51 protein-coding genes, 1 rRNA gene and 1 pseudogene (1 of these 53 running past the window's edge) are annotated in these 56,804 nt (G+C 73.0%); 34 read left to right on the forward strand and 19 right to left on the reverse strand.

The annotated features are described in order from the left end of the window. Positions 1-210: 210 nt before the first annotated feature. The 3 genes from rrf to AB0J21_RS24300 all read left to right on the forward strand — a co-directional run bounded on the left by rrf (position 211) and on the right by AB0J21_RS24300 (position 2,779). Positions 211-327: ribosomal RNA gene (gene rrf, locus AB0J21_RS24290) — 5S ribosomal RNA — on the forward strand. 320 nt (positions 328-647) lie between these two features. After that, on the forward strand, positions 648-1,877 hold the full coding sequence (locus AB0J21_RS24295; protein WP_363148199.1) for a hypothetical protein: 1,230 nt from the start codon (positions 648-650) through the stop codon (positions 1,875-1,877). After that, complete coding sequence (locus tag AB0J21_RS24300) at positions 1,862-2,779, forward strand: tetratricopeptide repeat protein (RefSeq protein WP_363148200.1); 918 nt, start codon at positions 1,862-1,864, stop codon at positions 2,777-2,779. Before AB0J21_RS24295 ends, AB0J21_RS24300 begins: the two co-directional genes overlap by 16 nt. Positions 2,780-2,898: 119 nt before the next feature. On the opposite strand, the gene AB0J21_RS24305 is transcribed toward AB0J21_RS24300, so the two are convergent. Further along, positions 2,899-4,191: a DUF1015 domain-containing protein gene (locus AB0J21_RS24305; RefSeq protein ID WP_363148201.1), complete on the reverse strand. Its 1,293-nt coding sequence runs from the start codon at positions 4,189-4,191 to the stop codon at positions 2,899-2,901. A gap of 72 nt (positions 4,192-4,263) precedes the next feature. Here AB0J21_RS24305 and AB0J21_RS24310 point away from each other — a divergent pair, with 72 nt between their 5' ends. Continuing rightward, the gene (locus AB0J21_RS24310) at positions 4,264-5,298 is read left to right on the forward strand and encodes an HAD hydrolase-like protein (protein WP_363148202.1); all 1,035 of its coding nucleotides are present in this window, start codon (positions 4,264-4,266) and stop codon (positions 5,296-5,298) included. Positions 5,299-5,319: 21 nt separating this feature from the next. Here the strand turns inward: AB0J21_RS24310 and AB0J21_RS24315 are convergent, their stop codons facing one another. After that, on the reverse strand, positions 5,320-5,667 hold the full coding sequence (locus AB0J21_RS24315; RefSeq protein ID WP_363148203.1) for an alkyl sulfatase C-terminal domain-containing protein: 348 nt from the start codon (positions 5,665-5,667) through the stop codon (positions 5,320-5,322). A 42-nt stretch (positions 5,668-5,709) separates the two neighbouring features. On the opposite strand from AB0J21_RS24315, the gene AB0J21_RS24320 reads away from it, so the two are divergent. The 5 genes from AB0J21_RS24320 (at position 5,710) to AB0J21_RS24340 (ending at position 10,929) form a co-directional block, all read left to right on the forward strand. Continuing rightward, positions 5,710-5,994, forward strand: a complete 285-nt coding sequence (locus tag AB0J21_RS24320; RefSeq protein WP_363148204.1) for a hypothetical protein — start codon at positions 5,710-5,712, stop codon at positions 5,992-5,994. A 32-nt stretch (positions 5,995-6,026) separates the two neighbouring features. After that, positions 6,027-6,842: a TlyA family RNA methyltransferase gene (locus AB0J21_RS24325; RefSeq protein WP_363148205.1), complete on the forward strand. Its 816-nt coding sequence runs from the start codon at positions 6,027-6,029 to the stop codon at positions 6,840-6,842. After that, complete coding sequence (locus tag AB0J21_RS24330; RefSeq protein WP_363148206.1) at positions 6,839-7,777, forward strand: NAD kinase; 939 nt, start codon at positions 6,839-6,841, stop codon at positions 7,775-7,777. Before AB0J21_RS24325 ends, AB0J21_RS24330 begins: the two co-directional genes overlap by 4 nt. Before the next feature lie 50 nt (positions 7,778-7,827). After that, the gene (gene recN / locus AB0J21_RS24335; RefSeq protein WP_363148207.1) at positions 7,828-9,582 is read left to right on the forward strand and encodes a DNA repair protein RecN; all 1,755 of its coding nucleotides are present in this window, start codon (positions 7,828-7,830) and stop codon (positions 9,580-9,582) included. A 225-nt stretch (positions 9,583-9,807) separates the two neighbouring features. Continuing rightward, positions 9,808-10,929: a glycosyltransferase family 4 protein gene (locus tag AB0J21_RS24340; protein ID WP_363148208.1), complete on the forward strand. Its 1,122-nt coding sequence runs from the start codon at positions 9,808-9,810 to the stop codon at positions 10,927-10,929. Here the strand turns inward: AB0J21_RS24340 and AB0J21_RS24345 are convergent. The 3 genes and pseudogenes from AB0J21_RS24345 to AB0J21_RS24355 all read right to left on the reverse strand — a co-directional run. Then, positions 10,886-11,452 carry a hypothetical protein gene (locus AB0J21_RS24345; RefSeq protein ID WP_363148209.1) on the reverse strand — a complete coding sequence of 189 codons (567 nt, stop codon included), beginning with the start codon at positions 11,450-11,452 and terminating at the stop codon, positions 10,886-10,888. The two genes, AB0J21_RS24340 and AB0J21_RS24345, sit on opposite strands and share 44 nt — an antisense overlap. Next, positions 11,445-13,130 (reverse strand): PucR family transcriptional regulator, encoded by a 1,686-nt coding sequence (locus AB0J21_RS24350; RefSeq protein WP_363148379.1) that lies wholly within the window; start codon positions 13,128-13,130, stop codon positions 11,445-11,447. Before AB0J21_RS24350 ends, AB0J21_RS24345 begins: the two co-directional genes overlap by 8 nt. Before the next feature lie 505 nt (positions 13,131-13,635). Next, positions 13,636-13,881, reverse strand: a pseudogene (locus AB0J21_RS24355) (IS5/IS1182 family transposase); the annotation flags it as partial. Positions 13,882-14,543: 662 nt separating this feature from the next. Between AB0J21_RS24355 and AB0J21_RS24360 the strand changes: the two are divergent. From AB0J21_RS24360 to AB0J21_RS24370, 3 genes are read left to right on the forward strand one after another with little or no spacing between them, the layout of a single operon-like run. Continuing rightward, positions 14,544-15,497, forward strand: coding sequence for a helix-turn-helix domain-containing protein (locus AB0J21_RS24360; protein WP_363148210.1), 954 nt, complete (start codon positions 14,544-14,546; stop codon positions 15,495-15,497). Positions 15,498-15,511: 14 nt separating this feature from the next. After that, positions 15,512-15,973 (forward strand): cupin domain-containing protein, encoded by a 462-nt coding sequence (locus tag AB0J21_RS24365; protein WP_024494953.1) that lies wholly within the window; start codon positions 15,512-15,514, stop codon positions 15,971-15,973. Next, positions 15,970-16,884: an NADP-dependent oxidoreductase gene (locus tag AB0J21_RS24370; protein ID WP_363148211.1), complete on the forward strand. Its 915-nt coding sequence runs from the start codon at positions 15,970-15,972 to the stop codon at positions 16,882-16,884. Before AB0J21_RS24365 ends, AB0J21_RS24370 begins: the two co-directional genes overlap by 4 nt. An 11-nt stretch (positions 16,885-16,895) precedes the next feature. Here the strand turns inward: AB0J21_RS24370 and AB0J21_RS24375 are convergent, their stop codons facing one another. From AB0J21_RS24375 to AB0J21_RS24410, 8 genes are all read right to left on the reverse strand, one after another. Next, entirely contained in the window at positions 16,896-17,297 is a 402-nt protein-coding gene (locus tag AB0J21_RS24375; protein WP_363148212.1) for a LysR family transcriptional regulator, read from the reverse strand. Positions 17,298-17,339: 42 nt separating this feature from the next. Beyond that, positions 17,340-17,642: a hypothetical protein gene (locus AB0J21_RS24380; RefSeq protein WP_363148380.1), complete on the reverse strand. Its 303-nt coding sequence runs from the start codon at positions 17,640-17,642 to the stop codon at positions 17,340-17,342. A 75-nt stretch (positions 17,643-17,717) separates the two neighbouring features. Continuing rightward, the gene (locus AB0J21_RS24385; RefSeq protein ID WP_363148213.1) at positions 17,718-18,482 is read right to left on the reverse strand and encodes a hypothetical protein; all 765 of its coding nucleotides are present in this window, start codon (positions 18,480-18,482) and stop codon (positions 17,718-17,720) included. Beyond that, entirely contained in the window at positions 18,479-18,631 is a 153-nt protein-coding gene (locus AB0J21_RS24390; RefSeq protein ID WP_363148214.1) for a hypothetical protein, read from the reverse strand. Before AB0J21_RS24390 ends, AB0J21_RS24385 begins: the two co-directional genes overlap by 4 nt. Continuing rightward, a complete protein-coding gene (locus tag AB0J21_RS24395) occupies positions 18,618-19,781 on the reverse strand; it encodes a hypothetical protein (RefSeq protein ID WP_363148215.1) in 1,164 nt (387 codons plus the stop codon). Before AB0J21_RS24395 ends, AB0J21_RS24390 begins: the two co-directional genes overlap by 14 nt. Positions 19,782-19,872: 91 nt before the next feature. Next, complete coding sequence (locus tag AB0J21_RS24400; RefSeq protein WP_363148216.1) at positions 19,873-20,676, reverse strand: helix-turn-helix domain-containing protein; 804 nt, start codon at positions 20,674-20,676, stop codon at positions 19,873-19,875. Positions 20,677-20,767: 91 nt separating this feature from the next. Continuing rightward, on the reverse strand, positions 20,768-21,496 hold the full coding sequence (locus AB0J21_RS24405) for a TnsA-like heteromeric transposase endonuclease subunit (RefSeq protein ID WP_363148217.1): 729 nt from the start codon (positions 21,494-21,496) through the stop codon (positions 20,768-20,770). A gap of 219 nt (positions 21,497-21,715) precedes the next feature. Beyond that, a complete protein-coding gene (locus tag AB0J21_RS24410) occupies positions 21,716-23,542 on the reverse strand; it encodes a glycoside hydrolase family 15 protein (RefSeq protein ID WP_363148218.1) in 1,827 nt (608 codons plus the stop codon). A 471-nt stretch (positions 23,543-24,013) separates the two neighbouring features. On the opposite strand from AB0J21_RS24410, the gene AB0J21_RS24415 reads away from it, so the two are divergent. The 11 genes from AB0J21_RS24415 (at position 24,014) to AB0J21_RS24465 (ending at position 37,466) form a co-directional block, all read left to right on the forward strand. Then, on the forward strand, positions 24,014-25,669 hold the full coding sequence (locus tag AB0J21_RS24415) for a CTP synthase (protein ID WP_363148219.1): 1,656 nt from the start codon (positions 24,014-24,016) through the stop codon (positions 25,667-25,669). Positions 25,670-25,838: 169 nt separating this feature from the next. Next, positions 25,839-26,465, forward strand: coding sequence for an NUDIX hydrolase (locus AB0J21_RS24420; RefSeq protein ID WP_363148220.1), 627 nt, complete (start codon positions 25,839-25,841; stop codon positions 26,463-26,465). Positions 26,466-26,696: 231 nt separating this feature from the next. After that, positions 26,697-29,099: a tetratricopeptide repeat protein gene (locus AB0J21_RS24425; RefSeq protein WP_363148221.1), complete on the forward strand. Its 2,403-nt coding sequence runs from the start codon at positions 26,697-26,699 to the stop codon at positions 29,097-29,099. 163 nt (positions 29,100-29,262) lie between these two features. Further along, positions 29,263-30,378, forward strand: a complete 1,116-nt coding sequence (gene ald / locus AB0J21_RS24430; protein WP_363148381.1) for an alanine dehydrogenase — start codon at positions 29,263-29,265, stop codon at positions 30,376-30,378. Between the two features lie 427 nt (positions 30,379-30,805). Further along, positions 30,806-31,933: a ParA family protein gene (locus AB0J21_RS24435; RefSeq protein WP_363148222.1), complete on the forward strand. Its 1,128-nt coding sequence runs from the start codon at positions 30,806-30,808 to the stop codon at positions 31,931-31,933. Next, positions 31,918-32,523 carry a hypothetical protein gene (locus AB0J21_RS24440; protein ID WP_363148223.1) on the forward strand — a complete coding sequence of 202 codons (606 nt, stop codon included), beginning with the start codon at positions 31,918-31,920 and terminating at the stop codon, positions 32,521-32,523. Before AB0J21_RS24435 ends, AB0J21_RS24440 begins: the two co-directional genes overlap by 16 nt. A gap of 175 nt (positions 32,524-32,698) precedes the next feature. After that, positions 32,699-33,859 (forward strand): segregation/condensation protein A, encoded by a 1,161-nt coding sequence (locus AB0J21_RS24445; RefSeq protein ID WP_363148224.1) that lies wholly within the window; start codon positions 32,699-32,701, stop codon positions 33,857-33,859. After that, positions 33,856-34,587: an SMC-Scp complex subunit ScpB gene (gene scpB / locus AB0J21_RS24450; RefSeq protein ID WP_363148225.1), complete on the forward strand. Its 732-nt coding sequence runs from the start codon at positions 33,856-33,858 to the stop codon at positions 34,585-34,587. The genes AB0J21_RS24445 and scpB overlap by 4 nt, the downstream gene beginning before the upstream one ends. Continuing rightward, positions 34,587-35,759, forward strand: a complete 1,173-nt coding sequence (locus tag AB0J21_RS24455; RefSeq protein WP_363148226.1) for a pseudouridine synthase — start codon at positions 34,587-34,589, stop codon at positions 35,757-35,759. Before scpB ends, AB0J21_RS24455 begins: the two co-directional genes overlap by 1 nt. 163 nt (positions 35,760-35,922) lie before the next feature. Beyond that, the gene (locus tag AB0J21_RS24460; protein ID WP_363148227.1) at positions 35,923-36,927 is read left to right on the forward strand and encodes an ADP-ribosylglycohydrolase family protein; all 1,005 of its coding nucleotides are present in this window, start codon (positions 35,923-35,925) and stop codon (positions 36,925-36,927) included. A 14-nt stretch (positions 36,928-36,941) separates the two neighbouring features. After that, complete coding sequence (locus AB0J21_RS24465; protein WP_363148228.1) at positions 36,942-37,466, forward strand: hypothetical protein; 525 nt, start codon at positions 36,942-36,944, stop codon at positions 37,464-37,466. Positions 37,467-37,480: 14 nt separating this feature from the next. Here the strand turns inward: AB0J21_RS24465 and AB0J21_RS24470 are convergent, their stop codons facing one another. Then, positions 37,481-38,467: a helix-turn-helix domain-containing protein gene (locus AB0J21_RS24470; RefSeq protein ID WP_363148229.1), complete on the reverse strand. Its 987-nt coding sequence runs from the start codon at positions 38,465-38,467 to the stop codon at positions 37,481-37,483. A gap of 273 nt (positions 38,468-38,740) precedes the next feature. On the opposite strand from AB0J21_RS24470, the gene AB0J21_RS24475 reads away from it, so the two are divergent. The 4 genes from AB0J21_RS24475 (at position 38,741) to der (ending at position 42,930) form a co-directional block, all read left to right on the forward strand. Continuing rightward, complete coding sequence (locus AB0J21_RS24475) at positions 38,741-39,835, forward strand: prephenate dehydrogenase (RefSeq protein WP_363148230.1); 1,095 nt, start codon at positions 38,741-38,743, stop codon at positions 39,833-39,835. A 220-nt stretch (positions 39,836-40,055) separates the two neighbouring features. Continuing rightward, positions 40,056-40,736 (forward strand): (d)CMP kinase, encoded by a 681-nt coding sequence (gene cmk, locus AB0J21_RS24480; protein WP_363148231.1) that lies wholly within the window; start codon positions 40,056-40,058, stop codon positions 40,734-40,736. Then, positions 40,694-41,380: a lysophospholipid acyltransferase family protein gene (locus tag AB0J21_RS24485; protein ID WP_363148232.1), complete on the forward strand. Its 687-nt coding sequence runs from the start codon at positions 40,694-40,696 to the stop codon at positions 41,378-41,380. The genes cmk and AB0J21_RS24485 overlap by 43 nt, the downstream gene beginning before the upstream one ends. A 65-nt stretch (positions 41,381-41,445) precedes the next feature. Then, positions 41,446-42,930: a ribosome biogenesis GTPase Der gene (der, locus tag AB0J21_RS24490; RefSeq protein ID WP_363148382.1), complete on the forward strand. Its 1,485-nt coding sequence runs from the start codon at positions 41,446-41,448 to the stop codon at positions 42,928-42,930. A gap of 160 nt (positions 42,931-43,090) precedes the next feature. Here the strand turns inward: der and AB0J21_RS24495 are convergent, their stop codons facing one another. Further along, complete coding sequence (locus AB0J21_RS24495) at positions 43,091-43,486, reverse strand: hypothetical protein (RefSeq protein WP_363148233.1); 396 nt, start codon at positions 43,484-43,486, stop codon at positions 43,091-43,093. 355 nt (positions 43,487-43,841) lie between these two features. After that, a complete protein-coding gene (locus AB0J21_RS24500) occupies positions 43,842-44,612 on the reverse strand; it encodes a hypothetical protein (protein ID WP_363148234.1) in 771 nt (256 codons plus the stop codon). Positions 44,613-45,173: 561 nt separating this feature from the next. Here AB0J21_RS24500 and AB0J21_RS24505 point away from each other — a divergent pair. From AB0J21_RS24505 to AB0J21_RS24520, 4 genes are all read left to right on the forward strand, one after another. Continuing rightward, a complete protein-coding gene (locus AB0J21_RS24505) occupies positions 45,174-46,433 on the forward strand; it encodes a glycosyltransferase family 4 protein (RefSeq protein ID WP_363148235.1) in 1,260 nt (419 codons plus the stop codon). Continuing rightward, positions 46,430-47,287 carry a hypothetical protein gene (locus AB0J21_RS24510; protein ID WP_363148236.1) on the forward strand — a complete coding sequence of 286 codons (858 nt, stop codon included), beginning with the start codon at positions 46,430-46,432 and terminating at the stop codon, positions 47,285-47,287. The genes AB0J21_RS24505 and AB0J21_RS24510 overlap by 4 nt, the downstream gene beginning before the upstream one ends. Before the next feature lie 237 nt (positions 47,288-47,524). Continuing rightward, on the forward strand, positions 47,525-48,535 hold the full coding sequence (locus AB0J21_RS24515; RefSeq protein WP_363148237.1) for a YafY family protein: 1,011 nt from the start codon (positions 47,525-47,527) through the stop codon (positions 48,533-48,535). Between the two features lie 395 nt (positions 48,536-48,930). Beyond that, positions 48,931-49,146, forward strand: coding sequence for an I78 family peptidase inhibitor (locus AB0J21_RS24520; RefSeq protein WP_363148238.1), 216 nt, complete (start codon positions 48,931-48,933; stop codon positions 49,144-49,146). A gap of 169 nt (positions 49,147-49,315) precedes the next feature. Here AB0J21_RS24520 and AB0J21_RS24525 read toward each other — a convergent pair whose 3' ends face one another. Next, on the reverse strand, positions 49,316-50,344 hold the full coding sequence (locus tag AB0J21_RS24525) for a phosphatase PAP2 family protein (RefSeq protein ID WP_363148239.1): 1,029 nt from the start codon (positions 50,342-50,344) through the stop codon (positions 49,316-49,318). Between the two features lie 405 nt (positions 50,345-50,749). On the opposite strand from AB0J21_RS24525, the gene AB0J21_RS24530 reads away from it, so the two are divergent. After that, positions 50,750-52,345, forward strand: coding sequence for an MFS transporter (locus AB0J21_RS24530; protein ID WP_363148240.1), 1,596 nt, complete (start codon positions 50,750-50,752; stop codon positions 52,343-52,345). Between the two features lie 124 nt (positions 52,346-52,469). Continuing rightward, complete coding sequence (locus AB0J21_RS24535; protein WP_363148241.1) at positions 52,470-53,663, forward strand: acyl-CoA dehydrogenase family protein; 1,194 nt, start codon at positions 52,470-52,472, stop codon at positions 53,661-53,663. Between the two features lie 54 nt (positions 53,664-53,717). On the opposite strand, the gene AB0J21_RS24540 is transcribed toward AB0J21_RS24535, so the two are convergent. Beyond that, entirely contained in the window at positions 53,718-54,173 is a 456-nt protein-coding gene (locus AB0J21_RS24540; RefSeq protein WP_363148242.1) for a cell division protein SepF, read from the reverse strand. Positions 54,174-54,494: 321 nt separating this feature from the next. Here AB0J21_RS24540 and AB0J21_RS24545 point away from each other — a divergent pair, with 321 nt between their 5' ends. After that, positions 54,495-55,700 (forward strand): DUF5685 family protein, encoded by a 1,206-nt coding sequence (locus AB0J21_RS24545; protein ID WP_363148243.1) that lies wholly within the window; start codon positions 54,495-54,497, stop codon positions 55,698-55,700. Positions 55,701-55,901: 201 nt separating this feature from the next. Here the strand turns inward: AB0J21_RS24545 and AB0J21_RS24550 are convergent, their stop codons facing one another. Then, on the reverse strand, positions 55,902-56,804 hold the 3' portion of the coding sequence (locus AB0J21_RS24550) for an ABC transporter substrate-binding protein (protein WP_363148244.1). Its footprint extends 78 nt past the window's final position; the window shows 903 of its 981 coding nt (coding positions 79-981); the start codon falls outside the window, past its right edge; its stop codon occupies positions 55,902-55,904.

Raw genomic sequence — 56,804 nt, forward strand, 5'->3', positions numbered from 1 at the left:
GTTGATAGGCCGGATATGGAAGCCCTGTGAGGGGTGGAGTTGACCGGTACTAATAGGCCGAGGGCTTGTCCTCAGTTGCTCGCGTCCACTGTGTTTGTTCTCAGGTAACGAACAGCCTGTGTCGGCTGGAACAGTTTCACTTAACTAAAAAGTGTGCTTGTTCGCTGACCCTGTTCGTACTCTGCCCCAGGGCGGAGTGTCTGAAGGGGTTTCGGTGGCCATAGCGTGAGGGAAACGCCCGGTTACATTTCGAACCCGGAAGCTAAGCCTCATAGCGCCGATGGTACTGCAAGGGGGACCTTGTGGGAGAGTAGGTCGTCGCCGAACAATCTTTGAAGGACCTCTGGTCCCGGCGTTCACGCTGGGACCAGAGGTCCTTTTTTGTTTTCCCCGCACACCCTGAAGCACGATTCGAATACTTGGCCCGAGCGCGGCGCAACGCCGGCCGCGCGAGAATGGCCGCAGTACCTGAGACGAGGAGTCACCGATGTCCCCCAACCCTTCCGACGAGCGACCGGACCGCGGGCCTCGCGGCCGCGAGGGCGGCGACCGGGGCGGATATCGCAGCGCCCCTCGTCGTGACAACGAGCGACGCGACAGCGACCGTGGAAGCCACGGCCGCCGCGACGACCGCCCCCCGTTCCGTCGTGACGACCGAGGCAGCGAGCGCCGTGACGACCGCGGTGGGGACCGTGGTGGCTTCCGTGGCCGTGACGACCGTGGCGGCGACCGCCCCCCGTTCCGCCGTGACGACCGAGGCAATGACCGCCCGGCACCCCGCCGCGACGACCGAGGCGGAGACCGCCCCTCGTTCCGCCGTGACGACCGGGGAAGCGACCGCCCGGCACCCCGCCGCGACGACCGTGGTGGCTTCCGTGGCCGCGATGACCGTGGCGGCGACCGCCCCCCGTTCCGCCGTGACGACCGAGGCAATGACCGCCCGGCACCCCGCCGCGACGACCGTGGTGGCGATCGCCCCTCATTCCGTCGTGACGACCGGGGTGGCGAGCGCCGTGACGACCGCGGTGGGGACCGTGGTGGCTTCCGTGGCCGTGACGACCGTGGCGGCGACCGCCCTCCGTTCCGCCGTGACGACCGAGGCAATGACCGCCCGGCACCCCGCCGCGACGACCGAGGCGGAGACCGCCCCTCCTTCCGCCGTGACGACCGGGGAAGCGACCGCCCGGCACCCCGCCGCGACGACCGTGGTGGCTTCCGTGGCCGCGACGACCGTGGCGGCGACCGCCCCTCCTTCCGTCGTGACGACCGCGGACGCGATGACCGACGTGACGGAGGCCGGCCGCCGGTCCGTCGTGATGACCGGGGACGTGACGACCGTGGTGGGGACCGCCCGGCCTTCCGCCGTGACGACCGCCGTGACGACCGTGGGGGTGACCGTCCCCCGTTCCGTCGTGACGACCGTGGCGGAGACCGCCCGGCCTTCCGCCGCGACGAGCGCCGTGACGACCGTGGTGGTGAGCGCGGTGGGGACCGGGGCGGCTTCCGTGGGCGCGACGACCGTGGTGGCGACCGCCCCTCGTTCCGCCGTGACGACCGAGGACGCGACGACCGAGGCGGAGACCGTCCCCCGTTCCGCCGTGACGACCGCGGTGGTGAACGCCGCGACGATCGAGGTGGCTTCCGCGGGCGCGACGACCGTGGTGGGCCGCGTCGGGACGACCGGCGTGGCGGGCCCGCAGCAGGCCGTTCCGGCGGCTTCCGTGACCGCGACGACCGGGGTGGGCCGCGCCGCGACGACCGCCGGGACGACCGTGGTGGCTACCGGGGCGATCGCGATCGCGAGCCCATCAAGCGGCTCCCGATCCCCGACGAGGTCACCGGCTTCGAGATCGACCCGTCCGTGCGTCAGGAGCTGATGAGCCTGCCGAAGACGCTCGCCGACGATGTCGCGCGCAACCTCGTCATGGTCGCCCAGCTCATCGACGAGGACCCCGAGAAGGCCTACGCCTACTCGCGGATCGCGCTGCGCCTCGCCTCGCGCGTCGCCGCCGTCCGCGAGGCCGCCGGCTTCGCCGCGTACGCCGTGCAGAAGTTCAACGAGGCGCTCGCCGAGTTCCGTGCCGCCCGGCGGATGACCGGCGGGGTCGACCTGTGGCCGATCATGGCCGACTGCGAACGCGGACTCGGACGCCCCGAGAAGGCCCTCGACATGGCGGGAGCCCCCGAGGTCCACAAGCTGGACAAGGCCGGACAGGTCGAGATGCGGCTCGTCGCCGCCGGAGCCCGCCGCGACCTCGGCCAGCTCGACGCGGCCATCGTCACGCTGCAGAGCCCCGAACTGGCCTCGCACGCCGTCCACCCGTGGACCGCGCGACTGCGCTACGCCTACGCCGACGCGCTGCTCGCCGCCGAACGCACCGACGAGGCCCGCGAGTGGTTCGCCAAGGCCGTCGAGTCCGACAAGGACGGCAGCACCGACGCCTCCGACCGGCTCGCCGAGCTCGACGGCATCGAGTTCGTCGACGCGCTGGCCGAGGACGAGGCCGACGACGCGGAGGACGTGAACGAGGCCGAGGCCACCGAGCCCGCAGCCACGATCGCCCCCACGGCGCCGGAAGCCGAAGAGGCGGAAGAGGCCGAAGAGCCAGACGAGTTGCACGAGAAGACGGACGAGAAGACGGACGAGGAGGCAGACGCCGCGCCGGTCGCCGCCGACGCCAGCCGTGAGGACGTCGCCGACGAGGGCAACGCCGACGAGGACGCTCCCGGCGGGGCACCGGCCCCGTCCACCCGGCCGTTCGAGTCTCCCGCCGAGTAGTCGCTCCGGAGGCCGAGGCGCTCGCGCCGGCACGTGACACGACAGGAGGCGGTGGTCCATCCCCACGGGGACGGGCCACCGCCTCCTTCGTCATGTCCGGCCCCCGGACGGGGACGCGCTCAGAGATCCAGGTCGCGCAGGACCAGGCCCGTCGCCGGCTTCGGGCCGAAGGACGTGGACTTGCGTGGCATCCGTACACCGGCACCCGCCAGGTCACGGACCACGGACTCCGCGACCGGGTGCATCAGCACCGCCGTACTGTCCGTGCGGACGGCCTGTTCCACGGCCGCGTCCGCCTCGTGCAGGTAGGCGATCCGCTCGGAACTGTCCGGCAGGGACCACACCTCGGCGATCAGGGCCGAGTGCAGCACCGTCGCGTCCAGCGAACGCCAGGCCGGCGGACGGTCGGAGGGCACCGTCCGGGCCAGCAGCGCCGGGGCCGGACGGTCCACGAGGTGGAACCGGCCGTCGCCCGCCAGCAGGAACGCGTTGCCCCCGGCCGCGGCCCCGGCCAGTGCCCGCTCGGCCTCCGCCAAGGGGCCCGGCACCTCGCGCACCCGGAAGGTGTCGCCCAGCAGCCGCAGCGCCCGGCCCACCGGCAGTCCGCGCAGCAGCCGGTGGATCGCCCGCACCCGCAGGGGATGCCGCACCGTGTCGACGAGCAGGACCAGGCCGTAGTCCCACGGGCTCGGCGAGGGACGGCCTTCGCGCAGCCGCAGGTACGTCGCCCAGCGGTGGTGGCCGTCCGCGATGAGCGCCTGCCGGTGGGAGAGGTCCGCGCGGACCTCCGCGATGTCCTCCGGGTCGCGCACCGCCCACAGACGATGGGCGAAACCGTCCTCCGTGACCGTGGCCAGCAGCGGCGGCGTGGCCGCCACCGACTCCACGACGGCCGCCGTGCCCGCAGCGGGCACTTCCTCCGCACCCGGCTCGTCACCCCGGTACGTGAGCAGCAGGGGCTCCAGGTTGGCCGCGGTCGCGCGCATCAGGTCGGCGCGGTCCGCCACGACGTCCTGTATGACGTCCTCGTGCGGCAGGACGACACCCTCGGACGGCTCCGACAGGCGCAGCGCCCCGATCACCCCGCGCTGCAGCAGATCGCCCCGCCGCTGCTCGTAGACGTACAGCGCCGGCGTCCCGTCCGCGGCCAGGACCCCCTCGGCGAGCCAGCCGCGCAAGGTGTCCGCGGCGTGCCGGTGACGCAGCTCCGCACTCTCGCCCTGCGGCAGGATCACCCGGACGATGTTGTGCGGATCGGCGCTCTCCAGGTGCAGCAGCCCGTCCGGGCGCACCACCACGTCGTACGGCGGCGACGTCACCGCCGCCAGGCTGCCGACCCGCTCGGGGACGTACCGCACGCCCCGGAACGGGACCAGGTCCAGCCCGCTCTTCCCGGGACCCGCAGAGTTCATCCGTGCATCGTATGTGGGAATCCGACATGAGCGATGATCGGGGGAGACCCACCCAACGAGGAGCGATGCGGCATGACCCAGTCCGTGCGGACCACGACCGGAACGAGCGAGAAGCCGCTCAGCGAGGCCTACGACACAGCGCTGCTCGACCTGGACGGAGTGGTCTACGCCGGCGGGGAGGCCATCGACCACGCCGTCGACTCCCTCACCGCCGCCCGCGACGGCGGTATGCACCTCGCCTACGTCACCAACAACGCGCTGCGGCCCCCCGAGGCCGTCGCCGCCCACCTCACCGAACTCGGGGTGCCCGCGCACCCCGCCGACGTCATCACGTCCGCGCAGGCCGTCGCCCGGATCATCGCCGAGGAACTGCCCGACGGGGCGAAGGTCCTGCTCATCGGTGGGGAGGGGCTGCGGCTCGCACTGGAGGAACGCGGGCTCGTACCGGTGGAGTCCGCCGACGACGCGCCCCTCGCCGTCGCCCAGGGCTACGGCGGTCCCGACCTGCCCTGGTCCCGGCTGGCCGAGGCCGGGTACGCCGTCGCCCGCGGGGTGCCGTGGTTCGCGTCCAACACCGACCTCACCATCCCCAGCGGACGCGGCATCGCCCCCGGCAACGGGGCGGCCGTCGAGGTGGTCCGCATCGCGACCGGCGGCGCCGAACCCCGCGTCGCCGGCAAGCCGAAGCCCCCCATGCACCGCGAGACGATCCTGCGCACCGGCGCCAGGCGGCCCCTCGTCGTAGGAGACCGGCTCGACACCGACATCGAGGGGGCCCACGAGGGCGGCGTCGACTCGCTCCTCGTCCTCACCGGGGTCGCGGGCGTGGAGGAACTGCTGCGCGCCGTGCCCGAGCACCGGCCCACGTACGTCGGCCAGGACCTGCGGGACCTGCTGACCGCCCAGCCCGAGGTCCACGCCGAGGGGGAACGCTTCTCCTGCGGAGGCTGGACGGCCTCCCGCACGTCCTCCGGGGCCCTCGCGCTCGACGGCGCGGGCGCGCGCACCGACGGGGTGCGCGCCCTGTGCGCGGCCGCCTGGACGGCCGCGGGCCGGCACGCCTTCGAGGGGGAGACGGACGCGGCACGCCGCGCCCTGGGGCGGTAGGCGGGCCGCGGCCTCAGCGCCTCACAGCAGGGAGCGCAGGCGCAGCAGGTCGCGGAACGGGGCCTCCAGCCGGACCCGGCCCGAGGCCCAGGCGCGGGCGAAGTCCAGCTCGCCGGCGACCAGGGCGAGGAGGTCCTCGCCCGACAGGGTGAAGCGGATCGCGGCCCGCTGCTCGGGCCGGCCGCGCACCGTGTCGTGGACGGTGAGCGTGCCGCCGGACAGCCGGCCCAGGAACGTCGTGTCCAGGTCCGTGATCCGGCAGCTGAGCGAGCGGTCCGGGGCGGCGGCGTTCTTCGCCGCGCCCTCGGCGGCCGCGAGTCTCTCCGCGAGCCGGTCGAGTGCGGCGCGGCACTCCTCGACGGTGGCCATGGTGACCGACGTTACACCGGCCTTCCGCGATAGCGTCGCGCCATGGACGACTCGACGCGGCCCCGCCCGGCCGAAGCCACGGCGCCCCCCGGGGAGGCCCGGCGGCCGGGCGCCGCCCCGCTCGGCCTCGACCGCGGCCCCACCGGGGACACCGCGGTGGACGCCGCGCTCGACCGGCTCGGCGCCGTGGACCACCTCGCCACCGACGGGCACATGGAGGTGTACGAGGATGTACACCGGGGACTGCGGGAGGCGCTGAGCGCGCTCGACGCCACCCAGGGGCCGCCGGCCCCCGCACCGCCCGGCCGGGGCCCCGTTCCCGGCTGATCTTCCGTACGAGCACAGGAGCTGAACCGACCGTGGCAGGAGTGGCCCGCAACCGCCTCGACGCGGAGCTGGTACGCCGCAAACTCGCGCGTTCCCGGGAACACGCGAGCCAGCTGATCGCGGCCGGACGCGTGAGCGTCGGCGGAGCGCTCGCCGTGAAACCCGCGACCCAGGTGGAGAAGAGCGCCCCCGTCGTGGTCAAGGCCGACGACGACGATCCCGACTACGTCTCCCGCGGCGGGCACAAGCTCGCCGGGGCGCTCGCCGCCTTCGGGCCGCGCGGGCTGCGCGTCGAAGGGCGCCGCGCCCTCGACGCGGGCGCCTCCACCGGCGGGTTCACCGACGTCCTGCTGCGGGCCGGGGCCGCGCAGGTCGTCGCCGTCGACGTCGGCTACGGACAGCTCGCCTGGTCCCTGCAGAGCGACGAACGGGTCGTGGTCAAGGACCGCACCAACGTGCGTGAACTCAGCCTCGACGCGATCGACGGCCGGCCCGTCGACCTCGTCGTCGGCGACCTGTCCTTCATCCCGCTCGGACTGGTCCTGCCCGCCCTGGTGCGCTGCGCCGCCCCCGACGCCGACCTCGTCCTCATGGTGAAACCCCAGTTCGAGGTGGGCCGGGAACGCCTCGGCAGCGGCGGCGTCGTGCGCAGCACCCAGCTGCGGGCCGAGGCCGTGCGCACCGTCGCCGGGCAGGCCGCCGCACTCGGCCTCGGGGTCCTCGGCGTCACCGCGAGCCCCCTGCCCGGGCCCTCGGGCAACGTCGAGTACTTTCTGTGGCTGCGCGCCGGGGCACCCCCGCTCGACCCGGCGGACGTCGACCGAGCGGTAGCGGAGGGACCCCGATGAAGCACACCAGCCCGGGTACGGAGGGCACAGCCTCCGGCCGGCGCACCGTCTTCCTGCTCGCCCACACCGGGCGGCCCGCCGCCATCCGCAGCGCCGAACTCGTCGTCCAGGGCCTCCTGCGCTGCGACCTCGCCGTCCGCGTGCTGGAGGAGGAGGCGGCCGATCTGCCGCTGCCCGCCAAACCCCACGTCGAACTCGTCCAGGAGGCGACCCCGGACGCCCTCGTCGGCTGCGAACTGCTCATCGTCCTCGGCGGCGACGGGACCCTGCTGCGCGGGGCGGAACTCTCCCGCGCCTCCGGGGTGCCGATGCTCGGCGTCAACCTCGGCCGGGTCGGCTTCCTCGCCGAAGCCGAACGCGACGACCTCGACAAGGTCGTGGACCGCGTCGTACGCCGCTCCTACGACGTCGAGGAACGCATGACCCTCGATGTGCTCGTGCACAGCGACGGGGACGTCGTGCACACCGACTGGGCGCTCAACGAGGCCGCCGTGCAGAAGATCTCCCCCGAGAGGATGCTGGAGGTCGTCCTGGAGATCGACGGGCGGCCCGTGACCGGATTCGGCTGCGACGGCATCGTGTGCGCGACCCCGACCGGCTCCACCGCGTACGCCTTCTCGGCCGGCGGGCCCGTCGTCTGGCCCGAGGTCGAGGCGCTGCTCATGGTGCCGATCAGCGCCCACGCCCTGTTCGCGAAACCCCTCGTGACCTCGCCCTCCTCAGTGCTCGCCGTCGAGATCCAGCCCGGTACGCCCAGCGGCGTCCTGTGGTGCGACGGGCGCCGCACCGTGCCGCTGCCCTCGGGCGCGCGCGTCGAGGTGCGCCGGGGCGCCGTACCCGTGCGGCTGGCCCGCCTCCACCACGCCTCGTTCACCGACCGGCTGGTCGCGAAATTCGCCCTGCCGGTGGCCGGCTGGCGGGGCGCCCCGGGCTGAGCCGTCAACTCCGGACGGGGTGACGTCGCGGACGGGCCGGGAAACCTCGTATGGTCATGTGCGTGTTGGAGGAGATGCGGATACGGTCGCTCGGCGTCATCGAGGACGCGGTGGTGGAGCTGTCACCCGGCTTCACGGCCGTCACCGGTGAGACGGGCGCCGGCAAGACGATGGTGGTCACGAGCCTCGGGCTGCTGCTCGGCGGGCGCGCCGACGCCGCCCTGGTGCGGATCGGCGCGAAGTCGGCGGTGGTCGAGGGGCGCATCACGGTGCGCCCCGACGCCCCCGTCGCCCGGCGCGCCGAGGAGGCGGGCGCCGAGCTGGACGAGGGCGCCCTCCTCATCAGCCGGACCGTGTCCGCCGAGGGCCGCTCCCGCGCCCACCTCGGCGGACGCTCGGTGCCCGTCGGGCTGCTCGGTGAACTCGCCGAGGACCTCGTCGCCGTGCACGGCCAGACCGACCAGCAGGGCCTGCTCAAAGCGGCGCGGCAGCGCCAGGCCCTCGACCGGTACGCGGGCGACGCGGTCTCCGCGCCGCTCGACAAGTACCGCGCCGCCTACCGCAGGCTGCGGGCCGTCGTCGCCCAGCTCGACGAGCTGACCACCCGCGCGAGGGAACGCGCCCAGGAGGCCGACCTGCTGCGGTTCGGGCTGGAGGAGATCGCCGCCGTCGAACCCCTCGCCGGGGAGGACGCCGAACTGTCCGCCGAGGCCGAACGGCTCGGCAACGCCGAAGCCCTCGCCTCGGCCGCCGCCGCCGGGCACGCCGCGCTCGCCGGGAACCCCGAGGATCCCGAGGGCGTCGACGCCACCACTCTCGTCGGCGGCGCCCAGCGCGCCCTGGAATCGGCCGGCGCCCACGATCCGGCGCTCGCCGCCCTCGCGGGGCGCCTGGGCGAGGTCGGCATCCTGCTGTCCGACGTCGCCGGGGAACTCGCCGGATACGCCGACGACCTCGACGCCGACCCGCTGCGGCTGGCCGCCGTCGAGGAACGCCGGGCCGCGCTCGCCGCGCTCACCCGCAAGTACGGGGCCGACGTCGACGCCGTACTGGAGTGGGCGCGCGAGGGCGCCGAACGCCTCGGCGAACTGGAGGGGGACGACGAGCGGATCGGGGAACTCGCCGCGGAACGCGAGACCCTCGGCTCCGAACTCGCCTTCCTGGCCGCCGAACTGACCGCCGCGCGCACCGAGGCGGCCTCCCGTTTCGCCGAGGCCGTCACCGCCGAACTCGCCTCCCTCGCCATGCCGCACGCCCGCGTCACCATCGCGGTCGGCGCCACCGAGGTCGCCGAGGACGCCGAGGGCGTCGAGGTCGGCGGACGGCGCGTCGCCTACGGCCCTTACGGGGTGGACGAGGTGGAACTCCTGCTCGCCCCGCACCCCGGTGCCCCGCCCCGGCCCATCGCCAAGGGCGCCTCCGGCGGTGAACTCTCCCGCGTCATGCTCGCCGTCGAGGTCGTGTTCGCCGGCACCGACCCCGTACCGACCTACCTGTTCGACGAGGTCGACGCGGGCGTCGGTGGCAAGGCCGCCGTGGAGATCGGGCGCCGCCTCGCCCGCCTCGCCCGGTCCGCCCAGGTCGTCGTCGTCACCCACCTCCCCCAGGTCGCGGCCTTCGCCGACCGGCAGTTGCTCGTCGAGAAGACCAACGACGGCTCCGTCACCAGCTCCGGGGTCAAGGTGCTGGAGGGCGAGGACCGCATCCGCGAACTCTCCCGGATGCTCGCGGGACAGGAGGACTCGCAGACCGCGCGGGCACACGCCGAGGAACTGCTCGCCGCCGCGCGGGGGGACGCGGAATAGGCGGTCCGGGCGAACGTCCGGGCCGCCCGGCCCCACGGCGTCGCGGCGAACGCCCGTGCGCGGGAGGCGGGTTGACCCGTAGGCTCGCGTCGGCCCCGGTTCGCCCCGCCGTGCGGCGCGCTCCCCGCGACCTCGCGGGTTCCTGGCATCCTGGGGTGGCCCGGTCCCGCCCGCCCCAGCAGCACCGCACGTGCCCGCACCGCCGACCCAGGAGCGCCAGCAACCGTGACCAGCCAGTCGACCCCGCCGGGTCAGTCCCTGCGTACGGTGCAGGTGCTCGGCGGAGGCAGCGCGGGCAGCAGCAGCCACGTACGGTCGCTGACCGCGGGCCTCGTCGCCCGCGGCGTGCGGGTGAGCGTGTGCGCGCCCCGGGAACTCGGCCACGCCTACGACTTCGCCGGGGCCGGCGCGACACATGTCCCCGTCCCCCGCAGCAGCGACCCCGCCTCCCTCGCCGCGCTGCGCGGCGTGTGCGCGGGCGCCGACCTCGTCCACGCCCACGGACTGCACGCCGCACTGCGCGCCTCCCTGGCGCTCGGCGCCCGCCCCGTCCCGCTCGTCGTCACGTGGCACACCCGCGCCCACGCCGAAGGGGCGCGCGCCCACGTGCTGCGCCTGATGGAGCGCCGCGTCTCGCGCGCCGCGACCGTCCTGCTCGCCACCACCTCCGACCTCGTGGAGCGGGCCAGACGCCGAGGCGCCAGGGACGCCCGGCTCGCGCCGGTCGCACTTCCCGCGCCCCGCGTGCCCGGCGCGGAACCCGGGCGGCCGCCGCACAAGGCCCGTGCCGAACTCGGCGCCGTCGAGAGGCCGTTGATCATGGCGGCCGGTTCGCTCGTACGGCACCGGGGCTACGGGGTCCTGCTGGACGCCGCCCGGCACTGGCGCCTCCTCGACCCGGCGCCGCTGCTCGTCGTCGCGGGGGAGGGGCCGCTGCGCCCGGAACTCCAGTCCAGGATCGACGCGGAGGGCCTGCCCGTCCTGCTGCCCGGCAGCCGGGAGGACCTGCCCGACCTGCTCGCCGCCGCCGACGTCGCCGTGCTGCCCAGCCGCTGGGAGGCCCGCTCCCTGCTCGCTCAGGAAGCCCTGGCCCGGGGCGTCCCCCTGGTCGCCACCGCGGTCGGCGGCACCCCCGAACTCGTGGGCGAGGCGGCCGAACTGGTGCCGTACGGCGATCCCGAGGCGCTCGCCGGCCGGGTCGGCGCCCTGCTCGCCGACCCGGACCGCCGCGCCGAACTCTCCCGCCTGGGCCCCGAACGGGCGGCCGGGTGGCCGAGCGAGGACGCCACGGTCGCCCAAGTGCTCAGCGTCTACGACGAACTGACCCGGCCCCTGTCCTCGCCCTGACTCGGGCCGGTGGGTCCGGGTAGTCGGCGGGAGCGTCCGGGAGGGTCGCGAGACGACGGGCCTCGGCCAGGACCTCGGCATCGACCTGCGCCGCCGTACTGTCGCCGTATTCGAGGATGTCGTACGCGTCGTCGAGCTCGGCGAGCCGCTCGGTCAGCGGCAGCTCGTGACCGTCGCGCCGGTGCAGTCGGCGGGTGAACTCGCGCGCCGTCAGCCCGCCCGCGAGCAGGCGCCGTGCGAGCGCCCGGGTCGCCGCCTCCCGGCCCGCCGGGCTCGCGACCGGGTAGAACACGAGGCCGAGTTCGGCGAGCGCCACAGGCGGCAACTCGGGCACCTCGTAGTCCGCCTCCGAGGCCGTGCGGGCGGCCAGGACGCGCAGTCCGGGGCTGTCGAGTCCGGCGACGAGCGCGGAACAGGCGGCCGCGACGACACCGGCCGAGCGGATCTCCCCGACGCTCCACAGGGCCGCGCACTCCTGAAGCGCGGCCGCCGCCCCGGCCGTCGTCCGGTCCTCCTCACACATGCCGACGCGCCCGCAGTGCGAGGCTCAGGGTCAGGACAGTCTGCGGGTCGTCCAGGTCGGCGCCCAGCAACTCGCCCGCCCGCGCGAGCCTGTTGTAGAGGGTCTGCCGGTTCAGGTGCAGTGCGCGCGCCGTCTCCGCCTTGCGGCCCGCGTGCTCCAGGTAGGTCGTGAGCGTCGGCAGCAGCGCGGGCCGCGCCGTGCGGTCGTGCTCGATCAGCGGGCCGAGTGACCGCTCCACGAAGGCCGCGAGATCCGGCTCCTCGCGCAGGCGCCACAGCAACAGGTCGATGTCCAGGCGCCCCGCGTCGAACCACGGCCGGGGCGCGAGCCCCTGAGCGGCCCGGGCCGCCTCGGCCGCGTGCCGCAGGCCCGAGGCCGCCGCCGCCCAGTCCCCGGCCGCCCCGATCACCACGACCGGCTGCACCCCCTCGGCGCGCGGCAGACCGGCCCGCTCCACGCCCGCCCGCAGCGCGCGGGCCGCCCGCTCGGCGACCGTCCCGCGCTCCTCACGCGTCCGCAGCCCGAGCAGCAGCGGCACCCGGCCCTCCACCGGCCGCACTCCCAGCAGCGCGGGCACCCCCACCGCGCCCAGCTCCTCCAGTACCGCGCGCACCAGAACCGCCCAGCCCCCTCCCGGGGACAGGTCCCCGGCCCCGTCGGGCAGCCGCATCACGACGGGCAGCAACGGCCGGGCACCGGGCCGGAACCCCAGCACCGCCGCCTGCGCGGGCGCCTCCTCGGGGACGATCCGGCCCAGCGCGAGATCGTTGAGGAAGTCGCCCCGGCCCCGCGCCGCCAGCTCCTCGTCCTGCCTGGCCTGCATGAGCACCACCGCGAGAATGCCCGCGACCCGCTCGACCGCCAGCCGGTGCACCTCCCGCACCGCCCCCGCCACCGGAAGCAGGACGAGCCGCGCCCGCACCTCGCCCCGGGGGCCCGTGCCCGCCCCCGCCACGTCCACCAGCACCGAACCGGCGGGCGGCCCCTGCGCCCGCGCGGCCCTGCTGCCGCGCAGCTTCTCCCACACCTGCAGCGGATCGGCGCCGCGCGCCCCCTTCGCCGCCGCGTACAGCAACTGGCCCTCGGCGGTCTCCAGGAACACCGGATTGCCGCCGAAGTCCGTGAGGATCTCCAGGACCTGCGGGACCCCGCCACCGCCCAGCACCGCCGCCGTGCACCGCCGGTGCACCTCCTCGGCCTGGCGCAGCACCGCGTAGTGGCCGTTGACGATCTCGGTGTGGATCTCCTCCGTCACCGTCACGAAGGGCACCTCGCGGTGCAGTTGCACGAGCGGCAGACCGGCCGCCCGCGCCGTCTCGACGAGCACCGAGGGCAGCCGCGTGAACCGGGGCCCCAGCTCCACGACCAGCGCCGCGATCCCGCGCTCCGCGAGCCGCCGCACGAAGGCCCGCTGGTCCGCCGGGCGGCTGCCGAGCCCGAGCCCGGTCGTCAGCAGCAGCTCACCGCCCTTGAGCAGCGAGGCGATGTTCGGCACCTCGCCGGCGTGCACCCAGCGCACCGTACGGCCCAGCCGGTCCCCGCAGGCCACGACCTCCGGCAGGCCCCCGCGCAGCCCCGGCAACTCCAGCGCGCGCCGCACCGTGATGCCGCCCCGCGCCCGCGCGCCCGGCGCCCCGGCCTCGTCCGCGCCGCTTTCGCCGTCCTCGCCGTTCCCCATCACGCCGTTCACGCACGGAAGCTACCGCGCGGCCGTACCGCGCGTCACCTGCGAAGAGGGCGGCACCCGCACCGGGTGCCGCCCTCCTGACCACGCTGCGGGAACTGTAGGTTCCGGCGAGCCGTGTCCTCTGGAGCTGCAGTGACCTGCACTTTCAGGCCGGATTCCGCGGTCGTGCCAGTGACACAGTCCCGCTTTCGTGTCATTTTCCTCAGCGAACGGAAGAGCCAACGGCCGCTCACTGATGGCGGCTCCAGTCGGCGGACCTCGGCCCGTGACGCCGCAGCCGCTGGTCATTGACCTGAACCTCTAGATGAGGCCACTGTGGCCAGGCGCGAAAGATCGGCATCCTCCGGCAGGGGCACCGAACCCAGCGACTCGTCCGGCTTGAAATGGGCCGGCGTCCCGGTCGTGCCATCGACCTCGACGGGTTCAAGGTCACTGACGGGAACGCCGTGTTCGTAGCGCTGGGTCCAGGCCCCATTGAGGCGACGGTTGGTGTGGACTAGGGCGTGTCCTGTAGGTCGGCACGCAGCCATAACACGATGGCGGCGATGATGATTTCTGAGCGGTAGTAGGTGACGCGTTTGGCGTGGCGGGTGGCGATCGCGCGGAACTGTTTGAGTCGATTGAAGCAGCGCTCGACGACGTTGCGGCCGGTGTAGCGCTCGGGATCGAAGGCGGGTGGGCGTCCGCCGCGGGAGCCCTTGGCGTTGCGGCGGGCGATCTGGTCGCTGCGTTCCGGGCTGGTGAGCGCGATCCCGCGAGCTCAACAATCGACCGGCTCCGCTGATCGACATCCACGCCGTTTGAACAGAGTCCCGATTTCACCCACCTCGCCAGACCGCGCGGGGTTACACCGAGTGACCGGCCTCGAACGTCGAAACGATGCCGCCGACCGCAGATCGGCAGGTCCGATCTGTCCGAGCGTCGGTGCCGTTCCCATTCCCGGCTTCCCGGCGTCGTGCGCGCATAACGCTGGGCTGACCGGCAAAAGAGACACTCATTCATGCGATCACGAAAACCACGCGCGATCCTCGCTGCCGCGTTCTTTGCGGCGGTGACTGCGGTGGTGCTCACCAGACGTTACCGGCCGGCGCTCAAGATGACGGGGCTTCGCAACCGGTACCCGGCCGGCGGTTATGGGTGTCGGCAGGCCGGCCGTCACAGCCGCGTCCACCAGCGGACTCCAGTTGACCGCCAACGAGCGTGAACACATCTCGAAGTCCATCGCGGCGGTTACCACCGATTCCGATATCGGAGCTGCGCTCACCGTTCGGCCGTCGGTCGCCGGCGCGACTGATCCGTCCACCGCGTGCACCAGAGCCTGGTAGAGCAGATGCGGGCCGGCGCCGCTGTAACCCCCCGCCGAACACCGTGCCTGAGCAGAAGTGTCGCCGTTATCATTGACCGGTGACCGGCAACCTTGAGTCGTTCCAGGACGAGCTGGCCGCCAGCGGGTTTCCGCCGCTGGTCAACAAGCTGGCCGGGGCCGGCTTCCGGGGCGGGATCGCCACCCGTGACCTCGGGCCGCTGCGGCTGGTCTCCCTCGACACGCCCGAGAGCGCCTGCATCGGGCGGGAGCGCGACGCCTCCGACGGCGAGAACCTGGCGGTCAAGGTGATGACCCGGGGCCGGACGCGGATCGAGCAAGGGCGCGGCGACGCCGAACTCGGGCCGACCGACCTGGTACTGCTCGATCCCACGCGTACGCTCCGGTTCGAGAGCACCGCCTCGGCGCACGTCACCATCCTGGTTCCGCGCCGGGAGCTTCGGATCCGGCCCGCGCAGATCGACCGGCTCATCGGCGTACGCATCGACGGCAGCCATGGCCCGGGCGCTCTCGTCTCCGTGCTGGCCCGGCAGTCGGCGTGGTCGGCGACCGAGTTCCGCGAGGCGGAGGCGCTGCGGTCGGCGGCGGCCGTCGTCGAGCTGATCGCGGTCGCACTGGAGGCCCGGCTCGGCGACGAACAACCGGCCGCGGACGAGTGGCTGCGGAGCCGGATCGCCGGCTACATCGAGACCCGGCTGGCCGATCCCGATCTGTCCCCGCCTGGCATCGCCGCCACCCACAACATATCCGTACGCCGGCTGCACAAGCTGTTCGAGGACCAGCCGCTCACCGTCGCGGCCCTGATCCGCCGTCGCCGCCTGGAGCGCTGCCGGGCCGAGCTGACCGGAAGCGGACGTACGGTCACCGCCGTGGCCGCCCGGTGGGGATTCTCCGATCCCACCCATTTCAGCAAGCTCTTCAAGGCGACGTACGGCTACAACGCCCGTGCACTGGTAACCAGCAACCGTGCACAGACGACCAAGACGCGCACAGCCGGCCCGGACAAGGATGGTGGTGACCAAGACAGGCAATAGCAAGAGGAGAAGTCGTGGCGAAGGTAAACATCGTCCGCCCCGGTGAGGGCGAGATCCTCGGCAGCGGGGCGCAGCAGATCCGCATCCTGGAGAACGGCGAGCACACCGACCACCGGCTGGGGTTCGCCGAGGTCACCATTCCGCCGGGCACCCCGAGCCCGTTGCAGCATCGCCACGCCCAGCATGACGAGGGCTTCTACGTGCTGGCGGGAACTTTCCGGTTCACCGTCGGCGAGGACCAATACGACGCAGGGCCGGGCACCTGGGTCATCGTGCCGACCGGGGCGCCGCACACGTTCGCCAACGTCGGCGACGAGAACGCGGTCATGCTGAACACCTTCACGCCGGACCTGTATGTGCAGTACTTCCGCGACTTCAAGGCCATGATCGATTCCGGGCAGCCGGTCAACGCCGAGACCATGCAACCGCTCTGGAAGAACTACGCCACCGAGATCTCGAACGAATACGCCTCGTGAAGCGCCTTCAATACGACCGCTACGGCGGCCCGGAGGTGATGCGGCTCGCTGAGTTCGAGCCACCACGCCCGGGTCCGGATGAGGTTCTCGTCCGCGTCCGAGCGGCGGCTTCCAACGCGCTGGACTGGAAGATGCGCAACGGCGAGATGAAGCTGATGACCGGCCGCGCCTTTCCCCGGGCGATGGGGCACGACTTCGCCGGAGTCGTCGAGGCGGTCGGCGCCGGCGTCACCCGCCTGAAGGCCGGCGACGCGGTACTCGGCCGGGCTCGGTTCCGGCAGGCGGGGGCGTTCGCCGAGATGGTGACGGCTCCGGAGAAGGCGGTCGTGCTCAAACCGGTGGACCTTTCGTACGAGCAGGCAGCCGCCCTGCCGACCGTGGGCGTGACCGCCTACCAGGCCACGGCGGAAATCCGGCCCGGGCAGGCGGTCTTCGTCAACGGGTACCTGGGCGGGGTGGGCCGGGCCGCCGCCCAGTTCGCCCAGGCGCGGGGAGCCTCGGTCGCCGGCAGCTGCCGCAACCCTGCGGCCGACGAGGCCCACGAGCTCGGCGTCGAGCCGGTCGTGGGTTTCGGCTTCGACCCGGCCGCCCTCGCGGAACGGTTCGATCTCGTCCTCGACACGCCCGGCATGCTTCCCTTCGCCGCGGCCCGAACGCTGCTGAAGCCCGGCGGAACCATCGTCGACATTGTCCCAACCCCGGCCAAAACGATCAGAAGCGCACTGCCCGGTCCGTTCCGGGCGATGATGGGCCGACCGGTGACCGCCGACCTGGAGGAGGTGGCCCGGACCCTGCGCCTGCCCATCGCCCGTACGGTCCCGTTGGCCGAGGCGATTCCCGCCCTGACGGAGCTGGAGCGCGAGCAGCGCCCGAAGGGCGGCAAACTGGTCATCGCCATGGCCGGAAGCTGAGCCGGGCCGAGCTAGGGCGTGTCCTGTAGGTCGGCACGCAGCCATCCTTGGTTCCGTGGCCCCGTGGCGTGGATCGCAGCGGCTACGGCTTCACCGATCTGGGTCAGTTTCATCGGTGATGCCGTGGTTGTACGAGTGAGAAGTGGGTGTCCGATCTCGCGACGCAGTCTTCCAACTCTCGTGATCAGGGCCGTGTGGTGGGTTCCGAGTGCTTCGGCGGCTTCCTTGAGCGTCCGATAGCGGGACACTGCGGCAAACTCGCGGAGGCGGTCCCATGCGCCGGGCCCCGTGAAGGCAGGACGGAGGATTTCCGGTGCCTCTCTGGCCTGAGCGGCCAACTGCGCAAGTTCGGGGCGGGTGTGTCCGTTCACCTTGGTCACGGGGATGCCGTGCAGCTTGGCCCTTCGGGTCATGGTCGTGGGGCAGACGGCATTTTCTCACGCCCGCTTCGGAAGTCATGATGGCCGGGCAGTGATCCGCTGACGAGCTGAGTCCCAGACCTCCTCGAACTCCTCGGAAGTCAGCTGCTCCGGATCATGGCCTTCCCACTCCGAGACGGGCAGTTCTGCTGTGATCCCGAACCTGCTGTCGTACTCGTCGAGGCGGCCTGCGTCGTAGGCCCGCTGCCATTCCGCGAGGGAGGCTGCTGCGACCGGGGTCAGCGCAGGCCCTTCGAGCTCGATCTGCCGGGTCACCCAGCCTTCGGTGCCGACCTCGAAGTAGAACCAGATGTCTTCCTCGTCCCCATGGCAGCGCATCCATGTCGTCACCAGCCCATGATGGCGGAGCCCTCTGGCTACTCGTCGAGTCGATGTCAGAGCCGTGTTGGAGGATCACGCCATGCTGATTGCAACTGACGAGGCGGGGTGCGTGGTGAAGAAGCCCACGAAACCGGCGATAGGCAGGATGCTGGCCAACCTCCAGCGCGGGAACGCGCACCTGGTCCTGGAACGCGTGGAGGAGGGTATGGAGGGTAGCTGGTATGTCCAGGTACTGCTGCGCGACGACAACACGTACCAACTCGAATTCCGGGACGGCTGGCGGCCGAGCACTATCAGACTCGGACCATCTTCCAGGAGAAGGTGCAGACCGCCATGCTCGGCTGGGCAGCCAACAAGGCGGACTGGAAGAACGGCTTCATGTGGAACAACATCGGCTCGCAGTTCTGCGGACAGGACGGAATCAAGCGCGCGGTAGCCGAAGTCGGCGGCGGTCCCGCGGAAGCGTCCTGGGTGGCCGTAGTACTCAAGAATGGACCGGTTGAAGTCCCGCATTCCTGTATTGCTGGTCAGTCCGACACGGCAGACGGGCCACCGCTCATGTCCCTCGTCGGTGTACTTGCCTTCTTCCTGGAGGATGCGACGGTGGAGTTTCCGGGCGAAAGCGAGCACGGCTGTGGTCTTGCCCAGCCCGGGAAAGGCGTCGAGTGCGATACCGCCCTTGACCTTGTCGCTGTCCTGGTCGTTGCTGTCGAAGATGTCCGAGAGATCTTCGTGCAGCTCTTCCATCTGCGGTGTCACCAGCGGGCCGAGATTCGCATGCCACTTTCGGCGCCCGCGGTTGTATTCGGCAAGGGCCGCCTCTCCCAGCGACTTCAACTGCCGACGGGACAGAGGTTCCGGACGTGGCCGGGCGGTGCGTCTGCCAGGCGTCCGAAGCCCTCCTTGCGGGACAGCGTGAGGTGGTCCAGTCGCGAGCGCAGATCGGCTTCCTCGCCCTGGGCCCGGGGCCGCTTACTCGTCGTCATCGATGTCCTTCAGGGCGGTGGCGTAGAAGTCGAGTTCCTCTTCCAGTTCCTCCAGGCCGTCGGCGTCGTCATCGCCCGCCTCCGGCTCCCGGTCCTGGACGGTCTCGATCGGCGGAGGGGCCAGTTGCTCGGGTAGGGACAGCACGAGGGCGACCGACGGCAGCGACCGCACGTCGTCGGCCGGCGTTCCTGGGAGGTCCAGGGCCGTCTGTTCACGGGAGAGCCGCAGCGCCATCCGCCGTTCGACCAGGGATGTTCCCAGGCCGAGGTTCCATCGCTTCAGCAGCAGGGCGATGGCGAGCCGGTCGTCGGGGTAGGTGTGTTCCTTCGCGGCCAGGCGCCGGGCGAACTGCAGAGCCTCCTCGCTCAGCGGCATGTTCAGGCTGGGGGCGTGCTCCCACTGCAGGGTGTGCCAGACGCGTTCGTGGTCACGGAAGTGGATCCGGGTGACGTCGTCGGGGTCGGCGAAGAACGGCAGCCGCCGCTTGTCCAGATCGATGTCGGAACCGGCCATGTCCCGCAGCCCATCGAGGCAGCCGCCGTTGTAGCGGCGGCCGTTGATCTCGACGCCGTAGTGCTGGACGGTCCGCATCGTGACGTCGAGGAACTCGTAGGCCAGATGCGGGTCGCGAGGCACCTCGATGTAGCCCGCCCGCGCGAGGCCGTGCTCGAACATCGCCGCCGGCGACAACTCCACCTTCGGCAGATGCGGGTCGAGCAGGCCCTCGTGTGGCCTGCGGTGATACGTCACTGCGGTCCACTCGCGGATGATCGCCTCCAACTCGTGGTGAAAGAAGAAGGCGTCCTTCTCCGGGTTCAGCCCACGCGAGTGGATGTCCGGTCCCTTGTAGCCGGGCAGCCGCTGCAGCAGGTCTTCCCGCAGGGTGCGGAAGAACCGCTCCACCGGCCCCTTGTCCCGGCCCGTCCGCAGCCTCGCTGGTTGCACCGAGATCCCCATCCGGCGGCAGACGCTGGTCAGATGCGCCGACACGTAGATCTTTCCGTGGTCGACGATCAGCGTCTCCGGCGTCACCTTCGGCCCCCATACCCCGGTGACGGGCCCGTGGACGGCCTCGGCCTCCACCAGAACCCCGCGCGGAATCCCGTGCTCGGGCCAGGCGGCCTCTCTCGGCCAGCTCTCCGGAACCAACTGGGGACGGTACGCCTTAGAGAACGGCCGCGGCATCGATCGCCTTCGTCGACACCGGTGTCACCCGCAGGCCGATGATGCAGCGGGTGTACTAGTCCATCGCAACGGTCAGCCCCGCTTGCATCCACCGCAACGTCACAGGGTCGAGGGCGAACACATCGAGCCGGGTGGTGTCCATCAGCACGTACTCGCCCGGCCGCGTGGGCCGCAGCTTGCCGTAGACCTTCCGCGGGCGGTCGGCGATGTCCCGGTTGCGCTGGGTACTCAGCCGGAAGGTCGGATGGCGCCGTTCCAGCTCCTGCATCCACCGATATGCCGTCGTCCGCGGTGGCACCGGCACCTTCACCAGCTTGAACGTGGATTTGACGCGGGCCTCGACCTCTTCCAGCACCACCTTCACCGAGGGCCGCGACTCCCGCTCGTACTCCTTCAGCACCTCTACCGCGGCCTCAACCCAGCGCGGGTCGGCGTTGCCCAGCCCGCCGTCCGACTGCGCGGTCTTCGGCACCAGCCCCGCCTCGCCGAATTCGCGGAAGGCGCGGGCCCACCGGCGCACCGTGCGCTCGGTTACTCCCATCTCCACCGCCTTGGCCTCATACCGGGCCTTCAGCGGCAACCCGGCGGCGTACTGAGGGCGCGGTTCATTAGGCTGCGGAAGGTCCTCGCTGCCAGAGCGGTAGCCCGTCAGCATTTCCCGGACGTGCGCGGTCCGCTTCAGGACGTCCTTCTGCTCGTCCTTGGTCAGCCGGCTCAGCACCACCGCGGCGACGTCCTCGTCATCGGCGGCAGACGGGCCCGACCTGTCGTGGATCAGCTCGACGCGATCGGAGGTCAGCAGTTCGCGCAGCGACATCCGGGCCAGTCGGTTGCGTCCGTCCTTGAGGACGACCTCCATGCCCGTGGCCAGGCTGCGAACTCCACAACCTCGACCGTCTCGCCGTCCAGCCGGAAGTGCGTGCCGACCCCCAGCTTCGTCGCCGCCCCGCTCATGCGGCCCTCCGCAACACGTGCGCAGCGCTCAGCGGCCGGTCCAGTGCGGTCGTCACATGCCCGGACCACAACAGGTGCAGCACCGCGGACTTCACCAGCGGCTGGGGACACTCCGGCAGCAGCCGGAAGGCATCGCCCAGCGGCATCCCGTCCAGATCAGCGGTCCGCAGCGCGGCCACCAGATCAGGGTCGAACAGCCAGTCGCGGCGGTAGCCGGCCAGAAACCGGATGTTCTCCAGCACGTGAGGATCCGGCTCGCTCCACACCTCGTACTGCCACCCGCGCGACGCGACCGCCTCGCGCGTCCAGGCGAAGGTGAAGGCGACCTCCGGCTTCTGAAGCCAGCGGCGCGGCTTGACGTCCACGACCACCGGACCGTCGTCTGTCAGCAGCAGGTAGTCCGGGATGTGCTTGCGGATCTTGCCGTCAACATCGGTCTTGAGCAGGAACGGCTGGGCGACGATGTGCCGCACCTCTGGGGCGAAGTCAGCGAACAGCAGCCGCCCCAGCTCCAGCCGCGACTCGTAGATCACGTGGTCGCCCATGGTGGCCGACCAGTACGTGCCCGAATAGTGCTGCTGTCCCCTGAACCAGCGGAACGTCCGCCAGGGCCGAGCCTCCCGCAGCAGCCCGAGCGGCACCGACGACCACTCCAGGTCATCCACCACGGCCACGTCATCACGCCGGACACTCAGCCGTACCGGTGCGGCCACCGCTGTACCCATCAGACCATCAACCCCGTGCGTTCCGAGGCGACCCCACTGGCCGCCGGACGCCGAAGTCCTGCCCCTGCCGCGTACGCAGACGACGACCGGGGAGGTCCTGTACACAAAGAGGGGAACTACTCGCACACTGGGCATGAGTCCCATCCCCCTGTCCTATTGGCCACGCGGTGGACACCACCGCTGGGACGAGGACAGGGGATCTGGGATCCCACAGGGAACTCAGCCCCCGTACGCCCCGCTCGCCGTCAGCCGCAGCGCCGTGTCGATGAGCGGCACGTGGCTGAAGGCCTGCGGGAAGTTGCCGACCTGGCGCTGGTGCACCGGGTCCCACTCCTCCGCGAGCAGACCGAGGTCGTTGCGCAGCGACAGCAGCCGCTCGAACAGCTTGCGGGCCTCCTCGACCCGGCCGATCATCGCGAGATCGTCGGCCATCCAGAACGAACACGCGAGGAACGCGCCCTCGTCGCCCGCGAGTCCGTCCACGCCCGCGTCGCCGCCCGTCGTCGGGTAGCGCAGGATGAACCCGTCCGGCGTGGACAGCTCCCGCTGGATCGCCTCGATCGTGCCGATCACCCGCTTGTCGTCCGGCGGCAGGAAGCCCATCTGCGGGATCAGCAGCAGCGAGGCGTCCAGCTCCTTGGAGCCGTAGGACTGCGTGAAGGTGTTGCGCTCCGGGTCGTAGCCCTTCTCGCACACGTCCCGGTGGATGTCCTCGCGCAGCTCGCGCCAGCGCTCCAGCGGGCCGTCCGCGTCACCCGACTCGATGAGCTTGATCGTGCGGTCCACCGCGACCCAGGCCATGACCTTGGAGTGCACGAAGTGACGGCGCGGGCCGCGCACCTCCCAGATGCCCTCGTCCGGCTCCGACCAGTGCTGCTCCAGGTACTGGATCAGCTTGAGCTGGAGCAGCGCCGCGTAGTCGTTGCGTGCCAGACCCGTCATGTGCGCGAGGTGCAGGGCCTCGGTGACCTCGCCGTACACGTCGAGCTGGAGCTGTCCGGCCGCCCCGTTGCCCACGCGCACCGGGGAGGAGTTCTCGTAGCCCGGCAGCCAGTCCAGTTCGCTCTCGCCGAGTTCCCGCTCCCCGGCGATGCCGTACATGATCTGGAGGTTCTCCGGGTCCCCGCCGACCGCGCGCAGCAGCCACTCGCGCCAGGCGCGGGCCTCGTCCCGGTATCCGGTGCGCAGCAGCGAGGACAGGGTGATCGCCGCGTCCCGCAGCCAGGTGAAGCGGTAGTCCCAGTTGCGGACCCCGCCGATCTCCTCGGGCAGCGAGGTGGTCGGCGCCGCGACGATTCCGCCGGTCGGCGCGTACGTCAGCGCCTTGAGCGTGATCAGCGAGCGGATCACGGCCTCCCGGTAGGGGCCGTGGTACGTGCACTGCTCGACCCACTCCTGCCAGAACTCCTCGGTCGCCTCCAGCGCCGCGTACGGCGTGGGCACGGCCGGCGGCTGGAGGTGGCTGGCCTGCCAGGAGATGACGAAGGCCACCTTGTCGCCCGGGCCGACGGTGAAGTCGGAGTACGTCGTCAGGTCCTTGCCGTACGTCTCGGCGTCCGTGTCCAGCCACACCGAGTCGGGGCCCGACACGGCGACGGTGCGCTCGTCGACCCGGTGCACCCACGGCGTGATCCGGCCATAGCTGAACCGCATCCGCAGGCTGGACCGCATCGGGACCCGGCCGCTGAGGCCCTCCACGATCCGGATGAGCTGCGGGGCCTGCTCGCGCGGCCCCATGAAATCCGTCACGCGGACACTGCCGCGCGGGGTGTCCCACTCCGATTCGAGGATGAGCGAATCCCCGCGATAGCTCCGGCGGTCCGCGGTGGGCGGCTCGGTACCGGGGGCGAACGCCGGTCCAAGCCGCCAGAATCCGTGCTCCTCGGTCCCGAGAAGTCCCGCGAAGATCGCCTGCGAGTCGAAGCGGGGCAGGCACAGCCAGTCGACCGTGCCGTCCCGGCAGACCAGGGCTGCGGTCTGCAGGTCTCCGATGAGTGCGTAATCCTCGATGCGCCCGGCCACGTGCGTCTCCAGTCGAACGGCCACGTCGCCCCCGAGGGGGCGCTCGCGCTGCGGTCATGAAACCGCCGCCAAGCTCTTGTTCCAGGGTGGGCGGGGGGAGGTCTGGTGCCCTCCCCCCGTCGCCCACCACCACCCTTGTGAGGAAGCGCTTTCGCGTCCAGTTCTTCGAGCTCGGCGGCGAGTGTCCGTGCAGGATACGACGCGCCCAGGTGATCCGCGCGACCGTCACCTCGACTCGGTTACGCCAAACGGGTGAGCCTTGTGTTGAGGGGCGGTAAACCCCGGGCGTGCCGGGTGTGCAGGGTGGCAGACCGTACGCGCAGCGTGGCCGGAAGCAGCCTGCCGTCGGCGCTGATACCCTGGTAGCCCGTGGACCGGTGGGCCCTTTACAGACCGTGAGACCCCCGACCGCAGCGACGGCCCTCCCCTCCGGCACTCCGGTGCGGGGCGCCGGTACGCACTCCAGACCGCGACCACGGGAGCCCCCTCTTGGCCATGCCGAACCGCACCTCGACGTCCACGACGACCAAGCACATCTTCGTCACCGGAGGCGTCGCCTCCTCCCTCGGCAAGGGCCTCACCGCCTCCAGCCTCGGCGCCCTGCTCAAGGCGCGTGGTCTGCGGGTGACGATGCAGAAGCTCGACCCCTACCTGAACGTCGACCCGGGCACGATGAACCCCTTCCAGCACGGTGAGGTGTTCGTCACCAACGACGGCGCCGAGACCGACCTGGACATCGGTCACTACGAGCGTTTCCTCGACGTCGACCTCGACGGCTCCGCCAACGTCACCACCGGCCAGGTCTACTCCCAGGTCATCGCCAAGGAGCGGCGGGGCGAGTACCTCGGCGACACCGTCCAGGTCATCCCGCACATCACCAACGAGATCAAGGGCCGCATCCGGCGGCTGGCCGCCGAGGACGTCGACGTCGTCATCACCGAGGTCGGCGGCACGGTCGGCGACATCGAGTCGCTGCCCTTCCTGGAGACGGTCCGCCAGGTCCGCCACGAGGTCGGCCGCGACAACGTCTTCGTCGTGCACATCTCGCTGCTGCCCTACATCGGCCCCTCCGGCGAGCTGAAGACCAAGCCGACCCAGCACTCCGTCGCGGCCCTGCGCAACATCGGCGTGCAGCCCGACGCGATCGTGCTGCGCGCGGACCGCGAGGTCCCGCTCTCCATCAAGCGCAAGATCTCCCTCATGTGCGACGTGGACGAGGCCGCCGTCGTGGCCTGCCCCGACGCCAAGTCGATCTACGACATCCCGAAGGTCCTGCACGGCGAGGGCCTCGACGCCTACGTCGTGCGCAAGCTCGACCTGCCCTTCCGCGACGTCGACTGGACGACCTGGGAGGACCTGCTCGACCGCGTTCACAACCCGGACCACGAGGTCACGGTCGCGCTGGTCGGCAAGTACATCGACCTGCCCGACGCCTACCTCTCGGTGACCGAGGCGCTGCGCGCCGGCGGCTTCGCCAACCGCGCCCGGGTCAAGGTCAAGTGGGTCACCTCCGACGACTGCAAGACCCCCGCCGGAGCCGCCGCCCAGCTCGCCGACGTCGACGCCATCTGCATCCCCGGCGGCTTCGGGGACCGCGGTGTCGACGGCAAGGTCGGCGCCATCACCTACGCCCGCGAGAACCGCGTGCCGCTGCTCGGCCTGTGCCTGGGCCTGCAGTGCATCGTCATCGAGGCGGCCCGCAACCTGGCCGGCATCGCCGACGCCAACTCGACCGAGTTCGACCCGGCGACCGGTCACCCGGTGATCTCGACCATGGCCGAGCAGCTCGACATCGTCGCCGGTGAGGGCGACATGGGCGGCACGATGCGGCTGGGCATGTACCCCGCCAAGCTCGCCGAGGAGTCGATCGTGCGCGAGGTGTACGCCGGCAAGGAGTACGTCGAGGAGCGCCACCGCCACCGCTACGAGGTCAACAACGCCTACCGCGGCGAGCTGGAGAAGAAGGCGGGCCTGCAGTTCTCCGGCACCTCCCCGGACGGCAAGCTCGTCGAGTACGTCGAGTACCCGCGCGAGACGCACCCCTACCTCGTCGCCACCCAGGCCCACCCGGAGCTGCGTTCGCGCCCCACGCGCCCGCACCCGCTCTTCGCGGGCCTGGTCAAGGCCGCGGTGGAGCGGCAGAAGGGCTGAAACACCTCCGTGAGCCGGGCCGGCGCCCCGTGCGCCGTCCCGGCCGGGACGTGAGATATACGGTTGCCGGGGTACGGGCCTTTCACGGCCCCACCCCGGCTTTTTCCGTTGTCCGGCCCGCCCGTCGCGGGCCGTCGTCCGTACGCCCGCCCCAGGAGGACCTCCCGCAATGACGATCAAGGACACCGCCGAACACTGGCAGGTCACCGGCGGCGCGACCCCGTTCCAGGGGGCGAAGACCAGCGTCCGCACCGACAAGGTGGTCATGCCCGACGGGTCGGTGGCCAAGCGCGACTACCAGGTGCACCCCGGCTCGGTCGCCGTCCTCGCCCTCGACGAGGAACAGCGGGTCGTGGTGATCAACCAGTACCGCCACCCCGTCCGCCGGCGGCTGTGGGAGCTGCCCGCCGGACTCCTCGACGTCCCCGGCGAGAACCCGCTGCACGCCGCCTCCCGCGAGCTCTACGAGGAGGTCCACCTCAAGGCCGGTCAGTGGCGCGTGCTGATCGACGTCTACCCGACGCCCGGCGGCAGCGACGAGGCCCTGCGGGTCTTCCTCGCCACCGAACTCACCGACGCGGGCAGTGAGCGCTTCGCCGTGGAGGACGAGGAGGCGGACATGCGGCACGACCGGATCGCGCTGCCCGAACTGGTCCGCGGCGCCCTCTCCGGAGCGCTGCACAACGCGGGGCTCGTGACCGGAGTGCTGGCCCTCTCCGCCGTACTCGCCGCAGACGGTCCGCAGTCGCTGCGCCCGGCCGACGCGCCCTGGCCGGCCCGCCCCTTCGACGCATGAGGGCGGCGGCCCCTCAGGCGCCCGACCCGCTCACCCACTGTGATCTCCGGCGTCCTGTGTGGGCCACTCGTGTCACTCGTCCGATGAACACCTGATCCGATGGGGTGATCTTCGGGGCGTGCTGTCCGCAGCCGGGCACACCGGGTGAACTAGGCTCGGAGCGGTCCCGTCCAAGTGGCGGGACCGGGGCGGTTGGCTCGTGGAGCGTGCGGCTGGACGGGAGCGTGGCCCGTGACGGATCAGGTGGTGGACACCAGCGGTCCCGCCGCGCGAGCGCGTCCGGGCGAGGCCCCGCCCCCGGAGCCCGGCCCCCCTCTCCTCCTTGGCAGGGAACGGGAGTTGAAGGAACTGCGGGAGGACATCGGCCGCACCGGGCTGGACACCCTCACCGGGCACAAGGCGCCGCGCGCCCGCGTCCTGCTCATCGCCGGCCGGCCCGGCTCCGGGCGCACCGCTCTCGCCCGGGAACTGGCCGGACAGCTCACGGAGCGTTATCCCGACGGGCTGCTGTACGCGCGCCTCACCGATCCCGACGGCAGCCCCGTACCGGCGGCCCGCACCGCCCGGCGCCTGCTCGGTGAACTCGGTGTCGTGGCCCCCGCCGGAACCCCCGAGGACGACCTCCTCGCCGATCTGCGCGCCGCCTTCACCGGCCGCAGGGCCCTGCTGGTCCTCGACGACGCGGCCGAAGCGGGGCAGGTGGACCTGCTGCTGCCCGACACCCCCGCCTGTCTCGTCGTCGCCGTCGCCGCGGGACCGCTCACCGGCATCCCCGACGTACGGCCCTGCGCCCTGGGCGGGATCGGCGTCCGGGCCGGGGTGACCCTGCTGGAGCGCCGCGCGGGACGGGTACGCGTCACCGTCGACCCGCAGTCCGCCGAGCGGCTCGTCGAGGAGTGCGGCGGACAGCCCGCCGCCCTCGTGCTCGCCGGGGGCTGGCTCGCCGCCCGGCCGATGGCCTCGATCGCCGACCTCGTCTCCCGGCTGCGCGGGTCCCGGGAGGAGGCGGCCGAGACCGCCGAACGCGGGAGCGGCCCGCTGGAACGGATGCTGCGGCACAGCTACGAAGGGCTGTCCGCGAGCGACCGGCGGATACTGCGACTGCTGCATCTCGCACCCGAGGGCCTGGCCGACCCGCACACCGCCTCGGCCCTCGCCGGCTGTTCGGTCGCCAGTGCTGCCGGGAGCCTCGAAGGGCTCGCCGCGTACGGCCTGCTGCGCACCCTGCCCGGTGCCTGGCCCGCGTACCAGGTGCCCGGTTGCCTGCAGCCGGTCCTCCGCGCGTTCGCCGAGGAGACCGACCGCCCCGGGGAACTCCAGCTCGCCCGGGCCCGGATGCTGGAGCGGACCGTACGGCTCCTGCAGTCCTGCCGCGCGGCGGCCGAACCGGGCGGTGCCCCGGCCGGGAGCCGGCCCTCCGGACTACCGGGTGCGCCGCGCTTCCCGGACGGCCCGGCCGCCGCCGGATGGCTCGCCGCCCGGGCGGGAGCGCTCCACGCCGCCGCCCGACTGGCCGTGGCCGAGGGCGAGTTCGACACCCTGGCCCGGCGACTGGTGGCCGCTCTGGTCCGCGCGCTGGTCGCGCACCGGGGCGCCGAGGGCGCCGCCGCCGAACTGTACGACCTGCACGGACTCGTCCTCGACGTGGCCGAACGCCGCGGTCTGCACCGGGAGCGGGCCGCCGCCCTGCTCAACCTCGCCGACCTCGACGCCGGGACCGGGCGCACCGGGAAGGCGCTCGCACGCTACCGGGCCGCGCTGGAGGCGGCGCGCGAGGGACGTGACCCCCAGGCGGTCGGGCGCGCGATGGAATCCGTGGCCGGGGCGCACCAGGAACTCGGGGACCCGCACCGGGCGGCCGACTGGTACGGCAGGGCCCTCGCGCACCGTCTCACCCGGGACGAACACGCCGACGTGGCCAGGCTGTACGGCAGGATCGCCGCCGTGCACGCGCACACCGGGCAGTACGGACCGGCCCTGCGCAACTGGCGTTCCGCCGTGGCCGCGCACCGCAGGACCGGTGACCTCCCGGCCCAGGCGCGGGCCCTCGCGGAACTCGCCCGGACCCAGGAGTGCGCGGGGCGGACCGAGGAGTACGCGGGCCGCGCGGAGGAGTGCCTGCGCACGTGGAGCGAGGCCCTCGGCCGCGCCCGGGAGGCCGGGGAGGATCGCCTCGAAGCGGCGCTGCGCACCAGCCTCGCCGATACCCTCGACCGCCTCGGTGACCCGGCCGCCGCCCGCCTGCACCGGGACAGCGCGCGGGACCTGCTGGGGGAGGAGGCGCCGGCCGCGGACGAGACGGATCGGGAGCAGGCCGCGCCGGAGTCGGCGCCGGTGGCGGAGCAGCCCGCGCCGTCCGGGGAGCGGGCGGCACCGGCCGGGACGGAGGTCGCCGGTCCCGGGGCGGATGCCGCCGCTTCCCGGGCGGAGACCGCCTCGCCGGGGGAGGGGCAGGAGCCGTCCGGGGAGCGGCCGGAGTCGTCCGGACCGTCCGGGGAGGGGCCCGACGCATCGGCGGACGAGGGGGCAGACGAGCACGAGCGGCCCACCTTCTCCGCGCAAGCCCCGGCCCGACCGCGCTCCCCGATTCAGGGAACTCAGGAACCCACGGGCGTTCACCTACGAAATCCGTAGTCACCCGGTGAAAGATTGATGCTTTGGAAGGCTGGACAGCGGGAACTCCTTCATTAGACTGAGTCTGCCGCTGTATCCGCGGCCTCTCTCTTCGCGCTCTCCCGCGGAGGGGTATGCGGTGCATCGCCTGGAATATCCCCCTGAGTCAAGGACCGTGATCGACGTGCAGGTCGGCATCCCCCGCGAGGTCAAGAACAACGAGTTCCGGGTGGCGATCACCCCGGCCGGAGTCCACGAGCTGCGGCGCCACGGACACGAGGTGCTGGTCGAGCACACCGCGGGGGAGGGGTCCTCGATCACGGACGCCGAGTACGTCGCGGCCGGCGCCCGGATCGTGCCGACGGCCGACGAGGTGTGGGCCGGGGCCGACCTGCTGCTCAAGGTCAAGGAGCCCATCGCCGAGGAGTACCACCGGCTGCGCAAGGACCAGACGCTCTTCACCTACCTGCATCTCGCGGCCTCCCGCGAGTGCACCGACGCCCTGCTCGCCTCCGGCACCACCGCCATCGCCTACGAGACGGTCGAGACCGCGGCCCGGCAGCTTCCGCTGCTCGCCCCGATGTCCGAGGTCGCGGGCCGGCTCGCCCCGCAGGTCGGCGCCTACCACCTGATGCGGCCGACGGGCGGGCGCGGGGTGCTGCCCGGCGGGGTCCCCGGGGTCGTGGCCGGAAAGGCCGTCGTCATCGGCGGCGGCGTCTCCGGCTGGAACGCCGCGCAGATCGCCATTGGCATGGGCTTCCACGTGACCCTGCTGGACAAGGACATCGCGAAGCTCAAGGAGGCCGACAAACTGTTCGGCACCCGCATCCAGACGGTCGTCTCGACCGCCTTCGAACTGGAGCGCGCCTGCCTGGAGGCGGACCTCGTCATCGGGGCCGTTCTCATCCCCGGCGCGAAGGCCCCGAAGCTCGTCACCAACGAGCTGGTGGCCCGGATGAAGCCGGGAAGTGTACTTGTCGACATCGCGATCGATCAGGGTGGCTGCTTCGAGGACTCGCGCCCCACGACGCACGCGGAACCGACCTTCCCCGTGCACCAGTCGGTCTTCTACTGCGTCGCCAACATGCCCGGCGCCGTGCCGCACACCTCGACGCACGCGCTGACCAACGCGACCCTGCCGTACGTGGTGGAGCTGGCCGGCCGCGGCTGGGCCGAGGCGCTGCGCCGTGACGCCGCACTCGCCAAAGGGCTCAACGTCCATGACGGACAGGTGGTGTACCGCGAGGTCGCGGAGGCACACGGCCTGGAGCACACCGAACTCGGCACGCTCCTCGGCTGAGCGTTCACGCCCCCCTCGGCGCCCCCGCCGGGGCACGGGGGCGCGTCAACCCGTGTCGCTTTTCTCACGCCAACGGCCGGACCTTGCCCAGCAGGTCCGGCCGTAAGTGTGAGGGCATTTGACGGTTATTGACATGGAATCGCCGAGATGGCACGACAGGTCACGCTTCCACACCTTTTGGCGAGCGATTCCACGGGTGGAACAGGGTACGCCGTGCGGTCGTGCACCCTTGACATCGCTCGCGCCGGGCGCCGACACATCGCGCCGAGTGCGGCGGATTGTGTTGCTGCGGAGTGGTGACACGCCATAGAGTCGCCAACCGTCGGCATGGTGCCACGCTGACCTATCAAGAAGTTTCCTGGTCGCCAAGGAGGTAAGACGACTTGTGAATGAGTCGACATTTTCTCCCGGGGGTGGCCAACAGGACGTGGCCGCGCGGGGCCAGGCCCCAACGGGTCGGCCGGCGCGCGGTTCCGTCGCCGTGCGGACCTTCGCGGCCCACCAGAGTCTCCAGCCGACTCAGACCGCACACCAGAGCATGGATGGCCATATCGTGAACGCCATGGCCGGCGACCGAAGCGGCGGGGAAACCGGCCCCTTCGCCGACTACGAGGAACTGCCCGAAGGGCACTTCTACGACCCGGACGCCGAGTACGAGCCGGACCCCGAGTACGCCGCCACGCTGGCGCCGGACGCCGCGCGGCAGCGCCGCGAGCGGGTCGGCCCGACCGGACGGCCGCTTCCCTACTTCCCCATTCCCGGGCCGCTGACCGACCACGGCCCGGCCAAGGTCATCGCGATGTGCAACCAGAAGGGCGGGGTCGGCAAGACGACCTCGACCATCAACCTGGGTGCCGCGCTCGCCGAGTACGGCCGTCGGGTCCTGCTCGTCGACTTCGACCCGCAGGGCGCCCTCTCGGTCGGACTGGGCGTCAACCCCATGGAGCTCGACCTCACGGTCTACAACCTGCTCCTGGAGCGGGGCATGGCGGCCGACGAGGTGCTGCTCAAGACGGCGGTGCCCAACATGGACCTGCTGCCGAGCAACATCGACCTGTCGGCGGCCGAGGTCCAGCTCGTCTCCGAGGTCGCGCGGGAGTCCACGCTCCAGCGCGCCCTCAAGCCGCTCATGGCCGACTACGACTACATCGTGATCGACTGTCAGCCCTCGCTCGGCCTGCTCACGGTCAACGCGCTCACCGCGGCGCACAAGGTGATCGTCCCGCTGGAGTGCGAGTTCTTCGCGCTGCGCGGGGTCGCACTGCTCACCGAGACCATCGAGAAGGTCCAGGAGCGGCTCAACCCGGAACTCGAACTCGACGGCATCCTCGCCACGATGTACGACTCCCGCACCGTGCACAGCCGCGAGGTGCTGGCCCGGGTCGTCGAGGCCTTCGACGAGCACGTCTACCACACCGTCATCGGCCGTACCGTGCGCTTCCCGGAGACCACGGTGGCTGGGGAACCCATCACCACCTACGCCTCCAACTCCGTGGGCGCGGCCGCCTATCGTCAGCTCGCCAGGGAGGTGCTCGCCCGGTGTCACGCCGAGTGAGTCTGCCGGGGGCCGACGAACTGTTCCGTACGACCGGTGGGATGGCCCTCCAGCCGTCCTCACCGCGGCGCGAGGCGAAGGTGCCGGGACCGGCCGGCGAGAGCGGCACGGCGGCCGCCGCGCACGACACGAAGGACGGCGGGGAACGCACCGGAGAGGGCCCCGAGCACGGGGCGGGCGGCGCGGAGAGCGCCGCGCGTGAACACCGGCCCCGGGGCCGCGAGGAGGAACCGGGGCGGGACGTCGCGGGCGGCACCCGCCGCTCCACCGAGGCGGCCTCCGCCTCGGTGCCGCAGGCCCGGCAGCCGGGAGCCGGCGGCCGGCCCGCTCCGCAGGGGCAGGCCGGACGGCGTTCCCGTGCGGCGGCCCGCAGGCCCAGCGGACGCGAACGGCACGACGAGAAGATCACCGTCTACGTGTCCGCCGAGGAACTCATGGACCTCGAACACGCGCGGCTCGTGCTGCGCGGCGAGCACGGGCTCGCCGTCGACCGGGGCCGGATCGTGCGCGAGGCCGTCGCGGTCGTCCTCGCGGACCTTGAGTCCCGGGGAGACGCGAGCATCCTCGTCAGGCGGCTGCGCGGCCGCTGAGGCCCCGTTCCTCTTCCCGGTGTCATTCCGGGGCCCTGGGACCGTGTGCGGCCGCCACCGCCGCGTCCTGAGCCGTCCGAGGGCCCGGGACGGGTAGCGTGCCCGCTCGGAGCCCGCGTACCGCGTCGGGCGCCGCCGCCCCCGCTTCCGTCGCCCAGGACCCCCGCTGACGCCCATGTGCCCCGCCGACCCGCCCACCGGACCGCCCCCGCCCCGCCGACGCCGTGTCCTCGGCGGGGGCGGTGCGGCCGGATGGCCACGGCTCGGACAGGGCGCCGACTGCGGCGCGCGCGAGCCGCGCCCGCAGGCCCCCGACGCGCGCTGCGCCCCGGCCGAGGACACCGAGCCGGCCGCGGGGCCCGCCGCGACCGGCGAGGCCACCGCACCGCAGACGCTTTCCGAGCCCGTCACGCAGGAGGCGACGACCCCCGCGCCCGTCGCGGGGGAGGTGCCCCCCGTGCCCCGGGGCGGCACTCCGCAGGACAGGGCGCCCGCCTCCGACGGACGGTTCACGCTGCGGCTCGCGAACTTCGAGGGGCCCTTCGACCTGCTCCTCCAGCTCATCTCGCGGCACAAGCTGGACGTCACGGAGGTCGCGCTGTCCCAGGTCACCGACGAGTTCATGGCGCACATCCGCGCCATGGGCAGCGACTGGGACCTCGACCAGACCACCGAGTTCCTCGTGGTCGCGGCGACCCTGCTCGATCTCAAGGCGGCCCGGCTGCTGCCCGCCGCCGAGATCGAGGACGAGGCGGACCTCGCCCTGCTGGAGGCCCGTGACCTGCTGTTCGCCCGGCTGCTGCAGTACCGCGCCTACAAAAGGGTCGCGGACATCTTCAGCGAACGCCTGGACCGGGAGGCGCGCCGCTACCCCCGCACGGTGAGCCTGGAGCCGCACCACGCGGCGCTGCTGCCCGAGGTGGTCATCCGGATCGGTGCCGAGGGCTTCGCGCGGCTCGCGGTCAAGGCGATGCAGCCGAGGCCCGAACCGGCCGTGTACGTCGAGCACATCCACGCCCCGCTGGTGTCCGTGCGCGAACAGGCCGAGGTCGTCGTCGCGCGCCTCAAAGACGTGGGGGAGGCGGACTTCGCCGAGCTGGTCGCCGACGCCGGGGACACCCTCACCGTCGTCGCGCGGTTCCTGGCCCTCCTGGAGCTGTACCGCGAGAAGGCCGTGGCCCTCGACCAGGAGGACGCCCTCGGGCCGCTCACGGTGCGCTGGACGGGCGCCGAGGACGGGGCGGCGCCCACGGTGACCGACGAGTTCGACCGGGAGCACCGGCCGCAGGACCGGGACCAAGAGCAGGAGCACGAGCAGGAGGAGGAGACGGGATGACGGGCGCCGAGCACACCGGCACGGAGCGCCTCGACGAGGGCCGGCCGCACCCGTACGCGGCACTCGACGAGGGCCCGCACGCCGTGGGCGAGCTGGAACTGCGGCCCGCGCTCGAAGCCGTCCTGATGGTCGTGGACGAGCCCGCGACCGAGGAACACCTCGCGAAGGTCCTCCAGCGGCCCGTACGGCAGATCGCCGACGCCCTGCGCGCGCTCGCCGACGAGTACACCGTGCAGGGCCGCGGTTTCGAGCTGCGGCTCGTCGCGGGCGGCTGGCGCTTCTACTCCCGGCCCCGGTACGCGGCGGCCGTCGAGGGCTTCGTCCTGGACGGCCAGCAGGCCCGGCTGACCCAGGCCGCGCTGGAGACCCTCGCGGTCGTTGCCTACCGCCAGCCGGTCAGCCGTTCCCGGGTCTCCGCGGTGCGCGGGGTCAACTGTGACGGGGTCATGCGCACCCTCCTGCAGCGCGGCCTGGTCGAGGAGGCGGGAACGGAACGCGAAACAGGTGCGATCCTGTACAGGACGACGCACTACTTCCTGGAGCGAATGGGCCTGCGCGGCCTGGACGAGCTCCCCGAGCTCGCGCCCTTCCTGCCGGAAGCGGACGCGATCGAGGCTGACACACTGGAGGGCGTGCCGTCGTTCGACCCGGACGCCGACGACACCGACCACCACGGCGATGCCGTCTCCGGGACCGAAGACAGCCACCTCGATCCGACGGAACATTGATGCGAAGCAACGGCAGGGACAGCGGACGTGGCAACTACCGGGGCGCCGGTAACAGCCGCGACGACAAGCAGAAGGCGGCGGGACGCCCCCGTCCCGAGGAGCGCCGTTACGACGTAGGGGGCGCGCAGGGCGGCAAGGACGAACGCGGCGGCAAGTCCGGCGGGGGCCGCCCGGCCTCCGGCGGGGGCCGTCCCGGCTCGGGCGGCGGTCGTCCGGCCTCGGGCGGGGGCCGTCCCGGCTCCGGCGGGGGCTCCTCGGCCGGTGGCCGGGGCTCCGCCGCGCGCGGTGGCGCCAAGGGCGGGCCCAAGCGTCCCGCCAAGGACACCCAGCGCTCCGGGCGCGGCGGCGCCGCCAGGCCCCGTGAGCTGGACGCGAAGGTCGAGGAGCGCAACCGCCAGCGCTACGCCGACAAGCCGAAGGTCTCGACGCCGAAGACCTTCCCCGGCGCCGAGCAGGAGGGCGAGCGCCTCCAGAAGGTGCTGGCCCGCGCGGGCTACGGCTCCCGGCGCGCCTGCGAGGAGCTGGTCGAGCAGGCCCGCGTCGAGGTCAACGGCGAGATCGTCCTCGAACAGGGCCTGCGCGTGCTGCCCAAGGACGAGATCAAGGTCGACGGGCTCACCGTCGCGACGCAGTCGTACCAGTTCTTCTCGCTCAACAAGCCCGCCGGGGTCGTCGCCACGATGGAGGACCCCGAGGGCCGGCAGAACCTGGGCGACTACGTCAACAACCGGGAGACGCGCCTCTTCCACGTCGGCCGGCTCGACACCGAGACCGAGGGCGTCATCCTGCTCACCAACCACGGAGAGCTGGCCCACCGGCTGACCCACCCGCGCTACGGCGTCAAGAAGACCTACCTCGCGCACATCGTCGGCCCGATCCCGCGCGACCTCGGCAAGCGCCTCAAGGACGGCATCGAACTGGAGGACGGCTACGCCCGCGCCGACCACTTCCGGGTCGTCGAGCAGACCGGCAAGAACTACATGGTCGAGGTGACCCTCCACGAGGGCCGCAAGCACATCGTGCGCCGCATGCTCGCCGAGGCGGGCTTCCCGGTCGACAAGCTCGTGCGCACGGCCTTCGGGCCGATCACCCTCGGCGACCAGAAGTCGGGCTGGCTGCGCCGGCTGAGCAACACCGAGGTCGGGATGCTGATGCAGGAGGTCGACCTCTAGGCCGCAGCCCCTTCCCTCACCGCGCACGGCGGCCGTTCCCTCTCGGAGGGGGCGGCCGCCGTGCGCGTGGAACGCCTTCGTGCAAAGCGCTTGTCCGGGTGCCTCCACGCCCTTATCGTCATTCTGACGCAGCAGCGTGCCGACGTCGAGGACAAGGACTGGTGTGACGAAGAACCCCGCGACCGGAGCCCTGATCGGGCTCGCCCTGGGCGACGCGCTCGGTTTCCCGACCGAGTTCGACGACGTGCCCTCGATCCTCGCCAAGTGCGGCCCCTGGCGGGAGATGGATTTGATCACTCCCGCCGTCGTCTCCGACGACACCCAGATGACCCTGGCCCTCGGGCGGGGGCTGCGGACGGCGGGGGAGCGCGGCGCGCTCGGGCCACTGCGCTGCGAGCGGCCGGTGCGCGAGGAGTTCGTCGAGTGGTCGCGCTCCCCGGAGAACAACCGGGCGCCGGGCCACACCTGCATGGTCGCCTGCGGACTGCTCGCGCGGGAGGACCGGCCCTGGCAGGCGGCGAGCCAGACGCACTCCAAGGGCTGCGGCGCCAATATGCGGGTCGCGCCCGTCGCCCTGATCCCGGGACTCTCCGAGGACGAACGCTCCGCGCTCGCGCAGTGGCAGTCGGCCCTCACCCACGGCCACCCGACCGCCCTCGCGGCGAGCGACCTGACCGCGCGCGCCGTGCGCCTGCTCGCCGACGGCACCCGGCCGGAGCGCCTGACCGCCGAACTGCGGGCCTACGCGCTGGGGCGGCGCACCACGTACGAGGGCCGCTGGCTCGGCGATCTGTGGCAGCGCGCCGGGGACCCGGCTCCGCAGACCTTCGCGGCCTGCGGCTGGGACGAGTGCCTCGCGATGCTCGACCGGCTCGACGCGGCGCCCCGCGACCCGGAGCGCGACCCGTGCGAACTGACCGGCGACGGCTGGATCGCCGAGGAAGCCCTGGCGACCGCGCTGCTGTGCTTCCTGCTCTTCCCCGAGGACCCGGTGCGGGTCCTGCGCCGGGCCGCCTGCACGCGAGGGGACTCCGACTCCATCGCCTGCCTGGCCGGAGCGTTCGCGGGCGCCCATCTCGGCGCGGACGCCTGGCCCGCGACGTGGGCGGAGCGGATCGAGTACCGGAGCGAACTGCTCGCGCTGGGCGAGCTGTGGGACAGGGGCTGAGGGGCTCCTGACCCGTGGCCGCCACGAAGGGCTCCTCGCCCCGCCCGGACCGCCGCCACGCGGCAGCCGGCTCCCTGGACCACCGCAGGGCCCCCGCCACCGCGCGGACCCGCTCGCGCGGCGACGAGGACCTCTTCTCGTGGCCGTTCGCGCTCCCCGTCCTGGGCGTGGCCCTGGTCGGCATGGGAGGCGACCCCGTGTGGAGCGCCGGCGGCGACCTCTTCCCCGGCGGGGCGTTCGTACTCGCGGTGCTGCTCGGCGCGGCCTGGCCGTTCCTGCTGCTCGCGCTGGTCCGCTGCGTGCCGCACGGGCGGCGGCTGCCGGGCACCGTCCTGAGCGCCGCCGGACTTTTCCTGGTCACCGGCCTGGCGGGCACCATTCGGGCACCCGCGGGCCGCCACCCCGGCCCGCCGACGGACACGTACCAGGACTTCCCGTGGCTCTGGCCGACCGGCGGCGGGGCCACCGCGACCGCCGTGGCGGCCATGGTGGCGGTGGCGCCCCGCCGGGACGGCGGGGAGAAGCGGGCACAGGGCTGACCGGCCGCGATCGGTTATGTGCCGGGGATCGCGGCCAGTTCCTCGTGCCCTGCGCCGTCGAGCAGGGCCAGGCGTTCGGCGCTCTCGCTGCCCGGGGCCGCCGTGTACACCACGACCCGCAGGTCGCTCCCCGGGGCGAGCAGCACGTCGCAGTCGAGACGCAGGGTGCCGACGCGTGGGTGGCGTACGGTCTTCTGCGCCGACTCGTGGGGGCCCACGACCGCCGAGTCCCACAGCGAAGTGAAGGCAGCACTGGTGGCGCGCAGTTCGGCCACCAGGGAGCGCAGCCCCTCGTCGGCCGGATAGCGTGCCGTCGCCTCCCGCAGATCGCCCACCACGGCCTCCTCGAAGCGGCGCTCCTGCTCCGGGGTGTGCACGACCCGGCCCGGCCGGCCCGCGAAGTGCCGCCAGGCGATGTTGCGCTCGCGCCCCTCCAGGGCGGAGGCGTCGCCCATCAGCGCCGCCCACAACGGGTTCCACAACAGCAGGTTCCACGCGGCGTCCAGGACGCTCAGCGGGGCCCCGGCCCACTGGTCGACCAGCCGGCGCACCCCGGGCGGAACGCGGCCGGACAACTGCTCCGGGGCCGGTGGGCGCCGGCCGGCGAGCAGGTACAGGTGCGCCCGCTCGGCCTCGGTCAGCCGCAGCGCCCGTGCGAGCGCCGACAGCACCTGCGGGGAGGGCGCGGTCGACCGGCCCTGTTCGAGCCGGGTGAGGTAGTCCGCGGACAGCCCCGCGAGAGCGGCCAGCTCCTCGCGGCGCAGGCCCGCCGCCCGGCGACCCCGCCCGGCCGTGAGCCCCACCTCGGCGGGGAGCGTCCGGTCCCGCCAGCCGCGCAGCACCGTACCGAGATCGCTGGACGAGGATTCACTCATCCGGCCATTGTCCCCCGCTCGCGGTCGCCGGTCGGTGTCGCTGTCCTCGGTGGCCAGGCCGAACGCGCGCGAGCCCGTCACGCACGCGTAGACGGTGTGGTCGCGGACCAGTTCCTCGGGGTGCACGCCGGGAGCGTACCGACGGCGAGGGGTGGGCGGCGCGCGGGATACGCCGGGCGCGCGCCCCGGACGGTGTCTCGGTGGGCGGGCGCCCGGCCCGGCCCGGCCACCGGCTTGACTACCCTGGTCAGGTACGGGACACGGCAAGACGAGGAGCGGCACAGTGGCGGTACGAGCGGTTCGGGGCGCCGTGCGGCAGGAGCCGGACGAGGCCCAGCGCGCGCAGGAACGGGCCGGCCGGCTCCATGGGGCCGTCACGCGGCGCGAGGACGTCGCCCTGTGAGGACCGCGCTCGTCATCGGCACCGGACTGATCGGTACGTCCGCCGCCCTCGCCCTCGCCTCCCGCGGGATCACCGTGCACCTGCGCGATCACGACCCCGACCGGGCCCGGACCGCCGCCGCCCTCGGCGCCGGCACCGAGGAGCCGCCCGAGGGGCCCGTCGACCTCGCCGTCGTCGCCGTACCGCCCGCACACGTCGCGCACACCCTCGCCGAGCTGATCCGGGACGGGGCCGCCCACGGCTACCTCGACGTCGCCAGCGTCAAGGGCGGACCGCGCCGCGAGCTGGAGGCGCTGGGCCTGGAAGAGGCGCAGCTCGCGCGCTACCTGGGCACCCACCCCATGGCGGGCCGGGAACGCTCCGGCCCGCTCGCCGCCACCGGCGACCTCTTCGAGGGCCGGCCCTGGGTGCTCACCCCCACCGCCGGCACCGACACCGAGGTGCTCAACCAGGCGCTCGAACTCGTGGCGCACTGCAAGGCGGTGCCCGTCGTCATGGCCGCCGACGCGCACGACCGGGCCGTGGCGCTCGTCTCCCACATGCCGCAGCTCGTGTCGGGGCTCGTGGCCGCCCGGCTGGAGCACGCCGAGGACGCGGCGGTACGGCTGTGCGGGCAGGGCATCAGGGACGTGACCCGCATCGCCGCCTCCGAACCCGGCATGTGGATCGACATCCTCTCCGCCAACCCCGGACCGGTCGCCGACATCCTGACCGCCGTCGGCCAGGACCTGGAGGAGACCGTACGGGCGCTGCGCCTGCTGGACTCCGCCGACCAGGACGGACGCGCCGAGGGCGTCCGCACCGTCGAACAGGTGCTGCGGCGCGGCAACGCGGGCCAGAGCCGGGTCCCCGGCAAGCACGGCACCGCGCCCGCCCGCTACGAGACCGTGTCCGTGCTCATCAGCGACCAGCCCGGGGAACTCGCCCGGATCTTCGCCGACGCCGGCCGCGCCGGGGTCAACGTCGAGGACGTGCGGATCGAGCACGCCACCGGGCAGCAGGCGGGCCGCGTCCAGGTCTCGGTGGAACCGGCCGCCGCCGCCAGGCTCAGCGCGGCGCTGCGCGAACGCGGCTGGTCCCTGCGGCAGTGAGCCGCGGGAGGAGCGTGGCCGGGCGTCCTCCGGAACGGCTGGGTGACGGCCCCGGGACCCGGCCCCCCGGGTTGCCAGTAACCTAGGGCAATGGCCCGTTCGGCGTAGCGCCCTGCCCGCGGCCGTCCACCCGCCCGGCCCCGCGCCGCCGGCCGCCCGGCGAGTGGTGCCACAGATCCGTACCGCCCAGCACATCCGCACCAGGAAGGTGTCCGCCACCGTGGAATCCGTGATCGTCGCCATCGACGGCCCCTCCGGCACGGGGAAGTCCAGCACGTCCAAGGCGGTGGCCGCCAAGCTCGGTCTGCGCTACCTGGACACCGGCGCCCAGTACCGCGCGATCACGTGGTGGATGGTGCACAACGGCGTGGACGTCACCGACCCGGTCGCCATCGCCTCCGCCGCGGGCAAGCCGGAGATCGTCTCCGGCACCGACCCGTCCGCCCCGACCATCACGGTCGACGGCGTCGACGTGGCCGCGCCGATCCGCACCCAGGAGGTCACCTCCAAGGTCAGCGCGGTCAGCGCGGTGCCCGAGGTGCGCTCGGCGATCACCGCGCTGCAGCGCTCCATCGCGCGGCAGGCGGACGGCGGCATCGTGGTCGAGGGCCGGGACATCGGCACGACCGTCCTGCCCGACGCGGACCTCAAGATCTTCCTCACCGCCTCGCCGGAGGCCCGCGCCGCCCGGCGCAGCGGAGAGCTGAAGGGCAAGGAGGCCACCGACCTGGCCGCCACCCGTGAGGCGCTCATCAAGCGGGACGCCGCCGACTCGGGCCGCAAGACCTCCCCGCTCGCCAAGGCTCCGGACGCCGTCGAGGTCGACACCACCGACCTGAGCCTCCAGCAGGTCATCGAATGCGTCGTGACCCTGGTCGAGGAGAAGCGGACCCGCCGGTGACCGAAGCCACCCCGCCCTCCGAGAGGGGCGCCGCCCTGGGCCGGGGCATCGGCATCGGCCTCATGAACACGCTGTGGAAGCCGCGCGTGCTCGGCGCCTGGCGGATGCCGGCGAGCGGTCCGGTGATCCTCGCCGTCAACCACTCGCACATGATCGACGGCCCGATGCTCATGGGCACGGCGCCCCGGCCCGTGCACTTCCTGATCAAGAAAGAGGCCTTCGTCGGCCCGCTCGACCCCTTCCTGCGCGGCATCGGGCAGCTGAAGGTGGACCGCTCGGGCACCGACCGCGCCGCGATCACCGGCGCCCTCGACGTGCTGCGGACCGGCGGCGTCCTCGGCATATTCCCCGAGGGCACCCGGGGCAGCGGGGACTTCGCCGCCCTGCGCGCGGGCCTCGCCTACTTCGCGCTGCGCGGCGACGCGCCGATCCTGCCGGTGGCCGTACTCGGCTCGAACGACCGGGCCGGGCGCCTGGTCAAGCAGCTCCCCGCGCTGCGCGGCAGGGTCGACCTCGTCTTCGGGGAGCCCTTCCGGGCCGGTGAGGGACGCCGTACCCGCAAGGCCCTCGACGAGGCCACCGTCCGTATCCAGGAGCGCCTGACCGCCCACCTGGACAACGCGAAGCGCCTCACCGGGCGCTGAGCGACACTTGAGTAGCGGCCCCGGACAGGGGTCCGCCGATGACTGATGACAGAGGTACGCACTTCATGAACGACCACTTCCCGTCCGAGGGCGACGCCGAGCCGTCCGCGCACGAGCACGGCGCGCTCGGGGACGCCGAATACGAGCGGTTCATGGAGCTGGCGGCCGAGGAGGGCTTCGAGGCCGAGGACGTCGACGACGCCCTCGGCGAGGCCGGCCACGGCCCGCTGCCGCGCCTCGCCGTCGTCGGCCGCCCCAACGTCGGCAAGTCGACCCTCGTGAACCGCATCATCGGCCGCCGCGAGGCCGTCGTCGAGGACAAGCCGGGCGTCACCCGGGACCGCGTGACCTACGAGGCCGAATGGGCCGGCCGCCGCTTCAAGGTCGTCGACACCGGCGGCTGGGAGCAGGACGTCCTCGGCATCGACGCCTCCGTGGCCGCCCAGGCCGAGTACGCGATCGAGGCGAGCGACGCCGTCGTCTTCGTCGTCGACTCGACGGTCGGCGCGACCGACACCGACGAGGCCGTCGTCCGGCTGCTGCGTAAGTCCGGCAAGCCCGTCGTGCTGTGCGCCAACAAGGTCGACGGCCTCTCCGGGGAGGCCGACGCGGCCGCCCTGTGGTCCCTCGGCCTCGGCGAGCCGCACCCCATCTCGGCGCTGCACGGACGCGGCACGGGCGACATGCTCGACGCCGTGCTCGAAGCGCTGCCCGACGCGCCCCGCGAGACCTTCGGCGGCAGTGGCCTCGGCGGACCGCGCCGCGTCGCGCTCATCGGGCGCCCCAACGTCGGCAAGTCCTCGCTGCTCAACAAGGTCGCCAACGAGGAGCGCGTGGTCGTCAACGAACTGGCCGGCACCACCCGCGACCCGGTCGACGAGCTGATCGAGCTCGGCGGAGTGACCTGGAAGTTCGTGGACACCGCGGGCATCCGCAAGCGCGTCCACCTCCAGCAGGGCGCCGACTACTACGCCTCGCTGCGTACCGCCGCCGCCGTCGAGAAGGCCGAGGTCGCCGTCGTCCTCATCGACGCGAGCGACACCATCTCGGTCCAGGACCAGCGCATCCTCACCATGGCGGTCGACGCGGGCCGCGCCCTCGTCCTCGCCTACAACAAGTGGGACACCCTGGACGAGGAGCGCCGCTACTACCTGGAGCAGGAGATCGAGCGCGAACTCGCGCAGGTCGCCTGGGCGCCCCGCGTCAACATCTCGGCCCGCACCGGCCGCCACATGGAGAAGCTGGTCCCGGCGCTGGAGACGGCGCTCGCGGGCTGGGAGACCCGGGTCCCCACCGGCAGGCTCAACGCCTTCCTCGGCGAACTGGTCTCCGCGCACCCGCACCCCGTGCGCGGCGGCAAGCAGCCCCGCATCCTCTTCGGCACCCAGGCCGGCACCAGGCCCCCGCGCTTCGTGCTGTTCGCCTCGGGGTTCATCGAGGCGGGCTACCGGCGGTTCATCGAGCGCCGGCTGCGCGAGGAGTTCGGCTTCGAGGGCACCCCGATCCAGATCTCGGTCCGGGTCCGCGAGAAGCGCGGCCGCAAGAAGTAGCCACCAGTTCAGCTCCACGGGGCGCGGGCCGGCAACGGTCCGCGCCCCGTGGCGTGTCCGGGGCGCCGCCCCCTCGGCCTGTCTTCAAACGGCCGCCTGACACCGCGCGGCCGCCCTTCGGGCAACGACGCCAGCCTGAAGACAGGCCCTAAGGCGGCGCTCACTCGCTGCCGCGCGGCGCCGGGGGCAGTGCGGCGCGCGGTGGGCCGGGCCGGCGCGGCCGGCCGGGCTGCGGCGCGGGCTGCTGGACCCAGCCGTAGCCGGTGTGCGGGGTGGGCGCGGCCGGGGCGCCGTGGCCGGACTCGGTGTCCGAGGGCCCCCGGTGCGTCCCGGAGGCGCCGCGCGGGGCGGCGCCCGGCCCGCCGGGAACGTACCGGCCGGCCACGCTCGACGAACGGCTCAGCCCCTGGCCCTGCGTCCCGAACAGCGGCAGCCCCAGTTCGTCCTCGCCGCCACGGTCCCCGGGGACCGTGCGGAACAGCTTGCGGTACTCCGCGTAGAGCGCGTCGAAGATCGGCGTCGCGGAGGGGCCGGGCGGCGTCTGCGCGGGGCGCATCGCGGGAATGGGGCGTCGGGGCGGCTCGTAGAGGTGCACGTACCTGCCAACGACCCCGCACCCGGACGGATGCGGTCGAACACAGCAAGTGCCCCGCGCGTGGCGCGCGCCCGCGGCGCACGGCCCACCCGCGCGCCCGCGCGACAGGAGCCGGCCCGCGGGCGGCGCGATCCGAGGGGAGGGGCACCCGACCGCCTGCGACGAGAGCCACAGGCCCTCGTCACCCCGCACAGCTCCCGCCGGCCGTACCCGCCGGCCGTATCCGCCGGGCCCTTGTGCGTGGCCGGAGGACACCCGTACGCGTGGGACCGCGCCCGGCCCGTGAGCCGCCGGGGCGGACGGGCCAGGAGCGCGCTCAGGTGCCGGCGAGGGGCATCGCGGCGGCCACCAGGAGCCCCGCCGCGGCCGCCCGGTCCAGCGCGTCCCGCAGCAGGTCCTCACGGGGCTGACGGCCGACCGTGCCGGCCGGGACGGCGTACACGAGTACCGTCTGGCGCTTGTTCGCCGCGGTGCGCCAGCCCTCCGTGACCTGGAGCGGCTGGTGCGCCTGCCACCACGCGACCGGGGAGCCGCCGGACTGGCCCGGCTGGAGCACCGCGTGCAGCTGGCCCACCGCGAGCAGGACCGACCAGCCGTGCAGGACGTGCGGGACGACGGCGACATCGGGGACCGGGGCGAAACCCTGCTCGTGCAGCAGGGGGAGGAAGGCGTCGTCCGGGCCCGTCGTGCCCGGACGGGCGATCGGCCCGGTGGGCTCGACGACCAGGGCCGGGTGCAGCTCCCCGTCGATCAGGACCAGACCGCTCGTCACCCCCAGGACCGCCTGTTCGGGCGCGGCGCCCAGGGCCTCCTCGCCGGTGATCGAGGCGACGGCCCCCTGGAGCTGGTCCTCCGAGACCCGGACGACCTGGGAGGGCAGGCAGCCGGAGTGGGCGAAGGCGAGCACGGCCGTCTCCTCGCCGACGAACAGGACGGTGCTGGTCCGCTCGCGCTCCGCGTCGCCGGGGGTGCGGCAGGACGTGCAGTCGTAGGCGCCGGGGGCGCTCTCTCCGGCGAGCAGCCGGTCGGCTTCTTCGTCACCGATCTCGGCGCGTACGTCGTCGGCGACGTCCAGAATGCGCGGCACGGGGGCTCCTCGGTTTCGTGTGTCCGCGTGGCCGGCGGGTCCGGCGCACGCACCGGGCGGTCCCCGGCTCATGCACCGTCAACGGGCGACCGGTGCGCGGGTCACGCCGCACCCGGTGCGGAATGGACCCCTCCGGCGTTCTGGTCCCGGACGGGCGCGAGGGGGCCGCCGACGCCCGTGCGCCGGGACGAACAGGCCGGTGAGCGGCGGATACCCGGCCGTGACCGACGTGTGTACCAGGCCTGGGCGCCTCCTTCTCCGGTGGTACAAAACATGCTGTTCCTACGCAAAGTGTTCGTCCTGGACTGGCTGGAAACCGTCGAACGAGCTCGTTCGGGAGTGCGTCGTACGGGTGCCGAGGGGCACTCGTTCTCAAGTTGTTGCCTTCCGCGCGTGACCTGCGGCGATCCCGGACGGTTCCCGTTTGCGGACTGTCGGTGGCGCGGTGGTCCGGGAACGAAACCGAGAAAGCGCCCAACCTTGCGCCCGGCGAAGCCGTCTCACTCAGCAGAAGACGGACCAGAGGGCGCAACTGTCACGAAGAGCGGGATACGGGGACGAATGCAGATCTCATTTCTGATCCACAACGGCTATGGAATCGGGGGCACGATCCGTACGACGTACAACCTCGCCGCGCAGCTCGCCGAGCATCACGACGTCGAGGTCGTCTCCGTCTTCCGGCACCGCGAGGCGCCCGCGCTGCCGCCCGATCCGCGGGTGCGCGTGCGCCATCTCGTGGACCTGCGCAAGGACAGCCCGACCTCCGACCGGGCGCACACCCTGCTGAAGGCGCCGGCCACCGTCTTCCCGGCCGCCGAGGGGCGCCACCACCAGTACAGCGCCCTGACCGACGAGCGGATCGCCGCGTTCCTCGGCTCCGTCGACTCGGACGTCGTGATCGGGACCCGCCCCGGGCTCAACGTCCACCTCGCCCGCCAGACCAGGCCGGGCCCGGTCAGGGTCGGCCAGGAACACCTGACGCTGGACACGCACAGCCCGGAACTGCGGCAGGCGCTCCAGTCCGCCTATCCGCGGCTCGACGCCTTCACCACGACCACCGAGGCGGACGCGCGGGTCTACCGCTCCACGATGCGGATGCCGGGCGTCCCCGTCCAGGCCGTGCCCAACCCGGTGCCCGCGCCGGGCATCGACCCGGTGGACGGCCACGGCAAGTGGGTCGTGGCCGCCGGACGGCTGGCCCCGGTCAAGCGCTACGACCTCCTCGTGCGGGCCTTCGCGCGGGTGCGCGAGGAGCGTCCGGACTGGCGGCTGCGGATCTACGGAGGCGGCGGTCAGCGGGACCGGCTGCGCGGCCTCATCGACGAACTGGGCCTCTACAACCACGTGTTCCTCATGGGGCCCGCACACCCCATCGAGTCGGAATGGGTCAAGGGCTCGGTCGCCGCGGTGACCTCCTCCATGGAGTCCTTCGGCATGACCATCGTCGAGGCGATGCGCTGCGGGCTCCCGGTGGTCTCCACCGACTGCCCGCTGGGCCCCGGCGAGATCATCGAGGACGGCGTGGACGGCCGGCTCGTCCCGGTCGGCGACACCGACGCGGTCGCCGCGGGGCTGCTCCAGCTCATCAACGACGACGAACTGCGCGGCCGGATGTCCCGGGCCGCGCTCAAGTCCTCGCAGCGCTTCGACCCCGCGCGCATCGCCGAACACTACGAAACGCTGTTCACCTCCCGCCTCTCCGCCCGCGGCAAGGGACCCGGCGGGCGGCTGCGCGCCGCCCTGCACCGGGGCCGGGGCAGCCTCGTCGGCGCCCGTGAGGCCGGACGCCAGGCACTGCTCAGAAAGGGACGCACCGCATGAAGACCGTGGCCACGCCGCCCGCACCGCGCCGCCCCGGCCCCGCGACACCTCTGCCCGCCCCCGGACGCAGGTCCGCCCCCGAGGCCGACTGCCTCGCGGACTCCGCCGGCGGCCTGACCTTCGACCTCGCCGACCGGGGCCGACTCCTCGGCGCCCACCTGCTGCTGCGCCGCAGGTCGAGCGAGGAGGAGGTACGACTGCCACTCACCCCCGCCGGAACGGGCCGGCTCCGCGCCGCGCTGCCCAGCAGCATGGACCTGGCCGAGGGGCGCTGGGACGTGTTCGCCGAACCCGCCGGGGGCCGCCCGGTGCGGCTGCTGCCCGGCCTCAACGACCTGCGCGCCCTCGTCGACCGGGACCCCGAGGGCGCCTCCCGGGTGGCCGTGCGGATTCCCTACCCCACGAAGTTCGGGAACCTCTCCGTCCGCAGCTGGCAGCGCTCCCCGCACGCCGAGGCCGGGGAGATCCGCGTGGATCCGGGCCTGAGCACCGTGCACGGCAGGCTCTACGGCGCCGAACTCGGCCCCGGCGCCCGCGTCGAGGCCCGCTCCGAGGGCGGCGAGGGCAGGGGGCGGGTGCACCGCTTCGAGGCGGGCGGCAAGGGGCACGCGTTCGAACTCGCCCTGCCGCACCCGGAACTCGCCTCACAGGGCCCCGGTGACTGGTCGCTGTGGCTGAGGCCGGCCGGCGCCTCGGGCCCCGAGGTGCGGATCGCGCAACTGCTGGACGACCTGCACGACCGGCACGCCATCTGCACGTACCCGGCCGCCGAGAGCGGCGGACTGCGCGTCGGACCGGCCTACACGGAGGACAACGATCTCGCGATGTGCGTCCGGGAGGCCGCCGAGGCGTGATCGCGCGGGAGCGGCGGGCCGGCCGCGGCCACGGCGCGCGTCCGTGTCGTCCGCGCGCCCGGCCGGGGCCGTGCCGTACGCGCACCGACGCGCGGCGTGTCCCACGGCGGGCCCGTCGCCCCCGTCTCCCCGTCGCCCCCGCTGCCGTACTCGCTCCGGGCGCGGTCCCTTCCGTACGCGGACGTCCCGGCGCCTCGCGGACCGGGGCTGTCCGCGAGGGGTGGCAGACTCCCCGCCATGCTGGACACCTCCGCACGTCTCCTGCGTCTGCTCTCCCTGCTCCAGGCCCACCAGGAGTGGGCCGGTTCCGAACTCGCCGAACGCCTCGGCATCACCTCCCGGACCGTGCGCCGTGACGTCGACCGCCTGCGCGCCCTCGGGTACCCGGTCCACGCGAGTCCGGGAACCGGCGGGGGCTACCGGCTGGGCGCCGGCGCCCGGCTGCCCCCACTGCTCCTGGACGACGAGGAGGCGGTGGCCGTCGCGGTCGGTCTGCGCACCGCGGCGGGCCAGGCCGTCGAGGGCATCGCCGACGCCTCGGTCCGCGCGCTGGCCAAGCTGGAGCAGGTGCTGCCGGAGCGTTTGCGCGACCGGGTCGGCACCCTCAACGCCTACACCGTGCCGCTGCCGCGCATGGCGGGGGCCGACGCCGTGGACCCGGGGGTGCTGAGCGAGCTGGCCCGCCTGTGCCGGGACGGCGAACTGCTGCGCTTCACCTACCGGGACCACCACGGGGCCGCCTCGCGCCGTACGGCGGAGCCGCACCGGCTCGTGTGCTCGGACCGGCGCTGGTACCTCGTCGCCTGGGACACCGACCGCGAGGACTGGCGCACCTTCCGGGTGGACCGGCTCGTGCCGAAGCCGCCGCACGGCCCCCGGCGCCCCTCGCGCACCCCGCCGGCGGAGGACCTCGCGGCCTATGTGGGGCGGGGTATCGGCAGCCGTGCCTACGCCGAGCAGGCGGTGCTGCGGCTCCTGGTGCCGAGGCGGGAGGCGGCCGCGGTGCTCTGGCCCGGCGCGGGCGAACTCGTGGCGGAGACGCCCTCGACCTGCCTGCTGCGCACAGGGGCGCCCGGTCTGGACGCCCTGGTCGTCCACGCGGTGCTCCTCGGCTTCGCCTTCGAGGTGCTGGAGCCGGCCGGGCTCAACGACCGGATACGCGTGGCCCGCGACCGGCTCGACGCGGTTCTGGACCGGGCGGACCAGGCAGAAGAAGGCCCGGGACGCGCTCCCGGCGCTCCCGGATAAACCCCGTGTCGCGTCCGTCGGGCCCGGCCGGAAACCGGTGAATTGGGCGCGCATTCTCTTTTCGGCCCGGCCCGTGCCCGCCCTGCGGAGGCGCGCTATTCACCGTGACCGGATCGCGTCGATTTCCGGCCGGTTGCTCACCGGAAATCATGATCATCCGCACGCCCGATGTAATAAATGGATAAATGAATGGGGCGGCCAATCGTGTGACGAACTCCCCCGGAAACGGGCGGCGCACTCCTGTGACCCAAGTGTGACCCGGCCGGTACCGGTCACGCCGGGTACCGGGCCGGGCCGGACGGCGGCGCTCTCCCTCCGGGGCCCGCTCTCCGCCCCCGCGCCGGGCCCGCGGCCGTCCGCTTCCTTACCGGGCGCGGCGGCCCTACGGTGGTCGCATGGCATCCCTCCCCACCCCGCCCGCAGAGCCCGAGGACAGCCCCGACAGCTATGTCGGCACCGAGGCGACCGAAGCCGAACGACTGGCCCGTCAGCGCGGCTGGAGCCGGATCCGCAGCCTCGCCCCCGGCACCGTCATCACTATGGAGTACCTCGCGGGCCGGCTGAACTTCGAGGTCGAGAACGGCACCGTACGGCGCTGCTGGAAGGGCTGACGCCCACCGCCACGCGCAGCCCGGCACCACCGCGACCGAGAACGGCGAAGGCCCTGCCACCCCGCGCCGGGGTGACAGGGCCTTCGCCGTTCGGGTCCGCGAGACCGTTCGGGTCCGCGAGGGGCGCGCGTACCTCCTCGCAGGCTCCGGGCCGGCCGCTGTGGCCGCATCAGCCTCCGGTGACCGGCCTGGCCGGGTTCTGGCCGCGCGGCACGGTGCGGTCCTGCGAGGGCGGTCGCCGTACCCCGCCGGCCGTGCCCGGGGCCCGCTCCGGGCGGACCCGGCCCGCGCGGCCCGGGGCGTGCCCGGGGCCGCCCGGTGACGCCTCCTTGCGCAGCGCCGCGCCCGGTGCGGAGGCCGGCCGGGCGGTGGGGGCGGACGGCTCGACGAGTTGCGGCACCGGGGTGAGGGGGGCTCCGGCGGTGTCCACGACGGTCGAGCGCCGGGCGCGCCACGCGTCCCGCAGGCGGAACAGGAGTACCTCCGCGCGCGCGATCAGCGGCTCGCACCACGGCAGGGCCAGCAGGACCAGGAGCCCGGCCGCCCAGCCCAGGACGACGTCGCTCAGCCAGTGCGTACCGAGGTAGACGGTGGTCAGGCCCACGCTGAGCGAGACGATCGCGGAGCCCGCCGACAGATAGCGGCGAGCGCGCGGCGTGGCCGCCAGATACGCGAGGATCCCCCAGGTCACGACCGCGTTGGCGGTGTGACCCGAGGGAAATATGTCCCCGCCCTTGCCCATCTCGTTCGAACCGATCAGGGTCGCGTAGTGCGGGCCCAGGCGCCCCATGCCGATCTTCGCGGCGCCCACCGTGATGTTCAGCAGCAGCAGCGAGGCGCCCAGGACCAGCAGCGGGCGCAGGGTGTGCTGACGCCACGAGCGCCAGCCCAGCCAGGCCAGCACCATCACCGCGGTGGGCCCGCGCTGCCCCAGGACCACCAGGTAGTCGAGGAAGGCGTGCACCTCGGGCCACTGCTGGTAGGGGCGGAAGAACATGAGCTGCCAGTCGAACCGCACCAGCACCGTGGTGGCCGCCACCGCGACGACGATCGCCACGTAGAAGCCGAGCGTCGCGAGGAGCAGAACAAGCCTGTGCCGGCTCATCACCGGTACGTGCAGACTGGCCGGCCGCTCCGGCTCGCGGTCGAGCCGCGCGAAGAGCCGCGCGAGGCGGCCGGGGGTTGGTTCGGTACGCACCCGATCGACGTTACAGCGAGTGAGTGGGGAAGCCGAACGAAACGACGGCTTCGTGATGACCATGTGATGTGGCTTTCACGGCTACCGGACGTTTATCGCGGATGAATCCTTAAAGGCCCCCACGCGCCTGCCGGGGATTGCCCGTGCGGCGGGGCGGAGGATTCCGGCACGCTTTTCTCGCGCTTCTCCTTTCGTTCACCCCGGGGCCCCGCGAATGGGTGCGCGGGAACCGGGCAACAGCGCCCTCAGGGGTGTGGGCGTCGTCCCACGTGTCACCGGTGGCTCTCGCGTAACCTGGCGCACCACCGGCCCCAGGACCGGACCGGGCGGCGGCGTCCTGCTCCGTCCGCACACACAGGCAGCACACGGGCAGCACGCAGGCAGCAGCACTCGGGAGGTACGCGGATGCCGGGGACGACCACGGCGGCCTCGCGGCGTGCCGGGGGCCTCTCCCGCCTCTCCGGGCTCGCCGGCCGGCCCTTCGCGCCGGGCGGGGCGAACCGGTGGACCGTCCTGGTCGTGCTGTGCGTGAGCCTGCTCCTGGTCGCCGTCGACGCCACCGTCCTGCACGTCGCGGTGCCCGCGGTCACCGAGGACCTGCGGCCGAGCGCCCCGCAGCTGCTGTGGATCGTGGACAGCTACCCGCTGGTGTGCGCCTCGCTGCTCATCCTGTTCGGCACGCTCGGCGACCGGGTGGGGCGCCGCAGGGTCCTGCTGTGCGGCTACGCCCTGTTCGGCGCCGCCTCCGCGCTGGCCGCCCTCGCGCACGGTCCGGTCCTGCTCGTCGCCGCCCGCGCCCTGCTCGGGGCGGGCGGCGCCATGATCATGCCCGCGACGCTTTCCCTGCTGCGTGCCGTCTTCCCCGACCGGCGCGAGCGGGCCTTCGCGATCGGGGTGTGGAGCGCGGTCGCGGCGGTCGGGGCCGCCGTCGGCCCGCTGCTCGGGGGCCTTCTGCTGGAGCACTTCTGGTGGGGCTCGGTCTTCCTCGTCAACGTGCCGCTCATGCTGGCCGCGCTACCGCTCGCCCGGCTGCTGCTGCCCGAGTCCACCGGTGACGGGCGCGGCCCCTGGGACGTGCTCGGCGCCCTCCTGGCCGCCGCCGGACTGTTCGGCGCGGTCTACGGCGTCCAGCGGATCGGTGGCGGCGAAGAGGTGCTGAGCGCCGCCTCCCTTCTCCCGCCCCTGCTCGGCGCCGTCCTGCTGTGGCTCTTCGTGCGGCGCCAGCGCACCCGCGCGCACCCGCTCGTCGATCTGCGGCTGTTCGCCCGGCCGGCCTTCTCGGCCTCGGTGGGCTGCATCGTGCTCGCGATGCTCGCCCTCGTCGGCCTGGAACTGATCGCCGCCCAGTACCTCCAGCTCGTCCTCGGCCTGAGCCCCCTGCGGACGGGGCTGCGCCTGCTGCCACTGACCTTCGCCGCGATGGCGGCGGGGCTCGCCGGGGCCCGGCTGCTGCGCCGCTTCGGTCCCCGCGCCATGGTCGTGACCGGCTTCTGCCTGACCGCCGCCGCCGTGCTGCTGCTCACCGGCATGGGCGAGAGCGACGACGCGTTCCTGCTCGCGGGCGGTTTCGTCCTGCTGGGCCTGGGCCTGGAGACGACGCTGTTCGCCGCCTACGAGTCGATGCTCAGCGAGGCCCCGCGCGATCAGGCCGGCGGGGCGGCCGCGATCGGCGAGACCTCCTACCAACTGGGCGCGGGCCTCGGCATCGCGCTGCTCGGCACCGTCATGAACGCCGCCTACGCCCCTGGCCCGCGCGCGGTGCACGGTGTCCCGGAACCGTTCAGGGACGCCGCCGGCCACTCGCTCGGGGAGGCGTACGACATCGCGGCCCGGCTCGGCGGCGCGCCGGGGGAGGCGCTGCGGACGGCCGCGCGCACCGCCTTCGTGCACGGGCTGCACGTGACCTTGCTGGTCAGCGCCGGTCTGCTGCTGCTCGGCGCGCTCGCCGGGCTGCGGCTGCCGCGCCGGATGGAGTGCGCCGAGGAGTGTGAGCGCCCGTGAGCACGCGACAGGGGAAGTCTCAGTGCCGCCCCCGGGCGGGGGGCCCTGGACGGCGGCCCGCTCGCGTCGTAGCGTCGGAAGCTCTCCATAACTAACAGCGCTAGTTTAATGAGCCGGAGGCGTCATGCCCGCAGCACCCGGGAAAAAGCCCCCCTTCGACCCCGCCGACCCGCTCGGCCTCGACGATCTGCTGGAGCCCGAGGACCTCGCCGTGCGCGACACCGTCCGCTCCTGGGCCCGCGACCGCGTCCTGCCGTACGTCGCCGACTGGTACGAGCGCGGCGAACTGCCCGGCATCAGGGAACTGGCCAAGGAGCTGGGCTCGCTGGGCGCCCTCGGGATGTCCCTCACCGGCTACGGCTGCGCCGGGGCCAGCGCGGTCCAGTACGGGCTGGCCTGTCTGGAGCTGGAGGCGGCCGACTCGGGCATCCGCTCCCTCGTGTCGGTGCAGGGCTCGCTCGCGATGTACGCGATCCACCGGTACGGCTCGCAGGAGCAGAAGCAGCGGTGGCTGCCCGCGATGGCGGCCGGAGAGGCGATCGGCTGCTTCGGGCTGACCGAGCCCGACCACGGCTCCGACCCCGCCGGGATGCGCACCCGCGCCGTCCGGGACGGCGGCGACTGGGTGCTCACCGGCCGCAAGATGTGGATCACCAACGGCTCCGTCGCCTCGGTCGCCGTCGTCTGGGCGGCCACCGAGGAAGGGGTGCGCGGTTTCGTCGTGCCCACCGGCACGCCGGGCTTCAGCGCCCCGGAGATCAAGCACAAGTGGAGCCTGCGCGCCTCGGTCACCAGCGAACTGGTCCTGGACGGGGTGCGGCTGCCCGCCGACGCCGTCCTCCCGGAGGTCACCGGGTTGCGCGGGCCGCTGAGCTGTCTGAGCCACGCGCGGTACGGCATCGTGTGGGGCGCGATGGGCGCGGCGCGGGCCAGTTTCGAGGCGGCGCTCGACTACGCGCGCGAGCGGGAGCAGTTCGGGCGGCCCATCGCCGCCTTCCAGCTGACCCAGGCCAAACTCGCCGACATGGCGGTGGAACTGCACAAGGGCATCCTGCTCGCCCACCATCTCGGCGGCCGGATGGACGCGGGGCGGGTGCGGCCCGAGCAGATCAGCTTCGGGAAGCTCAACAACGTGCGCGAGGCCATCGAGATCTGCCGTACGGCGCGCACGATCCTCGGCGCCAACGGGATCTCCCTGGAGTACCCCGTGATGCGGCACGCGACGAACCTGGAGTCGGTGCTCACCTACGAGGGCACCGTCGAGATGCATCAGCTCATCCTCGGCAAGGCGCTCACCGGGTTCGACGCCTTCCGGTGACGGACGCCCTCCGGGCGGGAGGTGTCCCGGTCGGGGTGGGGGCCCCGGCCGGGATCAGCTCTGGTTGAAGAAGCCGTCGCGCGGCCGCGAGCCCGCGGCCTCCCCGGCCACGATCTCGGTGTCGGCCGGGGTGAGCAGGAAGACCCGGGTGGCCACCCGCTCGATCGAGCCGCGCAGGCCGAAGATCAGCCCGGCGGCGAAGTCGACGACGCGCTTCGCGTCCGAGGGGTCCATCGCCGTCAGGTTGACGATGACCGGGACCCCTTCCCGGAACAGCTCGCCGATGGCGCGGGCGTCCCGGAAGCTGTCCGGGGTCACCGTGCCGATCCGCCGCTCTCTCTCCTCGGCGACCCGCGCCGCGACCCGCACCCGCGGGTCCGTCACCCAGCTCTCGCCGGGCTCGGGCCCCTCGGCCGGTTCGTCGGCGTATCCGTCGTAGTAACGCTCAGCCCCGGTGTCGTTGTCGTCGACGAGGCCAAGCCAGGCACTTGCCTTGCGCACCGATCCCATGGACGCCTCCTCTCACAGCGGTTTCCCTGTTGGCCGCTCCTCCATCGTCGTTCATGAGGGGAAGAGTGCGCCAAGGGGATGGGCGCCGTTCGGTGTTTTCGTGACGGTACTGGTGCAGAGTGCCCCGTGTCCTGCCAAGACGACTGCGGGGCAATTGTGCTGACGGCGAGTGAAAAACGTTTCTTCGCGCCCTTTGGGTGCCTATGGGTGACGCGTGGGGCGTACGGGTGACGGGCGGGAGCCTCCGGAGCGCTCCGGGGCGGCCGGTACGATGCGGCCGATCGTAACGTCAAGGCCGTCTCGCCGGGGGGAATTCTCAGCATGTTCGGAATGGTCAGGCCCTGTGTGCACAGCCTCGGGGAGGGGCTGAAAGGCCAGTGGACGGCGCATTTGTGCGGCTTGTGCCTCGCCCTGCGAGCCGATCACGGCCAGTTCGCCCGTATCGTCACGAACTACGACGGCATCGTCATATCCGTCCTGACGGAGGCTCAGAGCCCGCGCGAGGCGGTGCGGCGCCGCACCGCCGGGCCCTGCGCGTTGCGCGGGATGCGGACGGCCCCGGTCAGCCGCGGGCAGGGGGCGCATCTCGCCGGCGCCGTGTCCCTCGTGCTGGCCGCGAGCAAGATCCGCGACCATGTCGCCGACGCCGACGGGCTGCTGGCGCACCGTCCGGTCGCGGGGGCCGCCCGCCGGATCGCGGCCGGCTGGGCGGGCGCCGCCCGGCGCTCTGGCGAGGGGCTGGGCTTCGACACCGCCGTGCTGGTCGAGGCCGCCGAACGGCAGGGCGGAATCGAGGCACTGGCCGGGCCCGGCACCCCGCTCACCGTCGTGACCGAACCCACCGAGACGGCCACCGCCACCGCCTTCGCCCACACCGCCGTACTCGCCGGCCGCCCCGGCAACGCCGCCGCGCTCGCCGAGGCCGGGCGGCTCTTCGGACGGCTCGCCCATCTCCTCGACGCTGTCGAGGACCAGGCGGCGGACGCGCGGAAGGGGGCCTGGAACCCGCTCACCGCGACCGGGACCCCACGCGCCGAGGCCCGCAGGCTCGCCGACGACGCGCTGCACGGCATCCGGCTGGCGCTGCGCGAGGTCGACTTCACCGACGGGGCCCTCGCCCACCGGCTGCTCGTCCACGAACTCCCGCGCTCCGTGGACCGCGCCTTCGGCACGACGCGCTGCGCGCACCGCGGGCAGGAGCAGCCCCACGCCTCCTTCGGTCCGCCGCCCCAGGGGCCGTACGGAAGCGGGAACCCGTACGCGGACGGGGGCGCCGGGCCGCGCGACTTCGACGGCAACAGGCTGCCCGAGCCCCCGCCCCCGCCCTCGCGCCCGCCGAGCGGGCGCGGGTTCTGGGCCGGATGCGGGGCGTTCCTGGGCGTCTGCTGCACGTGCCGGATGTGCTGCGCCGAGGAGTACGAGGGGCCCTGGTCGAAGAAGTCGCGCACCGGATGCTGCTGCTACTGCGAATGCTGCGAGGCGTGCGAGTGCTGCGAGGTCTGCGAGTGCTGCGGCGCCTGCGGCTGAGCACCGGGCGGGGGAGCGGGGCGCTGTCCGCGCCGCGACGCCGAATACCGCGCTGCTCAGGGGAGGTTGACGGCCGTTGGCGGGAGCGGCGTCACCCGGGGACCGGCGGTGGTGTCCTCGGGTCGGCGTCCGGCCTCGGGCCCGGGCCGACGCAGCTGTCGGCGGCCCGGGCCCACGAGCTGGCCCGCGAGGCCGCCCGGGTCACTTGATCTCGGGCGGCGATATCCGGGAGGTCTTGATCGCGGACTGGGTCACGCCCCACTTCTTGAGGACGCGCGCGTAGGTGCCGTCCGCGATGAGCGCGTCGACCGCCGCCTGGAAGGCGGGTGCGAGCTTCGTGCCCTTCTTGAACGCGAAGCCGACGTCGAGACGGTGGTACTCGTTCAGGAACTTCAGCCCGGGCTGCTGGTCGACCGCGTAGCGCAGTCCGTTGATCGTCGACATGACGACATCGGTACGGCCCTGCTGGAGCGCGCCCCAGATGGCGCCCTGTTCCGCGTACGTCTTGACGCTGTACGGCTTCTTGCCCGCGTCCGTGCACACGTGCTTGTTGTCCTCCAGGGTCACCTCGAAGGTGGTGCCGGCGCCGGTGCCGATCGTCAGCCCGCACAGCTGCTCCAGGTCGGTCACCTTCTTCAGCTTCGAGTCCTCGCGGGCCGCGAAGCCCTGTCCGTCGTTGACGTAGGTCACGAAGTCGATCGTCCTGCGGCGTTCGTCGGTCACGCCGAAGTTGCCGGTCCCGACGTCGTACTTGCCGCTGTCGAGGGCCGGGAGGATCGCCTCGAAGCTCGCCGCCTCCCGCTTCAGGCGCAGGCCGAGCACCTTGGCGACGGCGTTCGAGAGGTCGGTGTCGAGGCCCGCGACGGTCTTTCCGTCCTCCAGGTACGTGGACGAGGGCGGGGCCCCCACCGAGTTGGCGAGGTTCAGCGTTTTGGCCTTCGCGACCTCGGGCGGCAGCAGCTTCGCCGCCTTCGCGACCTTGTGGACGCCCGAGACCACGTCCTCGGTGGGGATCTTCCCTTCGGCCTTGGCGGCGGGCCGGCCCGCCGCCGTACCGCCCCCGTTCCCGCCGGCCGGGTCCGGGTCACCGCAGGCGGAGAGCGC

This window comes from Streptomyces sp. NPDC049954 (assembly GCF_040656295.1).
Lineage (GTDB): Bacteria > Actinomycetota > Actinomycetes > Streptomycetales > Streptomycetaceae > Streptomyces.

What these genes read in the sequence shown, in the direction of transcription:
- AB0J21_RS24310 (WP_363148202.1), top strand. Translation starts at nt 4,264, where the DNA reads ATGACCCAGTCCGTGCGGACCACGACCGGAACGAGCGAGAAGCCGCTC.
- AB0J21_RS24510 (WP_363148236.1), top strand. Translation starts at nt 46,430, where the DNA reads ATGAAGACCGTGGCCACGCCGCCCGCACCGCGCCGCCCCGGCCCCGCG.
- der (WP_363148382.1), top strand. Translation starts at nt 41,446, where the DNA reads ATGAACGACCACTTCCCGTCCGAGGGCGACGCCGAGCCGTCCGCGCAC.
- scpB (WP_363148225.1), top strand. Translation starts at nt 33,856, where the DNA reads ATGACGGGCGCCGAGCACACCGGCACGGAGCGCCTCGACGAGGGCCGG.
- AB0J21_RS24390 (WP_363148214.1), bottom strand. Translation starts at nt 18,631, where the DNA reads ATGACGACGAGTAAGCGGCCCCGGGCCCAGGGCGAGGAAGCCGATCTG.
- AB0J21_RS24515 (WP_363148237.1), top strand. Translation starts at nt 47,525, where the DNA reads ATGCTGGACACCTCCGCACGTCTCCTGCGTCTGCTCTCCCTGCTCCAG.
- AB0J21_RS24485 (WP_363148232.1), top strand. Translation starts at nt 40,694, where the DNA reads ATGCGTCGTGACCCTGGTCGAGGAGAAGCGGACCCGCCGGTGACCGAA.
- AB0J21_RS24495 (WP_363148233.1), bottom strand. Translation starts at nt 43,486, where the DNA reads ATGCGCCCCGCGCAGACGCCGCCCGGCCCCTCCGCGACGCCGATCTTC.
- AB0J21_RS24330 (WP_363148206.1), top strand. Translation starts at nt 6,839, where the DNA reads ATGAAGCACACCAGCCCGGGTACGGAGGGCACAGCCTCCGGCCGGCGC.
- AB0J21_RS24415 (WP_363148219.1), top strand. Translation starts at nt 24,014, where the DNA reads ATGCCGAACCGCACCTCGACGTCCACGACGACCAAGCACATCTTCGTC.
- AB0J21_RS24520 (WP_363148238.1), top strand. Translation starts at nt 48,931, where the DNA reads ATGGCATCCCTCCCCACCCCGCCCGCAGAGCCCGAGGACAGCCCCGAC.
- AB0J21_RS24505 (WP_363148235.1), top strand. Translation starts at nt 45,174, where the DNA reads ATGCAGATCTCATTTCTGATCCACAACGGCTATGGAATCGGGGGCACG.
- AB0J21_RS24405 (WP_363148217.1), bottom strand. Translation starts at nt 21,496, where the DNA reads ATGGGTACAGCGGTGGCCGCACCGGTACGGCTGAGTGTCCGGCGTGAT.
- AB0J21_RS24455 (WP_363148226.1), top strand. Translation starts at nt 34,587, where the DNA reads ATGCGAAGCAACGGCAGGGACAGCGGACGTGGCAACTACCGGGGCGCC.
- AB0J21_RS24380 (WP_363148380.1), bottom strand. Translation starts at nt 17,642, where the DNA reads ATGCGCTGCCATGGGGACGAGGAAGACATCTGGTTCTACTTCGAGGTC.
- AB0J21_RS24420 (WP_363148220.1), top strand. Translation starts at nt 25,839, where the DNA reads ATGACGATCAAGGACACCGCCGAACACTGGCAGGTCACCGGCGGCGCG.
- AB0J21_RS24320 (WP_363148204.1), top strand. Translation starts at nt 5,710, where the DNA reads ATGGACGACTCGACGCGGCCCCGCCCGGCCGAAGCCACGGCGCCCCCC.
- AB0J21_RS24535 (WP_363148241.1), top strand. Translation starts at nt 52,470, where the DNA reads ATGCCCGCAGCACCCGGGAAAAAGCCCCCCTTCGACCCCGCCGACCCG.
- AB0J21_RS24350 (WP_363148379.1), bottom strand. Translation starts at nt 13,130, where the DNA reads ATGGGGAACGGCGAGGACGGCGAAAGCGGCGCGGACGAGGCCGGGGCG.
- recN (WP_363148207.1), top strand. Translation starts at nt 7,828, where the DNA reads ATGGTCATGTGCGTGTTGGAGGAGATGCGGATACGGTCGCTCGGCGTC.
- AB0J21_RS24530 (WP_363148240.1), top strand. Translation starts at nt 50,750, where the DNA reads ATGCCGGGGACGACCACGGCGGCCTCGCGGCGTGCCGGGGGCCTCTCC.
- AB0J21_RS24345 (WP_363148209.1), bottom strand. Translation starts at nt 11,452, where the DNA reads ATGTGTGAGGAGGACCGGACGACGGCCGGGGCGGCGGCCGCGCTTCAG.
- AB0J21_RS24305 (WP_363148201.1), bottom strand. Translation starts at nt 4,191, where the DNA reads ATGAACTCTGCGGGTCCCGGGAAGAGCGGGCTGGACCTGGTCCCGTTC.
- AB0J21_RS24445 (WP_363148224.1), top strand. Translation starts at nt 32,699, where the DNA reads ATGTGCCCCGCCGACCCGCCCACCGGACCGCCCCCGCCCCGCCGACGC.
- AB0J21_RS24545 (WP_363148243.1), top strand. Translation starts at nt 54,495, where the DNA reads ATGTTCGGAATGGTCAGGCCCTGTGTGCACAGCCTCGGGGAGGGGCTG.
- AB0J21_RS24400 (WP_363148216.1), bottom strand. Translation starts at nt 20,676, where the DNA reads ATGGAGGTCGTCCTCAAGGACGGACGCAACCGACTGGCCCGGATGTCG.
- AB0J21_RS24540 (WP_363148242.1), bottom strand. Translation starts at nt 54,173, where the DNA reads ATGGGATCGGTGCGCAAGGCAAGTGCCTGGCTTGGCCTCGTCGACGAC.
- AB0J21_RS24315 (WP_363148203.1), bottom strand. Translation starts at nt 5,667, where the DNA reads ATGGCCACCGTCGAGGAGTGCCGCGCCGCACTCGACCGGCTCGCGGAG.
- AB0J21_RS24375 (WP_363148212.1), bottom strand. Translation starts at nt 17,297, where the DNA reads ATGACCCGAAGGGCCAAGCTGCACGGCATCCCCGTGACCAAGGTGAAC.